The sequence below is a fragment of the Thermomonas sp. S9 genome (assembly GCF_024704365.1).
In the GTDB taxonomy this organism is placed as follows: Bacteria; Pseudomonadota; Gammaproteobacteria; order Xanthomonadales; family Xanthomonadaceae; genus Thermomonas.
The window spans coordinates 725,001-781,374 of sequence record NZ_JAJDFY010000001.1; the positions used below are offsets into that span (position 1 = coordinate 725,001).

At 68.9% G+C, this 56,374-nt stretch carries 44 protein-coding genes, 2 tRNA genes, 3 rRNA genes and 10 pseudogenes (2 of these 59 only partly in view); 40 read left to right on the plus strand and 19 right to left on the minus strand.

Annotation, left to right across the window (positions count from 1 at the left end; genetic code table 11):
- From LJB71_RS03565 to rrf, 5 genes are all read left to right on the plus strand, one after another.
- Positions 1-19: ribosomal RNA gene (locus LJB71_RS03565) — 16S ribosomal RNA — on the plus strand; it begins 1,527 nt to the left of the window's first position.
- Positions 20-118: 99 nt separating this feature from the next.
- Positions 119-195: transfer RNA gene (locus LJB71_RS03570), tRNA-Ala, on the plus strand.
- Between the two features lie 18 nt (positions 196-213).
- Positions 214-290, plus strand: a tRNA-Ile gene (locus LJB71_RS03575).
- A gap of 214 nt (positions 291-504) precedes the next feature.
- A 23S ribosomal RNA gene (locus LJB71_RS03580) occupies positions 505-3,365 on the plus strand.
- 204 nt (positions 3,366-3,569) lie between these two features.
- Positions 3,570-3,684, plus strand: a 5S ribosomal RNA gene (gene rrf / locus LJB71_RS03585).
- The 16S, 23S and 5S rRNA genes sit together here with 2 tRNA genes alongside, the layout of an rRNA operon.
- 93 nt (positions 3,685-3,777) lie before the next feature.
- On the opposite strand, the gene LJB71_RS03590 is transcribed toward rrf, so the two are convergent.
- Genes LJB71_RS03590 through LJB71_RS03600 form a run of 3 tightly spaced genes read right to left on the minus strand, consistent with a single transcriptional unit; the run spans position 3,778 to position 6,690 of the window.
- Positions 3,778-4,170 (minus strand): MAPEG family protein, encoded by a 393-nt coding sequence (locus tag LJB71_RS03590; protein WP_259303112.1) that lies wholly within the window; start codon positions 4,168-4,170, stop codon positions 3,778-3,780.
- Between the two features lie 52 nt (positions 4,171-4,222).
- Positions 4,223-5,950 carry a M28 family metallopeptidase gene (locus tag LJB71_RS03595; protein ID WP_259303113.1) on the minus strand — a complete coding sequence of 576 codons (1,728 nt, stop codon included), beginning with the start codon at positions 5,948-5,950 and terminating at the stop codon, positions 4,223-4,225.
- Between the two features lie 59 nt (positions 5,951-6,009).
- Positions 6,010-6,690, minus strand: coding sequence for a hypothetical protein (locus LJB71_RS03600; protein WP_259303114.1), 681 nt, complete (start codon positions 6,688-6,690; stop codon positions 6,010-6,012).
- Between the two features lie 111 nt (positions 6,691-6,801).
- Between LJB71_RS03600 and gpmI the strand changes: the two are divergent.
- The 3 genes and pseudogenes from gpmI (at position 6,802) to LJB71_RS03615 (ending at position 11,164) form a co-directional block, all read left to right on the plus strand.
- Positions 6,802-8,339: pseudogene (gene gpmI, locus LJB71_RS03605) on the plus strand (2,3-bisphosphoglycerate-independent phosphoglycerate mutase).
- Positions 8,339-9,553 (plus strand): peptidoglycan DD-metalloendopeptidase family protein, encoded by a 1,215-nt coding sequence (locus LJB71_RS03610; RefSeq protein ID WP_259303115.1) that lies wholly within the window; start codon positions 8,339-8,341, stop codon positions 9,551-9,553. The pseudogene gpmI and the gene LJB71_RS03610 overlap by 1 nt, the downstream one beginning before the upstream one ends.
- A 176-nt stretch (positions 9,554-9,729) precedes the next feature.
- Positions 9,730-11,164: pseudogene (locus tag LJB71_RS03615) on the plus strand (S41 family peptidase).
- Here the strand turns inward: LJB71_RS03615 and LJB71_RS03620 are convergent.
- A pseudogene (locus LJB71_RS03620) lies at positions 11,158-11,851 on the minus strand (rhomboid family intramembrane serine protease). The pseudogenes LJB71_RS03615 and LJB71_RS03620 overlap by 7 nt on opposite strands.
- A 187-nt stretch (positions 11,852-12,038) precedes the next feature.
- On the opposite strand from LJB71_RS03620, the gene LJB71_RS03625 reads away from it, so the two are divergent.
- Positions 12,039-13,400 carry an outer membrane protein transport protein gene (locus LJB71_RS03625; RefSeq protein WP_259303116.1) on the plus strand — a complete coding sequence of 454 codons (1,362 nt, stop codon included), beginning with the start codon at positions 12,039-12,041 and terminating at the stop codon, positions 13,398-13,400.
- A gap of 110 nt (positions 13,401-13,510) precedes the next feature.
- Here the strand turns inward: LJB71_RS03625 and putA are convergent, their stop codons facing one another.
- Positions 13,511-16,717 carry a bifunctional proline dehydrogenase/L-glutamate gamma-semialdehyde dehydrogenase PutA gene (gene putA / locus LJB71_RS03630; RefSeq protein ID WP_259303117.1) on the minus strand — a complete coding sequence of 1,069 codons (3,207 nt, stop codon included), beginning with the start codon at positions 16,715-16,717 and terminating at the stop codon, positions 13,511-13,513.
- Between the two features lie 259 nt (positions 16,718-16,976).
- Here putA and coxB point away from each other — a divergent pair, with 259 nt between their 5' ends.
- The 5 genes and pseudogenes from coxB (at position 16,977) to LJB71_RS03655 (ending at position 21,185) form a co-directional block, all read left to right on the plus strand.
- Positions 16,977-17,885 (plus strand): cytochrome c oxidase subunit II, encoded by a 909-nt coding sequence (gene coxB, locus LJB71_RS03635; protein ID WP_259304728.1) that lies wholly within the window; start codon positions 16,977-16,979, stop codon positions 17,883-17,885.
- A 32-nt stretch (positions 17,886-17,917) separates the two neighbouring features.
- Complete coding sequence (ctaD, locus tag LJB71_RS03640; protein WP_259303118.1) at positions 17,918-19,540, plus strand: cytochrome c oxidase subunit I; 1,623 nt, start codon at positions 17,918-17,920, stop codon at positions 19,538-19,540.
- Between the two features lie 17 nt (positions 19,541-19,557).
- Positions 19,558-19,692: a hypothetical protein gene (locus tag LJB71_RS03645; RefSeq protein ID WP_259303119.1), complete on the plus strand. Its 135-nt coding sequence runs from the start codon at positions 19,558-19,560 to the stop codon at positions 19,690-19,692.
- 2 nt (positions 19,693-19,694) lie between these two features.
- Positions 19,695-20,266: pseudogene (locus LJB71_RS03650) on the plus strand (cytochrome c oxidase assembly protein).
- 28 nt (positions 20,267-20,294) lie between these two features.
- A complete protein-coding gene (locus tag LJB71_RS03655) occupies positions 20,295-21,185 on the plus strand; it encodes a cytochrome c oxidase subunit 3 (protein ID WP_259303120.1) in 891 nt (296 codons plus the stop codon).
- 105 nt (positions 21,186-21,290) lie between these two features.
- On the opposite strand, the gene LJB71_RS03660 is transcribed toward LJB71_RS03655, so the two are convergent.
- On the minus strand, positions 21,291-21,518 hold the full coding sequence (locus LJB71_RS03660) for a twin transmembrane helix small protein (protein WP_259303121.1): 228 nt from the start codon (positions 21,516-21,518) through the stop codon (positions 21,291-21,293).
- A gap of 63 nt (positions 21,519-21,581) precedes the next feature.
- On the opposite strand from LJB71_RS03660, the gene LJB71_RS03665 reads away from it, so the two are divergent.
- The 6 genes from LJB71_RS03665 (at position 21,582) to LJB71_RS03690 (ending at position 26,606) form a co-directional block, all read left to right on the plus strand.
- Positions 21,582-22,340 (plus strand): SURF1 family protein, encoded by a 759-nt coding sequence (locus LJB71_RS03665; protein WP_259303122.1) that lies wholly within the window; start codon positions 21,582-21,584, stop codon positions 22,338-22,340.
- Positions 22,337-22,930: a hypothetical protein gene (locus tag LJB71_RS03670; protein ID WP_259303123.1), complete on the plus strand. Its 594-nt coding sequence runs from the start codon at positions 22,337-22,339 to the stop codon at positions 22,928-22,930. Before LJB71_RS03665 ends, LJB71_RS03670 begins: the two co-directional genes overlap by 4 nt.
- Before the next feature lie 5 nt (positions 22,931-22,935).
- Positions 22,936-24,093 carry a COX15/CtaA family protein gene (locus LJB71_RS03675; RefSeq protein ID WP_259303124.1) on the plus strand — a complete coding sequence of 386 codons (1,158 nt, stop codon included), beginning with the start codon at positions 22,936-22,938 and terminating at the stop codon, positions 24,091-24,093.
- 10 nt (positions 24,094-24,103) lie between these two features.
- A complete protein-coding gene (cyoE, locus tag LJB71_RS03680; RefSeq protein ID WP_259303125.1) occupies positions 24,104-25,027 on the plus strand; it encodes a heme o synthase in 924 nt (307 codons plus the stop codon).
- Positions 25,024-25,668: a DNA oxidative demethylase AlkB gene (gene alkB, locus LJB71_RS03685; RefSeq protein WP_259303126.1), complete on the plus strand. Its 645-nt coding sequence runs from the start codon at positions 25,024-25,026 to the stop codon at positions 25,666-25,668. The genes cyoE and alkB overlap by 4 nt, the downstream gene beginning before the upstream one ends.
- A gap of 71 nt (positions 25,669-25,739) precedes the next feature.
- Positions 25,740-26,606, plus strand: a complete 867-nt coding sequence (locus tag LJB71_RS03690; RefSeq protein WP_259303127.1) for a methylated-DNA--[protein]-cysteine S-methyltransferase — start codon at positions 25,740-25,742, stop codon at positions 26,604-26,606.
- 20 nt (positions 26,607-26,626) lie between these two features.
- On the opposite strand, the pseudogene LJB71_RS03695 reads toward LJB71_RS03690, so the two are convergent.
- Positions 26,627-29,088: pseudogene (locus LJB71_RS03695) on the minus strand (acyl-CoA dehydrogenase).
- A gap of 170 nt (positions 29,089-29,258) precedes the next feature.
- On the opposite strand from LJB71_RS03695, the gene LJB71_RS03700 reads away from it, so the two are divergent.
- From LJB71_RS03700 to LJB71_RS03740, 8 genes and pseudogenes are all read left to right on the plus strand, one after another.
- On the plus strand, positions 29,259-29,834 hold the full coding sequence (locus LJB71_RS03700; RefSeq protein WP_259303128.1) for a TetR/AcrR family transcriptional regulator: 576 nt from the start codon (positions 29,259-29,261) through the stop codon (positions 29,832-29,834).
- Positions 29,835-29,921: 87 nt separating this feature from the next.
- Positions 29,922-31,677 (plus strand): annotated as a pseudogene (locus LJB71_RS03710) (phosphoenolpyruvate carboxykinase (GTP)).
- Positions 31,678-31,950: 273 nt separating this feature from the next.
- Positions 31,951-33,030, plus strand: a complete 1,080-nt coding sequence (locus tag LJB71_RS03715; protein WP_259303130.1) for a Plug and carboxypeptidase regulatory-like domain-containing protein — start codon at positions 31,951-31,953, stop codon at positions 33,028-33,030.
- A complete protein-coding gene (locus LJB71_RS03720) occupies positions 32,930-35,014 on the plus strand; it encodes a TonB-dependent receptor (RefSeq protein ID WP_259303131.1) in 2,085 nt (694 codons plus the stop codon). The genes LJB71_RS03715 and LJB71_RS03720 overlap by 101 nt, the downstream gene beginning before the upstream one ends.
- A gap of 40 nt (positions 35,015-35,054) precedes the next feature.
- Positions 35,055-35,534 carry a hypothetical protein gene (locus LJB71_RS03725; protein ID WP_259303132.1) on the plus strand — a complete coding sequence of 160 codons (480 nt, stop codon included), beginning with the start codon at positions 35,055-35,057 and terminating at the stop codon, positions 35,532-35,534.
- Positions 35,535-35,541: 7 nt separating this feature from the next.
- A complete protein-coding gene (locus tag LJB71_RS03730; protein ID WP_259303133.1) occupies positions 35,542-36,234 on the plus strand; it encodes a sulfotransferase in 693 nt (230 codons plus the stop codon).
- Positions 36,168-36,683 (plus strand): sulfotransferase, encoded by a 516-nt coding sequence (locus LJB71_RS03735; protein WP_259303134.1) that lies wholly within the window; start codon positions 36,168-36,170, stop codon positions 36,681-36,683. The genes LJB71_RS03730 and LJB71_RS03735 overlap by 67 nt, the downstream gene beginning before the upstream one ends.
- Positions 36,684-36,749: 66 nt before the next feature.
- A complete protein-coding gene (locus LJB71_RS03740; protein WP_259303135.1) occupies positions 36,750-36,953 on the plus strand; it encodes a hypothetical protein in 204 nt (67 codons plus the stop codon).
- Here LJB71_RS03740 and LJB71_RS03745 read toward each other — a convergent pair.
- From LJB71_RS03745 to LJB71_RS14510, 6 genes are all read right to left on the minus strand, one after another.
- Positions 36,919-37,128 carry a hypothetical protein gene (locus tag LJB71_RS03745; protein ID WP_310649382.1) on the minus strand — a complete coding sequence of 70 codons (210 nt, stop codon included), beginning with the start codon at positions 37,126-37,128 and terminating at the stop codon, positions 36,919-36,921. The two genes, LJB71_RS03740 and LJB71_RS03745, sit on opposite strands and share 35 nt — an antisense overlap.
- A gap of 29 nt (positions 37,129-37,157) precedes the next feature.
- The gene (locus LJB71_RS03750; RefSeq protein WP_259303136.1) at positions 37,158-37,475 is read right to left on the minus strand and encodes an ACP phosphodiesterase; all 318 of its coding nucleotides are present in this window, start codon (positions 37,473-37,475) and stop codon (positions 37,158-37,160) included.
- A gap of 107 nt (positions 37,476-37,582) precedes the next feature.
- Positions 37,583-37,903: a hypothetical protein gene (locus LJB71_RS03755; RefSeq protein ID WP_259303137.1), complete on the minus strand. Its 321-nt coding sequence runs from the start codon at positions 37,901-37,903 to the stop codon at positions 37,583-37,585.
- Positions 37,904-37,988: 85 nt separating this feature from the next.
- Complete coding sequence (locus LJB71_RS03760; protein WP_259303138.1) at positions 37,989-38,777, minus strand: LytTR family DNA-binding domain-containing protein; 789 nt, start codon at positions 38,775-38,777, stop codon at positions 37,989-37,991.
- Complete coding sequence (locus LJB71_RS14505) at positions 38,770-39,255, minus strand: ATP-binding protein (RefSeq protein ID WP_310649383.1); 486 nt, start codon at positions 39,253-39,255, stop codon at positions 38,770-38,772. The genes LJB71_RS03760 and LJB71_RS14505 overlap by 8 nt, the downstream gene beginning before the upstream one ends.
- A gap of 29 nt (positions 39,256-39,284) precedes the next feature.
- A complete protein-coding gene (locus LJB71_RS14510; RefSeq protein WP_310649384.1) occupies positions 39,285-40,016 on the minus strand; it encodes a histidine kinase in 732 nt (243 codons plus the stop codon).
- 183 nt (positions 40,017-40,199) lie between these two features.
- Between LJB71_RS14510 and LJB71_RS03770 the strand changes: the two genes are divergently transcribed.
- Positions 40,200-40,985 carry a hypothetical protein gene (locus tag LJB71_RS03770; RefSeq protein ID WP_259303139.1) on the plus strand — a complete coding sequence of 262 codons (786 nt, stop codon included), beginning with the start codon at positions 40,200-40,202 and terminating at the stop codon, positions 40,983-40,985.
- On the opposite strand, the gene LJB71_RS03775 is transcribed toward LJB71_RS03770, so the two are convergent.
- Positions 40,970-41,866, minus strand: coding sequence for a DNA ligase (locus LJB71_RS03775; protein WP_259303140.1), 897 nt, complete (start codon positions 41,864-41,866; stop codon positions 40,970-40,972). The two genes, LJB71_RS03770 and LJB71_RS03775, sit on opposite strands and share 16 nt — an antisense overlap.
- Positions 41,867-41,959: 93 nt before the next feature.
- A pseudogene (locus LJB71_RS03780) lies at positions 41,960-42,336 on the minus strand (YciI family protein).
- 163 nt (positions 42,337-42,499) lie between these two features.
- Between LJB71_RS03780 and LJB71_RS03785 the strand changes: the two are divergent.
- From LJB71_RS03785 to LJB71_RS03800, 4 genes and pseudogenes are all read left to right on the plus strand, one after another.
- Complete coding sequence (locus LJB71_RS03785) at positions 42,500-42,919, plus strand: YciI family protein (protein ID WP_259303141.1); 420 nt, start codon at positions 42,500-42,502, stop codon at positions 42,917-42,919.
- A gap of 30 nt (positions 42,920-42,949) precedes the next feature.
- Complete coding sequence (locus LJB71_RS03790; protein ID WP_259303142.1) at positions 42,950-43,396, plus strand: VOC family protein; 447 nt, start codon at positions 42,950-42,952, stop codon at positions 43,394-43,396.
- 39 nt (positions 43,397-43,435) lie between these two features.
- Positions 43,436-43,843, plus strand: coding sequence for a VOC family protein (locus LJB71_RS03795; protein ID WP_259303143.1), 408 nt, complete (start codon positions 43,436-43,438; stop codon positions 43,841-43,843).
- A gap of 44 nt (positions 43,844-43,887) precedes the next feature.
- A pseudogene (locus LJB71_RS03800) lies at positions 43,888-45,154 on the plus strand (sigma-70 family RNA polymerase sigma factor).
- 58 nt (positions 45,155-45,212) lie between these two features.
- Here the strand turns inward: LJB71_RS03800 and LJB71_RS03805 are convergent.
- Together LJB71_RS03805 and LJB71_RS03810 are read right to left on the minus strand one after the other, a co-directional pair.
- A pseudogene (locus LJB71_RS03805) lies at positions 45,213-45,768 on the minus strand (DUF3016 domain-containing protein).
- 73 nt (positions 45,769-45,841) lie between these two features.
- On the minus strand, positions 45,842-46,114 hold the full coding sequence (locus LJB71_RS03810) for a DUF3297 family protein (protein ID WP_259303144.1): 273 nt from the start codon (positions 46,112-46,114) through the stop codon (positions 45,842-45,844).
- Between the two features lie 75 nt (positions 46,115-46,189).
- Between LJB71_RS03810 and LJB71_RS03815 the strand changes: the two genes are divergently transcribed.
- Both LJB71_RS03815 and LJB71_RS03820 read left to right on the plus strand, forming a co-directional pair.
- Positions 46,190-47,251: a methyltransferase gene (locus LJB71_RS03815; RefSeq protein WP_259303145.1), complete on the plus strand. Its 1,062-nt coding sequence runs from the start codon at positions 46,190-46,192 to the stop codon at positions 47,249-47,251.
- A complete protein-coding gene (locus LJB71_RS03820) occupies positions 47,248-47,949 on the plus strand; it encodes a 16S rRNA pseudouridine(516) synthase (protein ID WP_259303146.1) in 702 nt (233 codons plus the stop codon). Before LJB71_RS03815 ends, LJB71_RS03820 begins: the two co-directional genes overlap by 4 nt.
- A 177-nt stretch (positions 47,950-48,126) precedes the next feature.
- Here LJB71_RS03820 and LJB71_RS03825 read toward each other — a convergent pair.
- Positions 48,127-48,651 (minus strand): annotated as a pseudogene (locus LJB71_RS03825) (DUF1415 domain-containing protein); the annotation flags it as partial.
- Positions 48,652-48,699: 48 nt separating this feature from the next.
- On the opposite strand from LJB71_RS03825, the gene LJB71_RS03830 reads away from it, so the two are divergent.
- The gene (locus LJB71_RS03830; protein WP_259303147.1) at positions 48,700-49,596 is read left to right on the plus strand and encodes a DMT family transporter; all 897 of its coding nucleotides are present in this window, start codon (positions 48,700-48,702) and stop codon (positions 49,594-49,596) included.
- A 45-nt stretch (positions 49,597-49,641) separates the two neighbouring features.
- Here LJB71_RS03830 and LJB71_RS03835 read toward each other — a convergent pair whose 3' ends face one another.
- Complete coding sequence (locus tag LJB71_RS03835) at positions 49,642-50,532, minus strand: S1/P1 nuclease (protein ID WP_259303148.1); 891 nt, start codon at positions 50,530-50,532, stop codon at positions 49,642-49,644.
- Between the two features lie 450 nt (positions 50,533-50,982).
- On the opposite strand from LJB71_RS03835, the gene gap reads away from it, so the two are divergent.
- The 4 genes from gap to pyk form a co-directional block, all read left to right on the plus strand.
- Positions 50,983-51,987 (plus strand): type I glyceraldehyde-3-phosphate dehydrogenase, encoded by a 1,005-nt coding sequence (gene gap, locus LJB71_RS03840; protein ID WP_259303149.1) that lies wholly within the window; start codon positions 50,983-50,985, stop codon positions 51,985-51,987.
- A gap of 107 nt (positions 51,988-52,094) precedes the next feature.
- Positions 52,095-53,777, plus strand: coding sequence for a sensor domain-containing diguanylate cyclase (locus tag LJB71_RS03845; RefSeq protein WP_259303150.1), 1,683 nt, complete (start codon positions 52,095-52,097; stop codon positions 53,775-53,777).
- A gap of 85 nt (positions 53,778-53,862) precedes the next feature.
- Positions 53,863-55,041 (plus strand): phosphoglycerate kinase, encoded by a 1,179-nt coding sequence (locus LJB71_RS03850; RefSeq protein WP_259303151.1) that lies wholly within the window; start codon positions 53,863-53,865, stop codon positions 55,039-55,041.
- A gap of 89 nt (positions 55,042-55,130) precedes the next feature.
- A protein-coding gene (gene pyk, locus LJB71_RS03855; protein WP_259303152.1) for a pyruvate kinase crosses the window boundary here: on the plus strand, positions 55,131-56,374 show its 5' portion. Its footprint extends 235 nt past the window's final position; 1,244 of the gene's 1,479 nt are visible here — the first part of the coding sequence; it begins with the start codon at positions 55,131-55,133; its stop codon lies off the right edge, out of view.

Genomic DNA, 56,374 nt, shown 5'->3' on the forward strand with positions numbered 1-56,374 from the left:
CGGCTGGATCACCTCCTTTTGAGACATGGCAACGCATTGCCAGACGTCCGCACAAGTGACCTGCATTCAGAGAGCGTGATTCCACAGGGATCGCGTGTCCCGCTCGCTGTTGAGGCACGGGGCCTTAGCTCAGCTGGGAGAGCACCTGCTTTGCAAGCAGGGGGGTCGTCGGTTCGATCCCGACAGGCTCCACCACTGAAGGTAAAGACAGCTGGGTCTGTAGCTCAGGTGGTTAGAGCGCACCCCTGATAAGGGTGAGGCCGGTGGTTCGAGTCCTCCCAGACCCACCACTCTGAATGACGCGCACACACACTTTGAAATGGCTGGGCAGTGTGGCCCGGTCATGTTCTTTGACAATCGGGAAGAAGAGTCAAACGAGCGTTTGAGACGCAAGTCTTGCAACGTGTCGAGGCTGAGGCGAGATGGCGGACGCCATCTTTATCAAGTGTGATAGTCGTACCATTCGCTGGGTACGTGTCGCTCCGAGGCAACTTGGGGTGATATGGTCAAGCGAATAAGCGCACACGGTGGATGCCTTGGCGGTCAGAGGCGATGAAGGACGTGACAGCCTGCGAAAAGCGTCGGGGAGCTGGCAATGAGCTTTGATCCGGCGATGTCCGAATGGGGAAACCCACCCGCAAGGGTATTGCATGGTGAATACATAGCCATGCAAGGCGAACGCGGTGAACTGAAATATCTAAGTAACCGTAGGAAAAGAAATCAACCGAGATTCCGTCAGTAGCGACGAGCGAACGCGGACTAGCCCAAAAGTCGATCTTGTTCTAGCAAAACACTCTGGAAAGGGTGGCCATAGCGGGTGATAGCCCCGTATGCGAAAGGGCCTGGTCGATGAAATTGAGTAGGGCGGGGCACGTGAAACCCTGTCTGAACATGGGGGGACCATCCTCCAAGGCTAAATACTCCTGACCGACCGATAGTGAACCAGTACCGTGAGGGAAAGGCGAAAAGAACCCTGGTGAAGGGAGTGAAATAGACCCTGAAACCGTGTGCGTACAAGCAGTCGGAGCCCGCAAGGGTGACGGCGTACCTTTTGTATAATGGGTCAGCGACTTACTGTTTGTGGCGAGCTTAACCGGATAGGGGAGGCGAAGGGAAACCGAGTCTGATAAGGGCGCATAGTCGCAGGCAGTAGACCCGAAACCGGGTGATCTAGTCATGCCCAGGGTGAAGGTACCGTAACAGGTACTGGAGGCCCGAACCCACGCCCGTTGCAAAGGTCGGGGATGAGGTGTGATTAGGAGTGAAAAGCTAATCGAACCCGGAGATAGCTGGTTCTCCTCGAAAGCTATTTAGGTAGCGCCTCGTATGTATCCTCTCGGGGGTAGAGCACTGTTATGGCTAGGGGGTCATCGCGACTTACCAAACCATTGCAAACTCCGAATACCGGGACGGACTGTACGGGAGACACACGGCGGGTGCTAACGTCCGTCGTGAAAAGGGAAACAACCCAGACCCACAGCTAAGGTCCCAAATCGGCGCTAAGTGGAAAACGATGTGGAAAGGCACAGACAGCCAGGAGGTTGGCTTAGAAGCAGCCACCCTTTAAAGAAAGCGTAATAGCTCACTGGTCGAGTCGGTCTGCGCGGAAGATTTAACGGGGCTAAGCGTTGAACCGAAGCTTGGGGTGCATCCTTTGGGATGCGCGGTAGAGGAGCGTTCCGTAAGCCTGCGAAGGTGGATCGAGAGGTCTGCTGGAGGTATCGGAAGTGCGAATGCTGACATGAGTAACGATAATGCGGGTGAAAAGCCCGCACGCCGAAAGCCCAAGGTTTCCTTGCGCAACGTTAATCGACGCAGGGTGAGTCGGCCCCTAAGGCGAGGCTGAAAAGCGTAGTCGATGGGAAGCTGGTTAATATTCCAGCACCTCGCGTAAGTGCGATGGAGGGACGGAGAAGGTTAGGCAGGCCGGGCGTTGGTTGTCCCGGTGAGAGGGTTGAGGCGGTGCTCTTAGGCAAATCCGGGAGCGCAACGTTGAGGCCAAGGACGAGTCCGCATGGACAGAGCTGCTGATATCACGCTTCCAGGAAAAGCTCCTAAGCTTCAGCTTACGCAGACCGTACCGTAAACCGACACAGGTGGGCAGGATGAGAATTCTCAGGCGCTTGAGAGAACTCGGGTGAAGGAACTAGGCAAAATAGCACCGTAACTTCGGGAGAAGGTGCGCCAACCATGGTTCATAGCTGAGGTTGGCCGAAGAAACCAGGCCGCTGCGACTGTTTATCAAAAACACAGCACTCTGCAAACACGAAAGTGGACGTATAGGGTGTGACGCCTGCCCGGTGCCGGAAGGTTAATTGATGGGGTCAGCCGCAAGGCGAAGCTCTTGATCGAAGCCCCGGTAAACGGCGGCCGTAACTATAACGGTCCTAAGGTAGCGAAATTCCTTGTCGGGTAAGTTCCGACCTGCACGAATGGCGTAACGACAGCGGCGCTGTCTCCACCCGAGACTCAGTGAAATTGAAATCGCTGTGAAGATGCAGCGTTCCCGCGGCAAGACGGAAAGACCCCGTGAACCTTTACTATAGCTTTACACTGAACGTTGAGTTCGTCTGTGTAGGATAGGTGGGAGGCTGTGAAGCCGTGACGCCAGTTGCGGTGGAGCCAACCTTGAAATACCACCCTGATGTGCTTGACGTTCTAACCTGGGCCCGTGATCCGGGTCGGGGACCGTGTATGGTGGGTAGTTTGACTGGGGCGGTCTCCTCCCAAAGTGTAACGGAGGAGCTCGAAGGTACGCTCAGCGCGGTCGGACATCGCGCACTGTGTGCAAAGGCATAAGCGTGCTTGACTGCAAGATCGACGGATCAAGCAGGTACGAAAGTAGGACTTAGTGATCCGGTGGTTCTGTATGGAAGGGCCATCGCTCAACGGATAAAAGGTACTCCGGGGATAACAGGCTGATACCGCCCAAGAGTTCATATCGACGGCGGTGTTTGGCACCTCGATGTCGGCTCATCACATCCTGGGGCTGTAGTCGGTCCCAAGGGTATGGCTGTTCGCCATTTAAAGTGGTACGCGAGCTGGGTTCAGAACGTCGTGAGACAGTTCGGTCCCTATCTGTCGTGGGCGTTGGAGATTTGAGAGGGGCTGCTCCTAGTACGAGAGGACCGGAGTGGACGAACCTCTGGTGTTCCGGTTGTCACGCCAGTGGCACTGCCGGGTAGCTATGTTCGGAAGCGATAACCGCTGAAAGCATCTAAGCGGGAAGCGCGCCTCAAGATGAGATCTCCCGGGGCACAAGCCCCCTGAAGGACCCATCAAGACCAGGTGGTTGATAGGCAGGGTGTGTAAGCGCAGCAATGCGTTGAGCTTACCTGTACTAATGATCCGTGTGGCTTGACCATATCACCTCAAGTTGCTTCGGTTTTATGCGCATCCCTGCGCAAAAGCCTGCACGTCCGGTGCAGACTTTCCTGAAACCCGCAACCCTTGGCCTCGGCACGTTGCCGGCTTGCGACAAATGCTCGTCACTCTTCTTTCCCCCCTTGAGAGCGTGGCGCTGCTGCATGCGGATCCCTCCGCAACAGCCGGCGACCCTCCACCCTCTCCCTGGTGACAACAGCGCTGTGGTCCCACCCGATCCCATCCCGAACTCGGAAGTGAAACACAGCTGCGCCGATGGTAGTGTGGTCCAAACCATGCAAGAGTAGGTCATCGCCAGGGCCTTATCCCCCAAACCCCTCCCGCACCGGGAGGGGTTTTCCTTTGCGCGCTCAAAAACCGACCGGGGAAGCGGGGGCTGTGAACCGGAGAGTCTCAGCCCCCAACCTTGGCCGCGGCCAACACCATCAGCGCGACCACGCAGGCGAAACCGCCCAGCCAGCAGAGGCTGCGCAGGAGCGGCACCGCGGTGATGTAGAAGATTCCGTGCAACACGCGGAAGCCGATGAACGCCAGCGCCAGCCAGGCCACGTGCTGCGGTGTCACCTGCGCGAACTGCGCCATCAGCACCGCCGCGGCGAAGGCCGGGAAGGCCTCGAAGGCGTTGAGGTGGGCGTTGTAGGCATTGCGCACCCGGTAGCTGTCCTGGCGGGCGATCCAGCCGCGCGGGTCCTTGTTGTTGTAGCCGGGCACGCTGGTCTTGGCGATCACGGTCCAGAGGTAGGGCAGGCAGGCGGCGATCAGGACGCAGCAATAGGCGATGAACATGGGCGTGGCTCCCGGTGAATGGATGCCGGGAGTCTAGCCCGAAGCCGCTCGGTCATTGCCTGGGCATGGCAGCGGGGGCAGGCGGACGCATCGCGTCGCGCGCGGCCTCGAAGGGGCTGCCTGCGCGCCACGTCGGCCATTGGCCGCTGTTGGCCAGGCCCGCGCCCACGGCATACAGCGCCTCCAGATCCTGCACGATGCCGTCCAGCTTCCAGGTCGCCGGATCGAACTGGTCGGCCGGAGTGTGATAACGGTGCAGGGTGTAGTCGCGGTTGGCGGCTTCGCCCGCGGCGCGGCCGCCTTCCAGCAGATCCTCGCCGCTGTCGATGTACAGCGCCGGGACGCCGGCCTTGGCGAAGTTGAAGTGGTCGGAGCGGAAATAGAAACCGGCCGCGGGGTTCGACTCTTCGCTGAGGCGTCGCCCCTGCTGGCGCAAGGCCTTCGCCAGCAGATCCTCCAGCTGCGAATTGCCCTTGCCGACCACGGTGATGTCGCGGGCCTTGCCGATCGGCGCCAGGGCGTCGATGTTGAACACGGCCACGGTCTTGGCCAGCGGGATCACCGGGTGGGTGACGTAATACTGCGAGCCGAGCAGGCCGGATTCCTCGAGGGTCACCGCCAGGAACAGGATCGACCGCTTCGGTGGCGTCGGCGCATGCCGGAACGCTTCCGCCAGTTCCATTAGCGCGGCCACGCCGGTGGCGTTGTCCACCGCGCCGTTGTAGATGTTGTCGCCGGGTTCGCCTTCATGGGTGCCCAGGTGGTCCCAGTGCGCCATGTACACGATGGCCTCGTCCGCAGCCTCGCGGCCGGGCAGCAGGCCAAGCACGTTGCGCGACTGCGCGGTGCTGATCGTGCTGTCGAGGCGCAGAGAGGCGGCCGCGGGGAGGGGCACCGGCTTGAATCCGGGTTTGCCGGCCGCAGCGCGCAGCTTGGCCAGGTCCTGTCCTGCGGCCGCGAACAGCGCCTGGGCGGCCTCACCGGTGATCCAGCCCTGCACCGGCAGCCGCGGCGAAGGATCGGCCGCCACCGGCAGGTCGTACTGCGGGCCCGACCAGGAATTGCGCACCACGTCCCAGCCGTACGAGGCCCCGGGCGCGTCATGAATGATCAGCGCCGCCGCGGCGCCCTGGCGCGCGGCTTCCTCGAATTTATAGGTCCAGCGCCCGTAGTAGGTCATCCGCTTGCCGTCGAACAGGCGTGGATCGCCGCTGGCGAAGCCGGGATCGTTGACCAGCATCACCACGGTCTTGCCGCGTACGTCCAGCCCGGCGTAATCGTTCCAGCCGCGTTCCGGGGCATTGATGCCGTAGCCGACGAAGACCAGCGGGCTGTCCTTGAGCTCCACGCGCGATTTCCCGCTGCGGGTGACGACCACCATGTCGGTGCCGAATGCGAGGTCCTGGCGGGTGTCGCCGATGGCCAGATGCAGCACCGTGGAAGGGTCGGCCACGCTGCGCACCATCGGTACCGTCTGGAACCAGTGCTCGCCGTTGCCCGGCTGCAGGCCGATGCGCGCGAACTGCGACTTGATGTATTCCACCGTCTTCTGTTCGCCCGGGCTGCCGGGCGCGCGGCCACCAAATTCATCCGACGCCAGGCGCTCCACGTGGGCGGCGAAATCGGCAGCCGCGATGGTGGGTTGGTAGGCGTGATCGCCAGCACGGGGCGCACTCACGGCGGCAGGCGCACCGGTGGCCGCCGTTGCCGCCGCGGTGCTGTCGTTCGACGGCTGGCAAGCGCACAAGGCCAGGGGGAACAGCAGGAGTGGCAGACGCATCGTGGGACTCCGGGAGCGGATGTCCCGCGATTCTAGGAGGATCCGGCCGGGCGCGGCAGTCAGTCGGCCGGCGGGTGCTCGCCGCGGTAGCGCACCACGCTGGCGCCGGTGACGCTGCCGATGCGGGCGCTGGCGTGCACGTACAGCCTCACCTCGCGTTCGAACACCATCGGGCCTTCCACCACCGCCTCCGGGCCGATCACGATGCGCGGGATCTTGGGCTTGCCGAACAGCCCGTGCAGCGCGCCCTTCGGCTTTTCCACCAGGATGCCGCCGACTACCCGCGAGCCGCTGCCCACGGTGATGTCGCCGGTGACGGTCTCCACCCGGCCTTCGACCGTGCTGGCCTGCAGGGCGATCCCGCCGTTGACGGAGCTGACCTTGCCGCGCACCACGCCGCCGCGATCGAGGGCGATGCCGCCGTTGACGGTCTCCAGGTTGCCGTCGATGCGGGTGCGCTGGCCGAAGCGGATGCCCCCGTTGACGGTGGAGGCGCTGCGCAGGGTGACGTCATCGCCGGCAGTGATCCCGCCGTTCACGGTTTCCACGCCGCTGGCGCGGGCGCCGCGGCCGAGGGTGATGCCGCCGTTCACCGTCTCCAGCCGGCCGTAGGCCTGCCCGGCCTCCGCGACGATGCCGCCGTTGACCTTGTCGATGTCGCGCAGCGGGGGTTGCGCCTGCGGGGCGGCGAGCGCCACGCCGGAGGCGAGCAGGAACGTGCAGAGCAACAGGGGTTTCATCGGGCCTCCCGGCCATGGGGATGTGCCTGCTGGGATGCGGCGGGACGGCGCAGGGTTTACACGCCGCTACAATCACGCATCCGCCGAACCTCCCCGGAGTGCCCCGTGTCCATTGCCGCCGCCCCGCGCCCCAGGCCCGTCGTCCTGCTGATCCTGGATGGCTGGGGCCACCGCGAGGAGACTGCGGACAACGCGCTGGCGCTGGCCGAACTGCCGCACTGGCGCGGCCTGCTGGCGAACTGCCCGCACACGCTGATCCATACCGAAGGCAAGTACGTCGGGCTGCCGGACGGGCAGATGGGCAATTCCGAGGTTGGCCACATGAACCTCGGCGCCGGCCGCATCGTGTATCAGGACCTGACCCGGGTGGATGCCGCGATCGAGGACGGTAGCTTCTTCGCCAATCCCGAGCTGACCGCCGCCTGCGCGGCGGCCAAGGCCGACGGCGGCACCCTGCACGTCATGGGACTGCTTTCGCCCGGCGGCGTGCAAGCCACGAACGCCATATCTTCGCGATGCTGGAGCTGGCCCACCGTGCCGGCGTGCCGGATGTGGCCGTGCATGCCTTCCTGGACGGCCGCGATACCCCGCCGCAATCGGCGCGCGCCAGTCTGGAAGCCTTGCAGGCGCTGTGCGCGCGGCTGGGCAATGCGCGCATCGCGAGCCTCGGCGGCCGCTATTTCGCGATGGACCGCGACCAGCGCTGGGACCGCGTACGGCGCGCGTGGGACGCGATCGTCGAGGCGCGGGCCGAATACCGCGCCGGCGATGCGCTGGCGGCGCTGGAGGCGGCCTATGCCCGCGGCGAGACCGACGAATTCGTCGTGCCTACCGTGCTCGATGGCGCCCGGCCAATGCGCGACGGCGATGCGGTGGTGTTCATGAACTTCCGCGCCGATCGCGCGCGCCAGCTCACTGCGGCGTTCGTCGATCCCGCGTTCGACGGGTTCTCCGCGCGCCGGCCGGCGCTGGCGCGGTTCGTCTGCCTGACCGAATACGACGTCCGCCTGCCGGCGCCGGTGGCGTTCGCCCCGGACGATCTGCGCCAGACTTTCGGAGAAGTGGTGGCGGAGGCGGGCCTGGCCCAGCTGCGCATCGCCGAGACCGAGAAGTACGCGCACGTCACCTTCTTCTTCAGCGGCGGGCGCGAGGTGCCGTTCCCCGGCGAGGAGCGCATCCTCATCCCCAGCCCGAAAGTGGCCACCTACGACCTGCAGCCGGAGATGAGCTGCCCGGAGCTGACCGGGCGGCTGGTGGAGGCGATCGCCAGCGGGCGTTTCGACGCCATCGTCTGCAATATCGCCAACCCCGACATGGTCGGCCACAGCGGCATCCTGCAGGCGGCGATCCGCGCCGCCGAGGCGGTGGACGTGGCGATCGGGCGGATCACAGCGGCGGTGCGTGCGGCCGGCGGTGCGCTGGTCATCACCGCCGACCACGGCAACCTGGAAATGATGCGCGATCCCGTGACCGGCCAGCCGCACACCGCGCACACGGTCGGTCCGGTGCCGCTGGTGTACGTGGGCGAGCGCCCGGCCCGCCTGCGCGAAGGCGGCGCCCTGCGCGACGTGGCGCCGACCCTGCTCGACCTGATGCGGCTGCCGCAGCCGGCCGCGATGACCGGGCGCAGCCTGCTGCTGCCGGCCTGATGCGCCGGCTGGCCGCCAGCGTCGCCTGCTGCCTGCTATTCGCCGCGGGCGGCCTGCGTGCGCAGGAGGCGAAAGATGCGAAAGAGGCCGAGCAGCGCCTGCAGAGCGTGCGCGGCGAATTGCGCGAGGTGGCGGCGCAGCGGCGCAAGCTGGAAAACCAGCGCGGCCAGGCCAGCCAGCGCCTGCGCGAAGCCGATGAGCAGGTGGGCAGCACCCAGCGCGCCCTGCAGCAGACCCAGGCGCAGTTGCAGCAGGATGCGCAGGAATTGGCGCGCCTGCAGGCCGAGCGCGGGCGCCAGGCCGAGGCGCTGGCGGCGCGCCGGGCCGAGCTCGCGCGCCTGCTGCGCGCCGCGCAGGTGGCCGGCGATGCGCCTGCATTGAAGGCGTTGCTGGCGCAGGATCGGGTGGCCGACGGTGAGCGTGAGCTCGCCTACCAAGGCTATCTGCAGCGCGCGCAGGCTGCGCGCATCCGGGAGTTGGGCGAGGAGATCGCGCACCTGCAGGGGCTGGAAGACGAGATTACCCGCCGCCAGCGGGCGATGGAGGCGGCGCGCCGGCAGCAGGCCCGCCAGCTGGCGCAGCTGCAGCAGGCGCGGCAACAGCGCGCCGGCCTGCTGGCCAAGCTGGACCACCAGTACAAGGATCGCAGCGCGCGCGAACAGGCGCTGGGGCAGGACGCCAAGGCCCTGCAGCAGTTGCTGGCGCAGCTGCGCGCGGCGGCGGCCAGGGCGGCGCGCGAGGCCGCGCAGGCCAAGGCGGAGGCCGAGCGCCAGGCGCGTGCCAGCGGCAAGCCGGTGCCGCGGCCGACGGTGGCCAGTGCGCCGGCCCTGCGCGTCGGCGGCTTGAGCTGGCCGGTCGCCGGGGGCCTGCTGGCCGGCTATGCCGGGCGGTTGCCGGATGGCCGCCGCAGCGACGGCGTGCTGATCGCTGCCGGTGCCGGAACCCCGGTGAAGGCGGTGGCCGACGGCACCGTGGTGTTCGCCGACTGGATGACCGGCTACGGCAACATCCTCATCATCGATCACGGCAATGGCTACATGAGCCTGTACGCGCACAACGACAGCCTGCTGCGCAGCGCCGGCGATGCGGTGCGGCGCGGCGATGCGGTGGCCACCGTCGGCACCTCCGGCGGGCAGGCGGTGCCCGCCTTGTACTTCGAACTGCGCCACAACGGCGCGCCCGTCAACCCCGCGGCCTGGCTGAGCCGGCAATGACAGCGCCGGCGTGCCGCGCGCCGCGTTCGCAGGCAAGATGAGGGGAACCACGCCGGCGTGCACGGGTCGAACGGCGATCATCGGCGTTTTGCGGGTGCGGTCGCCGGTTTCACCGGCAATATCACCAGCAATTCCACCAGCAATTCCACCAGGGATTCCATCAGCGGGAGCACTGCATGCGGACCAGGCCACTTTCCCTTCTCATCGCGCTGGCGCTTGCCGCATCCCCGCTGCTGGCCGTGGCGCAGCAGGTTGCGCCCGCGCCGGCAGCGGACGCCGCGCCGCCGCCGGTGCAGGACGATGGCGAGGACCCGGACGTGGCCGCGCTGGCGGCCTCCAAGGTGCCGCTGGAGGAGATCCGCCGCTACGTCACCGTGTACAACGCGATCAAGCAGGCTTACGTGGACCCGGTGGACGACCACACCCTGATGCAGTCGGCGGTGCGCGGGTTGCTGTTCAACCTCGACCCGCACAGTGCCTATCTGGAGAGGGCCGATGCCGAGGACTTCGACGAGCAGACCCGCGGCGCCTACGACGGCGTCGGCGTGCAGCTGCAGCAGCTGCCGGACGGCAGCCTGCGCGTGATCGCGCCGCTGGACGACAGCCCGGCCGCGCGCGCCGGGCTGCGCAGCGGCGACCGCATCGTGGCGATCGATGGCAAGCTGCTGCTGCCCGGCCAGAGCGACGGTTCCGCGCCGCTGCGTGGCAGGGCCGGCACCAAGGTGGTGGTGAAGGTGGTGCGCGAGGGCGTGCGCGAGCCGTTCGACCTCAGCCTGGTGCGCGACACCATCCGTACCGCCAGCGTGCGCTCGCGGATGCTGGAGCCGGGCTTCGGCTACATCCGCATCGCCAGTTTCCAGGCCGATACCGCCGCCGATTTCGTCAAGCAGCTCGATGCCCTGCAAAAGCCCGCGCCGCTGCGCGGGCTGGTGATCGACCTGCGCAGCAACCCCGGCGGACTGCTGGTGGGCGCGGTGCAGATCGCCGATGAGCTGCTGGACAGCGGCAACATCGTCAGCACCCGCGGGCGCGAGGCGATCGGCACCACCCGCTTCGATGCCACCCCCGGGCGACCGCCTGCACGGCGCGCCGGTGGTGGTGCTGGTGGATGCCGGTTCGGCCAGCGCCGCCGAGGTGCTGGCCGGCGCGCTGCACGACAACAGGCGCGCGCGGGTGGTGGGCAGCCGCACCTTCGGCAAGGGCTCGGTGCAGACCCTGCTGCCGCTGGACAACGGCGATGCGGTAAAGCTCACCACCGCGCGCTACTACACCCCCAGCGGGCATTCGATCCAGGCACTGGGAATCACGCCGGACGCGGTCCTGCATCCCGAGGACGGCCTGCGCCGGCCGGCGCCGATCAGCGAGGCGGAGCTGCCCGGCCATCTCGCCGCCGAGGCGGGTGCGATGGAAGGCGACAACGCCGGCGAGGTGCTGCCCGGGCAGAAGCCGATCGATGCCGCCCTGCGCGAACTCAAGGCGATGGCCGGGATCGCGCCGGTGCCAGCCCCCGTGGCCAAGCCGCCGCGCGGCAAGCCCGTGCCCGCCCCGTCGGCAACGTCCCCGGCCCCGGCCAAGCCCGGGGCGAAGCCCGCCCCGGCAACGCCTCAATAGCCGCGCTGGCGGCGCAGGCGGCGCGCGATCGCCGCCTTGGTCAGCAGCGCGAACACGACCCCGAACAGGAAGCCGGCGATATGCGCCGGCCAGGCCACCGCGCCGAAGGCCGGGCCGGCATAGGCAAACCCGACCTGCAGCAGCGCCCACAGGCCGATCAGCAGGAACGCCGGCACCCGCACGAACTGCAGGAACAGGCCCAGCGGCAGCACCACGCCCAGGCGCGCGCCGGGGAGCAGGGCCAGATAGGCGCCGATCAGGGCCGAGACCGCGCCGCTGGCGCCGATGATGATGCGGTCCGGCGCTTCGATTGCCAGCACCGCGGCCAGATTGGCCACCGCGCCGCCGAGCAGGAACAGCAGCAGCAGCCGCGTGCCGCCCATCACCCGTTCCGCCGGCAGCCCGAAGATCAGCAGGAACACCAGGTTGCCCAGCAGGTGCAGTCAGTCGGCGTGCAGGAACAGGGCCGAGACCAGACGCAGCGCGCTGCCGTCGGCCAGCGCCCGCCGCCAGTCGTCCACGCTGTCCAGGCCGCCGCTGAGCACGCCCCAGTCCAGTGCGGTGGCCAGGCTGCCGGCCGGCGCATGCAGGGCGGCCAGCACGTAGGCCAGTCCACAGCAGGGCGAACAGGGTAGGAGTGGCCCACACGAAATGACGCTGCGGGCGGGGTGGGATGGCGACGAACATGCGGGGCCGTGGCGGGCCGGAGGAATTGTTAGAGCAGGGTTAAAGTTTGCGGTATAGTCGCATACGGCGACGTACGTGGAGGGGGAACTCCGGTGCGCGCACACGCGACGCGTGCGCCCGGCGATCTTCGCCGATCGCTGCTGGCAACACAAAACCATACCGCTCTAGCATTCGGAGACACATCACAATGGACAACACTCGCAAGATCCGCGCCTCGGCCCTCGCGCTGGCCGTACTCGGCACCCTGTTTGTCGGCCAGGCGGCCGCTTCGGGCTTCCAGCTGCGCGAACAGAGCGTGAAGAACCTGGGCAAGTCCAACGCCGGCAGCCTGGTCGGCAAGGACGCGGCGGTGGTTTCGCTCAACCCGGCGGCGATGGTCAACCTGGACAAGAACACCTTCCAGGCCGACCTGACCGTGATCGACCTCAATGCCAAGTTCAACGGCGGCGGCGCCATCCTCGGCAACCCGGCCAAGCCCCTGACCGGCGGCAATGGCGGCGACCCCGGCTCCCCGACCCCGGTGCCGAACATGGCCGCGGTGTTCCCGATGCACGGCGCGCTGGAAGGCCTGACCCTGGGCGCCAGCCTGGGCGCGCCGTTCGGCCTGGCCACCAAGTACGACGCGAACTGGGTGGGCCGCTACCGCGCCATCGAGTCCGACGTGAAGACCATGGATCTCACCCTGTCGGCCGCGCTCAAGCTCAGTGACGGCGTGTCGATCGGCGCCGGCTTCATCTGGGAGCGCGCGCAGGCCACCCTGACCAAGGCGATCGACTTCGGCACCGCGATCTGCGCGGGCTCCGGCAACCCGGCCAACTGCTTCAACCCGAGCTATCCGTTCCAGCCGCAGGCGCTGGATGGCGCGTTCAAGGTCAAGGGCGCCGACAACAGCATCGGCTTCGTGATCGGCGCGCAGCTGGCCCCGAACGACAAGCTGGCGATCGGCCTGAGCTACCGTTCGGAAATCAAGCACGAACTGAAGGGCGATCTGTACTTCTCCGGCGTGCCGGCCCTGCTGTCCAGCGATCCACGCTTCGTCAGCGGTCCCGGCGGCGCGCGCCTGGTGACCCCGAGCATCACCACCGTGAGTGTGAAGTACGCCTTCGCCGACAACGTCCGCCTGCTGGCCGACTACCAGTACACCGGCTGGGACTCGCTGCAGGATGTCACCATCAAGCGCAGCAACGGCACCGTGGTGGGTAGCGAGCCGTTCCACTGGAGCAACACCCACTTCTACTCGCTGGGCATGGAATACGACCTTTCGCCGGCGCTGACCCTGCGCGGCGGCATTGGCAAGGACAAGACCCCGACCCACGACACCTACCGCACGCCGCGTCTGCCCGACAACGATCGCACCCTGTACTCGATCGGCGCCAGCTGGCACGTCAGCGACAGCCTGTCCTTCGATGCCGCCTATCAGCGCATCGAGATCAAGTCGCCGACCATCAATCTGCCGGTGGATGCGGCGTCCGGCAACACCTCGACCCTGGCTGGTAAGTACACCGGCCATGCCGACCTGGTGGGCGTGTCGATGCAGTACCGCTTCTGATCTCGCGATCATGCAGCAAGAAAAAGCCCCGCTCCGGCGGGGCTTTTTCGTTGCAGGTCGCGGAGGCCGCGCAGTAGTGCCCCGCGCGCGGGGCGCGGGGCAAACGCGGATCAGTCGCCCAGGGTCAGCAGGCTGGCATTGCCGCCGGCGGCGGTGGTGTTGATGGTCACCGTCTTCTCGGTGGCGAAGCGCGGCAGGTAGTGCGGGCCGCCGGCCTTGGGGCCGGTGCCGGACAGACCCTGGCCGCCGAACGGCTGCACCCCGACCACCGCGCCGATCTGGTTGCGGTTGACGTAGATGTTGCCGACCCTGGCGCGCGCCACGATGCGCTCGATGGTGGCGTCGATCCGCGAATGGATGCCCAGGGTCAGGCCGTAGCCGGTGGCGTTGATCGCATCCACCACCGCATCCAGCTCGTCGGTCTTGAAGCGCACCACGTGCAGGGCCGGGCCGAACTTCTCCTCGCGCAGCAGCGCGATCGACGGCAGCTCCCAGGCGGTGGGCGGGAAGAAGGTGCCGTGTTCGGTTTCGGGCGGCAGCGGGGTGCGCGCGATCAGGCGCGCCTCGCCGTCCATGCGGGTGGCGTGCGTAGTCAGGACCTGGCAGGCCTCGGCGTCGATCACCGGGCCGACGTCGGTCGAAAGCAGGGCTGGATCGCCGACCTTCAGCTCGGCCATCGCGCCGGCGAGCATGGCGATCACCTTGTCGGCGATGTCGTCCTGCACCAGCAGGATGCGCGCGGCCGAGCAGCGCTGGCCGGCGGAGGTGAAGGCCGAGCCCATTGCGTCCTTGACCACCTGCTCTGGCAGCGACGAACTGTCGGCGATCATCGCGTTCTGGCCGCCGGTCTCGGCGATCAGCACCGGGATCGGGCCGGACTCGCGGCCGGCCAGCGCGCGGTTGATCAGGCGCGCGGTGTCGGTGCCGCCGGTGAAGGCCACCCCGGCCACGCGCGGATCGCGGGTCAGCGCCGCGCCCACGCTGGCGCCGTCGCCCGGCACGAACTGCAGCACGTCCTGCGGGATGCCGGCCTCGTGCAGCAGCTGCACCGCGGCAAACCCGATCAGGTTGGTCTGCTCGGCCGGCTTGGCAATCACGCTGTTGCCGGCGACCAGTGCGGCCGCGATCTGGCCGGTGAAAATCGCCAGCGGGAAGTTCCACGGGCTGATGCACACGAACACGCCGCGTCCGGACAGCTGCAGCTGGTTGGATTCGCCGGTCGGCCCAGGCAGCGGGATCGGTGCGAAATGCTCGCGCGCCTGCAGTGCGTAGTAGCGCAGGAAGTCCACCGCCTCGCGCACCTCGGCTACGCTATCGGCGATGGTCTTGCCGGCTTCCTTCACGCACATCGCCATGAACTGCGGCAGGCGTGCTTCCAGCAGATCGGCCGCGTGTTCGAGGATGGCCGCGCGTGAGGCGGCCGGCATCGCGTCCCAGGCCGGCTGCGCGGCGATGGCATTGGCCAGCGCACGCTCGATGGTCGCCGCATTGGCGGGCTGCCAGTGGCCGACCACCTCGCGGCGGTCGGCCGGATTGGACACCGCGATGCGCTCGCCGTCTGGCTGGATGCCCGGCACCAGCGGTGCAGCAGTCCAGCGGCCGGCGCCGGCGTCGTTCATGGCGCTGGCGAGCGTGCGCAGCGCGTCGTCGTTGGCGAGATTGATGCCCATGGAATTGTCTCGAGGCTGGCCCTGGCTGCGGTACAGATCGACCGGCAGCGGGATGCGGGGGTGCGGGATGTGTTCGAGCGTGGACACGAAGTCCACCGGGTCGCGGATGAGTTCCTCGACCGGGATGCCCTCGTCAGTGATGCGGTTGACGAAGCTGGAGTTGGCGCCGTTTTCCAGCAGGCGGCGCACCAGGTAGGGCAGCAGGTCTTCGTGGCTGCCGACCGGCGCGTACACGCGGCAGGGCACATCCAGGCGGTCGGCCGGGATCACCTCGGCGTACAGGTCGTCGCCCATGCCGTGCAGCTTCTGGAACTCGAAGTCGCGGCGGCCGCGCATGGCGCGCGCCATCCGGTGCACGGTGGCGATGGTGTGCGCGTTGTGGGTGGCGAACATCGGATACACCGCGCTGCCGGCGTCCAGCAGGCGGCGGGCATTGGCCAGATAGCTGACGTCGGTGTTCTGCTTGCGGGTGAACAGCGGGTAGCCGGCCTGGCCTTCCACCTGCGCGCGCTTGATCTCGGCGTCCCAGTAGGCGCCCTTGACCAGCCGCACCGGGATGCGGCGGCCCAGTTGGCCGGCCATGTGCACGATGTGGTCGATCACGAACGGCGCGCGCTTCTGGTAGGCCTGCACCACGATGCCGAAGCCGTGCCAGCCCTCCAGCGAGGCATCCGCCATCACCTGGAACACCAGGTCCAGCGACAGCTCCAGGCGGTCGGTCTCCTCGGCGTCGATGGTCAGGCCGATGCCGTAGTCGCGCGCCAGACGCGCCAGTTCCAGCAGGCGTTCGCCCAGCTCGGCCAGCACGCGGGCGCGCTTGGCGTGCTCGTAGCGCGGGTGCAGCGCCGAGAGCTTGACCGAGATGCTGGGCGCGGCGAACACCGCATCGGCGCCCTGCGCGCGTCGTGGGGCGTAGTCGCGGCCGATCGCGTGGATCGCGCCGCGGTAGGCGTCCTGGTAGCGCAGCGCGTCCCTGGTGGTCAGCGCGCCTTCGCCCAGCATGTCGAACGAGTAGCGGTAGGCGGCGTTGTCGCCCTTGCGGCTGCGCGCCAGCGCTTCCTCGATGGTCCGCCCCAGCACGAACTGGTGGCCCATGATCTTCATCGCCTGGCGCACCGCCAGCCGGACCACCGGCTCGCCGGCGCGGCCGATCAGGCGCTGGAACGCGCCGTGCACGTCGCGTTTGGTGTCGTCGGCCAGGTCCACCAGCTTGCCGGTCAGCAGCAGGCCCCAGGTGGAGGCATTCACCAGCAGCGAATCGGACTGGCCCAGGTGCTTCTTCCAGTTGGCATCGCCCAGTTTGTCGCGGATCAGCGCATCGGCGGTGTCCTGATCGGGGATGCGCAGCAGCGCCTCGGCCACGCACATCAGCAAAACGCCTTCCTCGCTGCCGAGGTCGTACTGGCGCATGAAGGCCTCGACCACGCCCTGGTTGCGCGCGCGGGCGCGCACCCGGCGCACCAGATCGGCGGCCACCGCCTGCGCGGCATCGTGGTCGACGGTAGGCAGGCGGGCCTGCTCCAGCAATTCGCGGACGTAGGTGGTTTCGTCGCGGATCCAGCCGGCGGTGATCGCGGCGCGGGTGGGGGCGGGGACGGGCGGGAGTTCCGGGGACAGGATCGGAGTCGGTGGGGGACGGGTGCTCATGGGCCCGCAGGCGTCGGATTGCAATGCACTAGTGTAGATCGCCGGTCCAGATGACGCATGCGATGGTTGCCGAGTACCCGCGGCCCCAGTAATCTTCGAGACTGGTCAAGGGGTTTGTGTTCCGTTCAGCTTCTTGATGTCGGCCGGCGGGCGGGGCGCAGACGTGCATGCCGCGACCGTGCCACTTCGGACTTACACAGGACAGGCGGGGCTTGGCGTGATGACATCCGGTCGTATGAAACAACTGGCGCTGGCGGCGATGGGCGCCGCGCTGCCCCTGCTGGCGCAGGCGCAGGACCCGGCGGCAGGCCCCGCCGATCCGCATCCCTGGCAGCTGAACATGGGCCAGGGCGTCACCCCGACCTCGCAGGCGGCCTACGATGCACATATGTGGGTGCTGTGGGTGTGCGTGGTGATCGGCGTCCTGGTGTTCGGCGCCATGGCCATCGCCATCGTCCGCTTCCGCAAGTCCAGGGGCGCGGTGGCGGATACCTCGTTCACCCACAGCACCCGGCTGGAGCTGGTCTGGACCGCGATCCCGGTGCTGATCCTGATCGGCCTGGCGTTCCCCGCCACCAGCGGCTTGATGCGCATGTACGACGTGCGCGACGCGCAGATGACGGTGAAGGTCACCGGCTACCAGTGGATGTGGAAGTACGAATACCTGGGCGAGGGCGTCGGTTTCACCAGTCGCCTGGCGCGCAAGCACGATGAGCTGCGCCAGAGCGGCAAGGTCGTGACCATGGCCGACGCCCCGCACTACCTGCTGGACGTGGACAACGCGCTGGTGCTGCCGGTGGGCACCAAGGTCCGCTTCGTGCTGACCGCGGACGACGTGATCCATTCCTGGTGGGTGCCGGCGCTGGGCTGGAAGCAGGACGCGGTGCCCGGCATCGTCAACGAAGCCTGGGCCACGATCGACAAGCCCGGCATCTACCGCGGCCAGTGCGCCGAGCTGTGCGGCAAGGATCATGGGTTCATGCCGATCGTGGTGAAGGCGGTCAGCCAGCAGGAGTTCGCGCAGTGGCTGGCGGCCGAGAAGGCCAGGCAGGCCCCGGCCAAGCCTGAGGCTCCGGTGGAAACGCCCGCGGCGCCCACGCCCGCTCCCGCCTCTACGGCTGCCACCACGCCGTCCGTCCCGCCTGCCGCCGTCGCGCAGGCCGGTTGATCCACGCACCGCATTCGCCAGAAGGTCACGCCATGTCCGCTACCCATCCCGATGCCGTCGCCCACCACGGCGCCCACGGCCACCACAAGCAGGGCTTCGTCGAGCGCTGGCTCTTCTCCACCAATCACAAGGACATCGGCACCCTGTACCTGGTGTTCAGCTTCATCATGGTGATCATCGGCGCCGCGCTCTCGGTGGGCATCCGCGCCGAGCTGGCCGAGCCGGGCCTGCAGTTCGTCAAGCCCGAGGTCTTCAACCAGCTGACCACCATGCATGCGCTGGTGATGATCTTCGGTGCGATCATGCCGGCCTTCGTGGGGCTGGCGAACTGGATGATCCCGCTGCAGATCGGCGCGCCGGACATGGCGCTGCCGCGCATGAACAACCTCTCGTTCTGGATCATGCCGTTCGCCTTCACCCTGCTGCTGCTGACCTTCTTCCTGCCGGGCGGCGCGCTGGCCGGCGGCTGGACGTTGTACCCGCCGCTGTCGCTGCAGGGCGGCGCGAATCTCGCGTTCGGCATCTTCGCCATCCACATGATGGGCATCAGCTCGATCATGGGCGCGATCAACATCATCGCCACCGTGCTCAACATGCGCGCGCCGGGGATGGACCTGCTGAAGATGCCGATCTTCTGCTGGACCTGGCTGATCACCGCGTTCCTGCTGATCGCGGTGATGCCGGTACTGGCGGGCGCGGTCACCATGCTGCTGACCGACCGCTTCTTCTCCACCAGCTTCTTCAACGCGGCCGGCGGCGGCGACCCGGTGATGTTCCAGCACATCTTCTGGTTCTTCGGCCACCCCGAGGTGTACATCATGATCCTGCCGGCGTTCGGGATCGTGTCCGAGATCATCCCCACCTTCAGCCGCAAGCCGCTGTTCGGCTATCAGGCGATGGTGTACGCCACCGCGGCGATCGCGTTCCTGTCGTTCATCGTGTGGGCGCACCACATGTTCGTGGTCGGCATGCCGCTGGGCGGCGAGCTGTACTTCATGTTCGCCACCATGCTGATCTCGATTCCGACCGGGGTGAAGGTGTTCAACTGGGTCACCACCATGTGGCGCGGTTCGCTCACGTTCGAGCCGCCCATGCTGTGGGCGATCGCCTTCGTGGTGCTGTTCACCATCGGCGGCTTCTCCGGCCTGATGCTGGCGATCGTGCCGGCCGACTTCCAGTACCACGACACCTACTTCGTGGTCGCCCACTTCCACTACGTGCTGGTGACCGGCGCGCTGTTCGCGATCATTGCCGCGATCTACTACTGGTGGCCGAAGTGGAGCGGCCGCATGTACAACGAGACCTGGGCGAAGTTCCATTTCTGGTGGAGCGTCGTGTTCGTGAACGTGCTGTTCTTCCCGCAGCACTTCCTGGGCCTGGCCGGCATGCCGCGCCGCATCCCGGACTACAGCGTGGTGTTCGCGGACTGGAACCTGGTCAGCTCGATCGGCGCGTTCGGCATGTTCCTGACCCCGTTCATGATGGCCTTCATCCTGTGGCATTCGCTCAGGCACGGCGCCAAGGCCGAGGCGCGGGCCTGGGAAGGCGCGCGCGGCCTGGAGTGGACGGTGCCCTCGCCGGCGCCGCACCACACCTTCGAGAAGCCGCCGGTGATCAAGGACGCCGACCTCGCGCACGGCGACGTGGCGCACTGAGCCGCCGGAGCATGCCGATGCGTCCCGATCCCGCCACCGACCCCGCGCTGGAGGCTCGCCGCAGGCGTGCGCGCCGCACGGCGTGGCTGCTGGCGGCGGTCGCGCTGGCGGTGTATCTCGGGTTCCTGCTGTCGGGCATGCCGGGGCGCTGAGCATGGCCGGTACGCGCGACCATGGCGTATGGAAGCTGGCCGGAGTGGCGCTGCTTGCGTTCGGCTTCGCGTTCTCGATGGTGCCGCTGTACCGGCTGGCCTGCCAGAAGGTGTTCGGCGTGCGTCTGGAGCAGGGGCCGGTGGTCGATGCCGGACGGCAGGCGCCGGGCGAGCGCTGGGTGACCGTGCAGTTCGACGGCGCGGTCAATTCCAAGCTGCCGTGGAAGTTCGCGCCCGAGCAGCAAAGCATGCGGGTGCAGGTGGGGCGGCAATACCAGGCGCTGTATTTCGCCCGCAACGGCGCCGGACGCGCCATCGTCGGCAATGCGGTGCCGTCGGTGGCCCCGCGCGCGCCTCCGGCTATTTCAACAAGACCGAGTGCTTCTGCTTCACCGCGCAGACGCTGGAGCCCGGCGAGTCGCGCGACATGCCGGTGCGTTTCATCGTCGATCCGGCGCTGCCGGCCGATATCAAGACCATCACGCTGTCCTACACCTTCTTCAAGAACGACACCTTGACCGCCGCGCTCGCGGCGGGGAAGGGCCAAGCAGGAGCGGTACGCGCCGCGCCCTGACCCACCGAACACGTACCGGAAGACCGCCATGTCCCAAGCCCATGCCACGCACGGCCACCACGACCAGGACGCCTATTTCGTTCCGCACGGCAGCAAGTGGCCGGTATTCGCCTCGGCCGCGCTGTTCGTGCTGATGGTCGGCTTCGCCAGCTGGCTGAATGAGGTCAGCTGGGGCCGCACGGTGTTCTTCGTCGGCCTGGCCGGTCTGCTGGCGGTGCTGTTCAAGTGGTTCGGCGACGTGATCCGCGAGTCCATTACCGGCCATTACAACACGCAGGTGGACGTGTCGTTCCGGATGGGGATGGTGTGGTTCATCTTCTCCGAGGTGATGTTCTTCGCCGCGTTCTTCAGCGCCCTGTTCTACGCCCGCCAGTTCGCGCTGCCGTGGCTGGCGGGCGAGGGCCACGGCGTGGAGACCCACGCACTGCTGTGGCCGGATTTCACCGGCGGCTGGCCGACCAATGGCCCGGCCGACATCGGTGGCAGCTTCCAGATCGTGCCGGCCTGGGGCCTGCCGCTGCTGAACACCCTGATCCTGCTGAGTTCGGGCGTCACCGTCACCATCGCCCACCATGCGCTCAAAGCGGGCAAGCGCGGCATCCTGCTGCTGTTCCTGGGCCTGACCGTGGTGCTGGGCTGCCTGTTCCTGTACTTCCAGGCCACCGAATACGCGCACGCCTACCACAGCCTCAACCTGACCCTGGGCTCGGGCATCTACGGTTCGACCTTCTTCATGTTGACCGGTTTCCACGGTGCCCACGTCACCCTCGGCACGATCATGCTGCTGGTGATCTGGTTGCGCTGTGCCAAGGGCCATTTCACCAAGGACCACCACTTCGGGTTCGAGGCGGTGGCCTGGTACTGGCACTTCGTGGACGTGGTCTGGCTGGCCCTGTTCCTGTTCGTGTACGTGCTCTGAAATCAAGGCCTGCGCCTGCAGGCAGGCGGGAGGCCGGCGCTGCCGGCCTTTTCGCTCAGAGGACGAAGACGGGTTCCTGCGGGCAGGCGGGTGACAGGCGGATGATCAGCCGGGAGCGCGGCCGATGCCGTGCGGCACGATCCAGCCGAGCTTGATGGCCAGGATCACCAGCAGGATCAGCGCCACGCTCAGGGCCACGCGCCGGGTCAGGGCGTTCACCGTGCGCTTGCTGGTGCCCTTGTCCACCAGCAGGTAATACAGGCCCGCGCCGAGATTCCACAGGATGAGCAGCAGAAAGCCCACCACCAGCAGGATTTTCAGGGGTTCGCTCATGGCGGTCTCTTGGCCGGCTCGGGCCGTCAGCATAGCCGCATTGTCACCGCAGGCGGAGTGGCGATGAGCGCGCGCGGCTGGCGGCTGCTGGGCGGTTGGGGGCTGGCGCTGCTGCTGGCGCTGGCGTTCGCTGCGCTGGGGCGCTGGCAACTGGCGCGGATGCACGAGAAGGAGCGCCTGCTGGCGGCCGCCGCGCAGGCGCTTGCGACCGCGCGTGATCAGCCGCAGCCGCTGCTGCTGGCCTCCGATCCGGCGCGCGCGCAGACCTACGACTGGGCGGCCGGGCGCGGCGTGCTGGCCGGCGTCACCCTGTGGCTCGACAACCAGCAGCGCGACGGCCGGGTCGGCGTGCGCATGTATTGCCTGCTGTATCCGCAAGATGGCGCGCAGGCGCTGCTGGTGGATGCCGGTTGGTGGCCGCTGGGCGGCGATCGCGCGCTGCCCGCGCCGGGCTGCCCGCGGGTGGCCGACCAGGCGGTACGCGGGCTGCTGGCGCCGCCGCCGGCGGAAGGGCTGGTCCACGGCGCGCCGCTGGCGCGCCAGGCGGACGGGCGCTGGCTGGCGGTGCGTCTGGACCTGCCGGCGATCGCCGCCGCGCTGGGCCTGCACACCCGGATCGCGCCGCGGGTGCTGCGGCTGGATCCGGTGCATCGGCCGGGTGATGCGGGGGTGATGCTGGCGCCGGGGCAGCGCGACCTCGACATCCTGGCGAACACGCTGACCCCCGAACGCCACCTCGGCTATGCGGTGCAGTGGTTCGGGCTGGCGTTGGCGGCGCTGGTGACCGCCGCCGTCCTCACGTTCAGGAGCAGACCCCGATGAACACGCCACCCCGTCCCCCGGCGCCGGCCGTCGCCGCGCGCCGCAACCGCAGCGCCCTGCTGGTGATCCTCGGGCTCTCGTTCGGCACCCTGCTGGCAGCCGGCGCGCTGCGCTTTTCCGGCTGGCAGCCGCAGGCGCTGAAGAACAGGGGCGAGCTGTTGCAGCCCTACGGCGACCTGCGCGACCACGACCTGACCCTGGCCGACGGCGGCCGCTACCGCTGGAAGGACAGCCCGCGCACCTGGCGCATCGTGGCGGTGCCGGACGGATGCGACGGCGCCCGCCGCGCCACCTGCGCGCAGCTGCTGGAGAATCTCGACAAAGTCTGGCGGCTGATGGGGCGCGAGGCCGACCGCGTCCACGTGCTGTGGGGCGGGGCGCTGCCGATGCCGGCCACCGGCATGCGCGAGGTGCACCCGATCCGGATGGACGCGCGCCTGCGTACAGCCCTGGTGCCGGGGGCCGCCGCCGCGCCGGGCGATCCGGTGTGGCTGGTGGATCCGTATGGCTTCGTGGTGATGCGCTACCCTTCCGGGTTCGATCCGGGCGACCTGCGTAGCGACCTCGCCCGCCTGCTGAAGGTCAACTGACGACGATGAGTGCTTCCGCCGTTTCCCCGCGCCCGCCGCTGTATCGCCACTTCCACCGCATCGCCTGGCTGGCGGTGCTGCTGGCGGCCGGGGTGATCGTGTTCGGCGCCTTCGTGCGCCTGTCCAACGCCGGCCTCAGCTGCCCGGACTGGCCGACCTGCTACGGCCGCGCGGCGTGGCCGACGCATGCCGACCAGGTGCTGGATCACGCGGCCACCGCGATCCGTCCGGTGGTCCCGGAGAAGGCCTGGCGCGAGCAGGTGCACCGCATGATCGCCGGGCTGCTGGGCCTGCTGGTGTTCAGCCTGGCGCTGCTGGCCACGCGCCGGCGGCCGCAGGGCTGGCTGCACGTGCTGGGCGCGGCCGCCGCGGTGGCGGCCGCCATCCCGCTGTACATGCGCGGCGCACACGGGCTGGCCTCGGTGCTGGCGGTGGCGGCCGAATTGCTGCTGCTGTCCGGCGCGCTGCGCTGGTCGAACGTCGATCTGGCGCGGGTGTCCACCCTGACCCTGGCGGTGATCATCTTCCAGGCCCTGCTGGGGATGTGGACGGTCACCTGGCTGCTGAAGCCGGCGGTGGTGATGGGGCATCTGCTGGGCGGGCTGACCACCTTCGCCCTGCTCACCTGGACCGCCTGGCGCGCCACCGATCGCCCGCTGCTGAGCGCGGACGCGCGCCGGCTGCGGGTGCTGGTGGGCATCGGGTTGGCGCTGCTGGCGGTGCAGATCGCCCTCGGCGGCTGGACCAGCGCCAATTACGCCGCGCTGGCCTGCGGCAACGAGTTCCCGACCTGCGCCGGATCCTGGTGGCCGGCGCACGATTTCCGCGAAGGCTTCGTGCTGTGGCGCGGGATCGGGGTGGACTACGAAGGCGGCGTCCTCGACAACCCGGCGCGGATCGCGATCCAGCTGGCGCACCGGATGATGGCGGTGGTGGTGGCAGGCTACGTGCTGCTGCTGGCGCTGCGCCTGCTGCGCGCGCCCGGGCTGCGCGGCTGGGGCGCGCTGCTGGGGCTGCTGGTGTGCGTCCAGTTCGCGCTCGGCGTGGCCAACGTGCTGCTGTCGTTGCCGCTGCACGTGGCGGTGCTGCACAACGCCGGCGCGGTGCTGCTGCTGTTCCTGCTGGTGAGCCTGCTGGCGCGGCTGCGCCCGCCGGAGGCCTGAAGTGGGCCTGATGTCTCTGGCGCCACAGTACTGGGCGGTGACCAAGCCGCGGATCGTGGCGCTGATCGTGTTCACCGCCGTCATCGGCATGCTGCTGGCGATCCGCCCCGGCGAGGACTGGCCGTGGCTGCGGATGCTGGCGGCGAGCGTCGGCATCTGGCTGGCGGCGGCCAGCGCGGCGGCCATCAACCACCTGCTGGACGCGCGCATCGACCGGGTGATGGCGCGCACCGCCGAACGCCCGCTGGCCACCGGCGCGCTGCGCCCGGCGCAGGTGCTGGGCTTCGCGCTGCTGCTGGCGGCGCTGTCGATGGCGATCCTGCTGCTGTGGGTGAACTGGCTGTGCGCGCTGCTGACCTTCGGCGGCCTGATCGGCTATGCGATTGTCTACACCGGCCTGCTCAAGCGCGCCACGCCGCAGAACATCGTGATCGGCGGCCTGGCCGGCGCGGTGCCGCCGCTGCTGGGCTGGGCCGCGGTCAGCGGCATGCAGCGGCCGTGGGACTGGGCGCATGCGCTGCTGCTGGTGCTGATCATCTTCGTGTGGACGCCGCCGCATTTCTGGGCGCTGGCCATCTTCCGCCGCGAGGATTACTCGCGCGCGCTGGTGCCGATGCTGCCGGTGACCCACGGCGTCACCTACACGCGCTGGCAGATCCTGCTGTACACGATCCTGCTGGTGGTGGTGACGGTGCTGCCGTGGGCCGCGCACATGAGCGGCATCTTCTACCTGGCCGGCGCGCTGGTGCTGGGTGCGGTGTTCCTGTGGTACGCATGGCGGCTGCTGGATCCGCCAGACGACTTCTTTGCCATGCGCATGTTCAGGTACTCCATCGTGTACCTGATGGCGCTGTTCGGCTTTTTGCTGCTCGACCACTGGCTGATGCCGCTGCTGGGCGGCGTGCCGGTGCTGGAGCTCGTTCCGGCGGCGTGAGCGACTTGTTCGCCAGCGCGACGGCCGGCAGTCGCAGTGCGCTGGGGGTGCAGGCGCATGTGCTGCACGGATTTGCGCAGCGGCAGGCGCCCGCGCTGTTGCGCGAGATTTCGGCAATCGCGGCGCAGGCCCCGTTCCGGCAGATGCGCACGCCGGGCGGGCGCCTGATCCGGGTCGCGATGACCAACTGCGGGGAATGCGGCTGGGTCAGCGACCGCCGCGGCTACCGTTATGCGGCGATCGACCCCGACAGCGGCCGGCCGTGGCCGGCCATGCCCGCCGATTTCCTGCGGCTGGCGGCCGCGGCGGCGGCGCAGGCCGGATTCCCCGATTACCGGCCGCAGGCCTGCCTGATCAACCGCTATCGCGCCGGGGTCGGGATGGGGCTGCACCAGGACCGCGACGAGGACGATGCGGTGGCGCCGATCGTGTCGGTGTCGCTGGGGCTGCCCGCGGTGTTCCTGTGGGGCGGGCACACCCGGCAGGAGCGGCCGCGGGCGGTGCCGCTGGCGCATGGCGATGTGGTGGTCTGGGGCGGGGTGGACCGCATGCGCTTCCACGGCGTGCGCCCGCTGGCGCCGGGGTGCGATCCGGCCACCGGCGACTGCCGGCTCAACCTCACCTTCCGCAAGGTGCGTTGAGGCTGCACGGGCGCGCCGCGGCGTGCAAGAAGCGGGAGGCCGCGCCCGTGCGGCGGCGCTAGAGTGACGGCATGAGCCACGCATCCCTGTCTGTTCCTTCGTCTGCTTCTTCCCGCGGCGATGCCGCCCTGGTCGCGGCCGCCTGCCGGCGGATCGAGCAGGCCGAAACGCCGCCCACGCTGGCCGCGCTGGCGCAGGCCGCCGGGCTGCCGCCGCATCGCTTCCATCGCCTGTTCCGCGCGCTCACCGGGCTCACGCCCCGCGCCTACGCGCAGGCGCGGCGCCGGCAGCGCGCGCAGACTGCCCTGGGCAAGCCCGGCAACGACGTGCTGCAAGCCGCGCTGGAGGCAGGGTTCAATGCGCCCAGCCGGTTTTACGCGAATGCGCCGGCGCTGCTGGGCATGCCGCCGGGGCGCTTCCGCGCGGGAGGCGCCGGGCTGCGCATCCAGTTCGCGCTGGGGCAATGTGCGCTCGGCGCGCTGCTGGTGGCGCGCAGCCCGCGCGGCCTGTGCGCGATCGCGCTCGGGGACGATCCGGAGGAGCTGCTGCGCGCACTGCAGCAGCGGTTTGTGAATGCCGAGCTGATCGGCGGGGACGCGGAGTTCGAGCGTTGGGTCGCGCAGGTCGCGGGTTTCGTGGAGGCGCCGCGCATCGGCCTCGATCTGCCGCTGGACATCCAGGGCACCGCGTTCCAGCAGCGCGTGTGGCAGGCGCTGCGCAAGATTCCGCCGGGCCGTACCGCCAGCTATGCCGAGATCGCCGCGGCGATCGGCCGGCCGAAGGCGGTGCGCGCGGTGGCCGCCGCCTGCGCCGCCAATCCGCTGGCGGTGGCGATTCCCTGCCACCGCGTGGTGCGCAGCGACGGCGGCCTGTCCGGCTACCGCTGGGGCGTGGCGCGCAAGCAGGCGCTGCTGGCGCGCGAGGCGGCCCCGGGGTGAGGTGGGTGCCGCTCGGCGCCTCAGGCGGCGGCCCGCGCCGCGCGGGGGGCGTGGGCCGCGCGCAGTTCCTCGCTGTCGAAGTCGTCCACCATGATGGTGTCGAGGGTGAGCGCGCGCAGGGCCTCGAGCTGGGCGCGCTCGTCCACGCCGATCACTCCCAGGCGCACCGCCTCGTCCAACTGGGCGGGGAACTCGGTGCGTCGATCTGGCCGGACTTGAGCGCCTTGAGGAACTTGCGTTCCACCGGCTCGGCCGCGATCGCCTGCGTCAGGTAGCTGTTGATGCGGCCACCCGGGTTGTGGTCGCCGGGGGTCAGGAACACGCCGGCGGCCAGGCGCTCGCGCGCCTCGTTCGGGTTCATCAGCAGGTTGGCCACCCGCCGCGACAGGCGGTCGCCCGGGGCCACGGCGCGGCGGCCGAGCGGGAACACCAGCGGCCACAGCAGCCAGCCCAGCGGCCGGATCGGGAAGTTGCGCAGCGCCTGCGACAGCGCCAGCTCGATTTCATGCACGCCGTTGTGGAAGGCCCAGGCCAGCAGCGGCTTGTCCGCCTCCGGGCAGCCCTCGTCGTGGTGGCGCTTGAGCACCGCCGCCAGCATGTACAGATGGCTGAGCACGTCGCCGAGGCGGCCCGACAGCGATTCCTTGAACTTCAGGCGGCCGCCCAGCGCGCCCAGCGAAACATCGGTCAGCAGCGCCAGGTTCGCGGCATAGCGGTTGAGCTTGCGGAAGAACCTGCGGGTGTAGGCGTCGCCGGGTACGCCGGCCTGCAGCCGCGCGCTGGTGAGGCCGAACCAGAACGAGCGCGCGGCGTTCGAGATCGCGCCGCCGATGTGCGGGTACAGCGCGGCGTCGAGCGCCTCCAGCCCGACCTTCGCATCCGGGTCCTGCGCCGCGCGCATCTCCTTGAGGATATAGGGATGGCAGAGGATCGAGCCCTGGCCGAAGATCAGCAGGCTGCGGGTCATGATGTTGGCGCCTTCCACCGTGATCGCGATCGGCGCCGCCTGCCAGCCGCGCCCGGCGAAGTTGCGCGGGCCGAGGATGATGCCCTTGCCGCCGATCACGTCCATCACGTCCTTGGAGACTTCGCGCGCCATCGTGGTGCAGTGGTACTTGGCGATCGCCGAGGGCACCGACGGCACATCGCCGCGATCCACCGCCGCGGCGGTGGCCTGCGACAGCGCGCTGATCACATAGGCGCGCCCGCCGATCCGCGCCAGCGCTTCCTCCACGCCCTCGAAGCGGCCGACCGACAGCCCGAACTGCTTGCGGATGCGCGCATAGGCGCCGGTCACCACCGCGCCGGTCTTGGCGCCGCCGCTGGCGGTGGAGGGCAGGGTGATCGAGCGCCCGACCGCCAGGCATTCGTTGAGCATGTTCCAGCCCTTGCCGGCCATGTCCACGCCGCCGATCAGCTGGCTGAGCGGGATGAACACCTCGCGCCCGTGGATCGGGCCGTTCTGGAACGGCGAGTTCAGTGGGAAATGGCGGCGGCCCACTTCCACCCCGGGGGTGTCGCGCGGCAGCAGCGCCAGGGTGATGCCGATGTCGCGGGTCTCGCCCAGCAGCCCGTCGGGGTCGTACATGCGGAAGGCCAGGCCGATCAGGGTCGCCACCGGCGCCAGGGTGATGTAGCGCTTGTCGAAGGTGAGCTTGATGCCCAGCACGTTGGCACCGTTCCACTCACCCTTGCAGACGATGCCGTAATCCGGGATCGAAGTCGCGTCGGAGCCGGCGAACGGCCCGGTCAGGCCGAAGCAGGGCACTTCCTGGCCCGTCGCCAGGCGCGGCAGGTAGTAGTCCTTCTGCTCGCGGGTGCCGTAGCGGTGGATCAGCTCGCCCGGGCCCAGCGAATTGGGCACGCCGACGGTGGCGCTGACCACGCTCGAGATCGAGGCGATCTTCTGGATCACCTTGTGGTGCGCCAGCGCGGAGAAGCCCAGGCCGCCGTACTCCTTCGGGATGATCATGCCGAAGAACCTGTTGCGCTTGAGGAAGTCCCACAGCTCCGGCGGCAGGTCGGCGTGCACGTGGGTGATTTCCCAGTCGTTGATCCGCCTGCACAGCTCTTCCACCGGGCCGTCGAGGAAGGCCTGCTCTTCGGGCGTGAGCTGCGGCTTGGGATAGGCCAGCAGCGTGTTCCAGTCGGGCATGCCGCTGAACAGGTCGCCCTCGAACCCGACCGAGCCGGTTTCCAGCGCGATCCGCTCGGTCTGCGACAGCGGCGGCAGCGCCTTGCGCAGCACGCGCAGGGCCGGCGCGGTCAGCAGCGGCTTGCGGATCGCCGGCACCAGCAGCGGCAGCGCGATCAGCGCCAGCAGCGCGGCGGCGACGAGGGTGGCGGTGGGGTTGGCCTGCAGCAGCCAGCAGGCCACCAGCAGGCTGGCCGCCAGTGCGGCCCAGGTCGCCAGGCGCAGGCGGTGGTAGGCGGCGAAGGCACCGCTGAGGATCAGGGCGAGGAAGGGCAGGACGATGCTCATGACGGGGCTCCCGTGGCGCGGCGGATCGTAGGTGGACAAGCGTTGCGGGCGCAGGCCGGCAGGCTTACCATACGCACTAGTATGGCGCGTGGATATACGCTGTCAACGCGCAAACAAGAGCAAAAACTCAGCATACTTCACCCTGCCATGACGTATGGAACCCGCCTGCCATGATTGAAGCCACCGCTCGCAGCGGACGCCTGAGCGCCGATGACTGGGCCAAGGAAGCGCTGGATCAGATCGCCGAGCAGGGCGTGGCCTCGGTCGCGGTGGAACCGCTGGCGCGCCGCCTGGGCGTCACCAAGGGCAGCTTCTACTGGCACTTTCCCTCGCGCGATGCCCTGCTGCAGGCGGCGCTGGAGCGCTGGGAGCGCGACGAGCAGAACGCCTACGGCGCGCTGGAGGCGATCGCCGATCCCACCGAGCGCCTGCGCACCCTGTTCCGCCTGATCGCCCAGCACAGCAAGACCCACGTCATCTACTCCGAGCTGCTGAAGGCCGCTGGCCACCCGGCGGTGGACGCGGTGCTGGCGCACGTGCTGGAGCGCCGCATCGGCTTTCTGTTCACCTCGTTCCGCCAGGCCGGCCTGAGCCAGAAGGATGCCCTCAACCGGGCGCGCATGACCTACGCAATGTACGTGGGCGTGCTGCAGCTGGAGCTGCCGCGTTTCCAGGCCCGCCAGCCGATCGAAGGCTTCGATGGCTATATCGAGCACATGATGGCGACGCTGGTGCCGCAAGGCTGACCGCCGCCACGCGGCGTGTCGGTATCGGCGTGCCGCAGGCTGCAAACGATTTCAAGAACCGCTCCATCGGCCAAGGACTCATGCCCCATGACCAGCACACTCGAATCCCTCACCCAGTGGGTCGCCGAGGTGGCGCGGCTCACCCGCCCGGCCGCCATCCACTGGTGCGACGGCAGTGATGCCGAGAACGCGGCGCTGATCGCGCGGATGGAAGCCGACGGCACCCTGATCCGCCTCAACGAGGCCACCCATCCCGGCAGCTACCTGCACCGCTCGCACCCGGACGACGTCGCCCGCGTCGAGCACCTCACCTTCGTCTGCACCCGTGAGCGCGAGGACGCCGGCCCCAACAACCACTGGATGGCGCCAGCGGAGGCGCACGCCAGGATGGACGCGCTGTTCGACGGCTGCATGCAGGGCCGCACGCTGTACGTCATCCCCTACTGCATGGGCCCGATCGACTCGCCGCTCGTCGCGCTGCGGGGTGGAGATCACCGACTCGCCGTACGTGGTCGCCAACATGCGCATCATGACCCGCATGGGCGCGCCGGCGCTGGCGCGGATCGAGCGCGAGGGCCGCTTCGTGAAGGGGCTGCACTCCACCGGCGAACTCGACCCCGAGCGCCGCTTCATCATGCACTTCCCCGAGGAGCTGACGATCAAGTCCTACGGCTCCGGCTACGGCGGCAACGCGCTGCTGGGCAAGAAGTGCCACGCGCTGCGCATCGCCAGCCACCAGGCGCGCCAGGAAGGCTGGCTGGCCGAGCACATGCTGATCCTCGGGATCGAGACCCCGCAGGGCCGGACCCACTACATCGCCGCCGCGTTTCCCTCGGCCTGCGGCAAGACCAACCTGGCCATGCTGATTCCGCCGGAAGGCTACCGCCGCGCCGGCTGGAAGGTCTGGACCATTGGCGACGACATCTGCTGGATGCGTCCCGGCGCCGACGGTCGCCTGTATGCGATCAACCCGGAGGCCGGCTTTTTCGGGGTGGCCCCAGGCACATCGGCCAAGTCCAATCCGAACGCGCTGGCCTCGGTGCAGGCCAACACCATCTTCACCAACGTCGGCGTCACCGCGGACCACCAGCCGTGGTGGGAAGGCATCGACAACGGCCTCACCCCGGCGCTGGACTGGCGCGGCGAGCCGTTCGACCCGGCCAAGCGCCCGGCCGCGCATCCGAACGCGCGCTTCACCGTCAGTGCCCGCCAGTGCCCGTCGTACTCGCCGATGGCCGAGGACCCGCAGGGCGTGCCGATCAGCGCCATCGTGTGCGGTGGTCGCCGCGCCTCGCTGGCGCCGCTGGTGTTCCAGGCGCGCGACTGGACCCACGGCGTGCTGGTGGGGGCGGCGATGGGCTCGGAGACCACCGCCGCGGCGACCGGCGCGGTCGGCGTGATGCGCCGCGACCCGATGGCGATGAAGCCGTTCTGCGGCTACAACTTCGCCGACTACTTCGCGCACTGGCTGTCGTTCGACCGCCCGGGCGCGCAGCTGCCCGCGATCTTCCACGTCAACTGGTTCCGCAAGGGCGACGACGGCGCGTTCCTGTGGCCCGGCTTCGGCGACAACCTGCGCGTGCTGGAGTGGATGATCGGGCGGGTGGAAGGCCGCGCCGGCGCGGTCGAGACCCCGATCGGCCACCTGCCGGCCGAGGCCGACCTCAACCTCGAGGGTGTGGCGCTGTCCGACGAGGCGCGCGCCAAGCTGTTCGGCCTCGACCATGCGGGCTGGCAGGCCGAGTTCGCCAGCATCGGCCGCTACCTCGAGGACTACGGCCCGCGCCTGCCGCAGGCCCTGCGCGCGGAGCAACAGCGCATCGCACGCGCCCTGGCGGCCTGACCGATCAGCGCCAACGCGGCGTTCCTCCCCGCAAGCCCCGGCACCCGCCGGGGCTTGCCGTTTGTGCCGCCAGCCGCAACCGGCGCCGTGCCGTCAAGTTCCGCCCGGCACCCGTTGCGCCTGAAACTGAATGCGCAGATAGCATCATGAATGCGGCCTGAGGGCCTTGTTAAAGAATTGTTGACTGGTCTATAGTCGGACAGTCGGGCCATCGCAGGCCGGGCGTATCTGTACAACTTCTAGTCACTTCGTCCCACATGGGGGTTACACACAATGGCTTCTAATTACCTGGCCAAGGGCCTGAAGCGAAGCGCACTGACCGTTGCTCTGGGTCTGTGCTTCGCGGGTGGCGTGCAGGCGCAAAGCACCACGGGCGGCATCAACGGTTCCGCGCCGGCAGGCTCGACCGTGACCGTGACCAACAACAGCGGCTTCACCCGCACCGTCAATGTCGATGAGAACGGCCGCTACAACTTCAACAACCTGCCGGTCGGCAGCTACACCGTGACCTCCGGCAGCGAGAAGCGGGAAGTGGTGGTGACCGTCGGCTCCAGCGTGGCCGCCTCCTTCGGTGGCGCCACCACCCTCGGGACCGTCACCGTCACCGGCACGAGCATCGCGCCGATCGACACCACGACGCTGGATACCCGTTCCGTGGTCACGGCGCAGCAGCTGGAACGCCTGCCGCTGGCGCGTTCCGCTGAGGCCATTGCGCTTCTTGCCCCGGGCGCGGTCACTGGCGCCGCTGGCTTCTTCGGTGGCCTGGTGTCCTTCGGCGGCTCCGGTGTGTCCGAGAACGCTTACTACGTGAACGGCTACTTCACCGGCGAGCCGGTGTCCAACCTCGGTGGGTTCACCCTGCCGTACCAGGCCATCGAGCAGCAGGAAACCTTCCTGGGTGGCTACAGCGCGAAGTACGGCCGCTCCGACGGTGGCGTGATCAGCCAGATCGGCAAGCGCGGCACCAATGACTGGCATTTCGGTGGCCAGGTGACCTACATCCCGAAGAGCCTGCGCGGCACGCAGAAGGATATTTACTTCCCGAATCTGAGCCTGCCGAGCGGCTACAGCTACGAAGACTCGTCCCTGCCGGGCACGCTCTTCCAGCGTGGCAAGGAGACCACCTCCTGGAGCCACAGCCTACACCGCCTACGCCAGCGGTCCCATCATCAAGGACCGCCTGTTCTTCTTCGCGTTGGGCGAGTGGAACCGCACCGAGGCCACCACGCCTCCGTCGAAGCTAGCCTCGGCGATGCGCCTGACCGACAACACCACCAAGAATCCGAAGCTGTACGGCAAGCTGGACTGGTCGATCACCGACAACCACCTTCTCGAATACACCTACCTGAGTGACAAGTCTGACCGTACGGGGCAGTTCTATGCCTACGACTTCGCCACGGGTAACGTGGGTGCCGTGCTGACGGCGGTGCCGGATCCGTTCTATCAGAAGAACGAGATCAATATCGCCAAATACACGGGCTATCTCACCGACACGCTCACCCTGAGCGCTATGTACGGCGAGAGCACCCTGCACAAGCGCCAGATCAACCCGTCCATCCTGCCGGGCGTGCCGCTGCTGGGCGGCGTCACCAACCAGAATCCGGCGATCACGGGCGGCACCCCGATCACCAACAACCAGAGCGGTGCCGTTGGTATCAATGCCAAGGACAAGAGCAAGGGGATGCGCGTCGACCTCGAGTGGGTGCTGGGGCGCCACACGCTGACCGCCGGCATCGACAACATCAAGTTCGAGGCCTTCAACGAAGGCCAGGATCAGCTGGTCGATCGTTGGATTTATGGCCGTACCACCGGCAACATCGTTCCGGGACACGTCGGTAGCCCGGCGAGTCCGTCCAATCCGAACGGTTACTACGCTTACAAACTGATCTTCAAGACCGCGACCAGCATGTCGCTGGATCAGAAGGCGTACTATCTGGAAGACCGCTGGCAGATCACGGACAATTTCCTGCTGTCGCTGGGTATCCGCAACGACAAGTTCACCAACAAGAACAATGTGGGCGAAGCCTATCTCGACGCGAAGAACCAGTGGGCGCCGCGCATTGGCTTCTCGTGGGACGTGAACGGCGATGCCTCGATGAAGGTGTTTGGTAACGCGGGCCGCTACTTCCTGGCGCTGCCGAACAACGTCGCCATCCGCGGCGCTTCGGCCTCGACCTTCACCCGTGAATACTTCACCTACACCGGCATCGCGCCAGATGGCACCCCGACCGGCCTGACCCCGGTGCCGCGTACCGACGGCGGCAGCGGTCCGTATTCGTCGAATGGCGAGTATGGCACCCCGGTCGACGTGAAGGCCTTCGCGCCTTCGGATCTGAAGAACATGTATCAGGATGAGTTCATCCTGGGCATGGAGAAGATGCTGACCCCGAACCTGATGCTGGGCGCCAAGCTGACTCACCGCAGCCTCAAGGCCGCGGTGGACGACTTCTGCGATCCTTACGCCCTGATGGATGCGGCGGGTCTGACTCCGGTCGACTTCCAGAACGGTAAGTTCATCGCAACCAACTCGGGCGGTAATCGGATGGAGGTTGCCTTCTGCTACATGTTCAATCCGGGCGGCAGCAATACCTACAGCTTTGCCAACGTGGACGCTAGCAACAATCCCACCGGCACCCGCACCGACATCAAGATCAGCTCCGCGCAGCTGGGCTTCGATCAGGGCGTGAAGCGCACCTATGTCGCGCTTGACCTCTATCTGGATCGTCCGTGGGATGGCAAGTGGGAGGCCCGCATCGACTACACCTTCAGCAAGAGCCGCGGCAATACCGAGGGCCAGGTGAAGTCCGAGTTCGGCCAGACCAATATCTCCAAGACCCAGGATTGGGATGCGGCCGCGCTCATGCGCTACTCCTATGGCTATCTGGCCAACGACCGCCGGCATCAGTTGAAGATGCGCGGCAGCTACGCCATCACCGACGAGTGGCTGGTGTCGGGCAACGTCCGCATCGTGTCGGGTGCGCCGATCAGCTGCCTGGGCTATTTCAACCCCGGTAACATCGACGAAAACGATCCGGCGGCCGACCCGGTTGGCTATGGTTCCAGCTATCACACCTGCTTCGGCCAGATTGCGACCCCGGGCAGCCAGCGCACGCCCTGGACCAAGACCATCGATTTGGGTCTGGTCTACCGCCCCGCTTACTTCGACAAGAAGCTCGCGGTGGGGTTGAACGTGCGCAACCTGACCAACGATCGCAAGGTTACCCAGGTGGATGTCACTTCGGAGACCGCGCCGTACACGGTGGACAACAACTATCTGCGGCCGATTGCGCTGCAGCCGCCGCGCACCGTGCAGTTCTCGGTCACGTACGACTGGTAATCCGCTTCGCAAAGGCAGGTGCTGATAGCGCCTGTCCCCAGTGAGCCACTTCACCGGCCCCGCAAGGGGCCGGTTTTTTTGCCAAGATGGTGCGCAGTATGGAAGCGAAATTGTCAGCGGCAAGGCAACTGGCGCACGGACTCGCCACCAGGGGGCATGGGCCGAGGCGCGCGCATTGTGGCTGCGCGAATTGGCTGGCGCGCCGGGCTCCGGTGACGTCATGGTGGAGTTGTCGTATGTCGAATCCCATGCTGGGCGCTATCGGCAGGCGGTGGAATGGGCGCAGCGCGCCTCGAAGCATTTGCCGGTCACTGGTGAGGGGAGGCTTGGCCTGATCCGGCGGTTGCATACCTTCGGCCTTTCCGAGGACTTGCATGGGACGGCACTATCCTTGCTGGCACAGGCGGATGTATTCCCGGCGGTTTTGGCGGAATGTGGCCGCTGCCTGAGCCTGGCCGGTGATTTCGCCATGGCGCGTCGATGCATCGATGCTGCGATGCGGCAGGAGCCAGTCCAGTGAGGGAGTCTTGCTCCTGCATGCCCAGCTGCTGGTTCAGGAAGGAGCCTCGGAGGAGGCCGAGGGGATTTTCGAAGGGCTGCTTGCGCGTAATCCCGCGAATGCGCAGGCCTGGTGGCTGCTGGCCAGACTCCGGGTCCATACGCGAGAATGCAACCATATTCCGGAAATTCTTTCCGCATTGCGGGCCGTCGATGGGGATCCGCAGCGGGTAGCGCTGCTGGCACGGGCGCTGCACAAGGAGGCGGATGATGCCGGTGATGTCGCGCTGGCATGGAACGCACTCGAGTTGATGTGCCGCGCCAAGAGCAGCGTGGAGGGCTACTCCGCGCCGGAGGAACGGCGCTTGCTGCGACGCCTGCTGGATTTCCCGGAGGAAGTAGTAAAGCCCTTTGCCGATCAGGATGTGGTGCCGGTGTTCATCGTCGGCATGCACCGGTCTGGCACCACATTGCTGGAGCAGATGCTCGCCGCCAGCCCCCAGCTGAGAGCCCTGGGCGAGCTCAATGATTTTCCCGCGGCCTTGCGGTTTGCGGCTGACTGCCATGCGCGGGATGTCGTCGATGTGAATGTGCTGGATGGGTTGACTGGTCCGGCAGCAGGAGAAATCGGGGCTATTTATTTGAACCGGGTCGCATGGCGCCTGGGGGGGCTCCGTTCTTCACGGACAAGCAGCCGGGCAATTACAGGGTCATCGGCCTGATCTGTCGGGCATTGCCGCAGGCCAGGATACTCCACATGGTGAGGCATCCCATGGAGGTCTGTTTTTCCAATCTGCGGGAGATTTTCAACGGGGTCAATACGTTTTCGTACGATCAAATAGCGCTGGCCGAGCATTACCTCGGGTATCGCGACCTGATGGCGCATTGGCACCGGATGTTTCCCGGCAGGGTGCTCGATGTCAATTATGCGGATTTGGTCTCCGATCCCGAGAGCAGTCTGCGCAAAGTGGCAGCCTTCTGTGGCATTGAGTACGTGCCGGGGATGGCGGACCCACGCAACAGTCGCCGCAAGGCGGTGGCGACTGCCAGTACGCTGCAGGTGCGACAGCCCGTCATCGGACGCAGCGTTCCGAGATGGATGGCCTACAAATCCTATCTGCAGCCACTCATGGAGGCGTTGCGCAGCGGTGGATGTGCGGTAGAGCCATGACTTCCAGCACGTGTCGCCTGATGCCTGGTGTTGTACATTACTAATACACCAATTCAGGAGGCAGCCATGAACATTTCCAGCATCTCCACCACCTCTCGCAGCAGCCTGGCCGGCGAGCGCCGCAAGGCACCGCGGCATCCGAACGAGGTCGAGACCCACCTGCAGCGGATGGGCGAGCGCGAGTTCGGCATCGGCTACGGCCGCAGCAGCGGGTATGCCCGCGTGCGCAGCTACGTCAGCAGCCAGCCGGCGCTGTTCCGCTGCCGCTGAACGTGGCATCCGGATCGGCACGCCATGCGGCGGCGGCCTGCAGCAGGCCCGGGAAGAACGCCTCGAACGTCGCCTGCATGTGCGCTTCGTCTGCGCGCAGCATCGCGAGGCAGGCCACCAGCTTCTCGCCGTTGCGCGAGAGCCGGGTGGCGATGCCGCGCACCGCGGCGTCCACGCTCTCGCGCCGGGCATACGCGCCCAGCTTCAGTCCTGCGCCGCCATCCGCGGTGCCAGCGCCGCCAGCCGTGGCGGCAGCACGCCGCGCCGCTCGCCCAGGACCCGGTAGACCCGGGCGGTGAAGGCGTCCAGCGGGGTGGCGTCCCAGCGCGCCCAGCCGTGCGCCAGGCAGTGGTCGAAGTACACGTCCAGCACGATGCCGGCATAGCGGCGCAGCGGGCCGAAGCGCGCGCGGGCGGCCGCCACCGCCGGGTGCGCGTCGGTATAGCGGTCGATCCGCCGGTGGCGCACGATCTCCGCCCGTACCGGGACAGGCCAGTCGGCCAGCGCACGTTGCCCAGGCACGAAATCCCCCAGCAGCGCGCCGAGGATGGCGTCATCGGACTGCCGCGCCAGCTCAGGCGTGGGCGAGGTAGTTCATGCGCCGATGGTACGGCGCGGGGCGGGGGCGGTCAGTGCGGGGCCGCCGCAGCGGCGCCTTGCGCCGGGTCGGGCTTGCAGTCCGGGCCGAGCGGGCGGGCGTCGGCGGCCACGCACGGGGTGAAATCGCGCAGCCCCGCGAACTGGCGGGTATCGCCGCGGGCCACCGCAAAGCGGCGCAGTGGCGCCAGCGCGCAGTCGCGGCGCTGGCCGCAGGCCTCCGGGTACAGGGTGTAGTGGCACCAGCCGCTGTCGCTGGCGCGGCATTCGAAGCGGGCCACGCCGGCTTCCACGCGCGCCCGGCTGGACAGGCTGACATGGCCGTCCTGCGCGATCCGGCTGGTGTAGTCCACGCCCCCATCGAACAGCCGGCCAGGGCCAGCAGGAACTGCAGCAGGGCGACGAGCTTGCTGATGCCGAAATCGAACATGCCGGGCCTCACATGTGCTTGAACAGGGCCATGAACGGCTGGCTGACGGTGAGCGTCTCCGCGCGCTGCTTCAGGCGTACGGTGCCGCGCCCGCTGTCGTCGCGGACGATGCCGGCAATGGCCTTGAGGTTGACGATGGTGGAGCGGTGGATCTGCTTGAACGTGCGCGCGTCCAGGCGCGGCAGCAGCTCGCGCAGCGAGCTGCGCAGCAGCGCCTCGCCCTCGGCGGTGACCACGGTGGTGTACTTCTGGTCGGCGCGGAAATACAGCACGTCGTCCACCAGCACCAGGCGGGTCTCGCGGCCGGCGCTGGCGGTCAGCCAGGTCAGCGGCTCGGGGGCATCGGCCTGCCGCGGCAGTGCGCCCAGCTGGCCCAGCAAGGCGGCCAGGGTGGCGGCATCGGGCTGCCCGTCGCGCACCTGCAGGCGGGCCACGGTGGCATCCAGGCGCTCCGGCTTGACCGGCTTGAGCAGGTAGTCGATGGCGCCGCGCTCGAACGCGTCGATGGCGTACTGGTCGTAGGCGGTGACGAACACGATGCGCGTGCGCGGGCTGGCTTCGGCCGCGATCGCGGCGACTTCCAGCCCGGTCAGGCCGGGCATGCGGATGTCGAGGAAGGCGACGTCCGGCTGGTGCTCGGCCAGCGCTTCCACCGCGCCGGCACCATCCTCGCATTCGGCCAGCACCCGCAGGCCGGGCCAGGCGCGCTTCAGTTCCGCCACCAGCGCCTGCCGCAGCAGCGGCTCGTCCTCGGCGACGACGCAGGTCCAGCTTCTGGCGGGTGCGGTCTCAGTCATGGCGGACTCCGCTGGACGGTACCGTGATCGTGGCGGCGACCCCGCTGGGGAAATTGGCGATCACCGCGAGGCTGGCCTCGCCGGCGTAGCGCAGGCGCAACCGCTCGCGCACGTTCTTCAGACCGATGCCGCTGCCGCTGGTCTGGGTGTTGAAGCCTGCGCCGTCGTCAGCCACCGTCACCGCGATCCTGCCATCGTCGTCGCGGCGCGCGCGGACCCACACGGTGCCGCCGCCGGTGCGGGGTTCCAGGCCGTGCTTGATCGCGTTCTCCACCAGCGTCTGCAGCATCATCGCCGGCAGCGGGGTGGCGCGCAGCGCCTGCGGCACGTCCACCTGCACCGACAGGCGGTCGCCCATGCGGATCTTCAGGATCTCCAGGTAGGCCAGCGCGCGCTCCAGTTCCATGCCCAGCGTGGACATGTCGTCCGCGGCGTCGGGCAGCGAGCGGCGCAGATACTGGATGAGATGGCCCAGCATGGCTTCGGCGCGCGCGGGATCGCTGCGGGTCAAAGCTGCGCGCTGGCCAGCGTGTTGTAGAGGAAGTGCGGTTCCACCTGCGCGTGCAGCAGGTGCAGCCTGGCCTCGGTGAGCTCCTTCTCGGTCGCGGTCTGCGCGGCGCTGGCCTGCTCGCGGCGGCGGCGGTCGCCGATGCGGCGGGTGATGGCGCGCGCGATCGCCTCGGCGTTCTCGAAATTGGTGCCGTCGTCGACCAGGAACCAGTCGCTCCAGGCCGGGCTTTCCGGTTCGCAGATCAGGGTGACGCGGCCGCTGTCGCCGGCTGGCGTCACCGTGGCCTGCAGCAGGTTGTGGTCGGGCGCGAACCACAGCAGCGGGTTCCAGCGCCGCAGCGGCGGCTCGCCGTACAGGTGCGGGCGGGCGATCTTCGCGCGCACCTGCAGGCTGTCGCGTGCCGCACGCACGTCGCCGACGCCCGGCAGTTCGCGGACTGCAGCTTCGACTACGTCGAACGCCTCGCCGGCTTCCAGCGGGATCTCGATGATCCGCTTCTGGCGGTTGTCCAGGGTCTCGTTATCCACCCGCCCGGCCACCAGGCGCACGCGGTGCAGATGCGAGACCGCGCCGGCGATCACCAGGCCCATGGTGAAGAACGTGAACAGCACCGCCGGAAACTCCAGCTGGCCGATCAGCGGCAGGCTGGAATACAGGCCGACCACCAGCATCACCGCCAGACCCCAGGCGATGGTGATGCGCAGCAGGAAGAACAGGCGCTTGAACATGGGCGATGGGCCGTCGGGAGATGGCCGCGAGCATAGCCGCGCCGATCCGGATGGGAAGGTGGCGCGCGACGAACCCCGGGTTTGCCGCGACGAAGCGGGCATCGCCCGGCATGACCTCCGGCCCGTGTTCGCCGCGTTCGGCCGTGGATGATGGGGGCACCCAACGCCACCCCGGAGTCCGCCATGCGCCGCGTCCTGCCTGCATCGTCTCTCGCCCCGGCCCTGGCGGCGGCGCTGGCCATCACCCTGCTGCCCGGCTGCGCCAGCACCGGCGGTGCCGGTTCCTCCGATGTCCGCGCGGTGCTGGCCGACCCGGCGCGCAGCGCCGCCGATCGCGAGCGCGACGCGCGCGACAAGCCCGCCGAGGTGCTGGCGCTGGCGAAGTTCAAGCGCGGCGACACCGTGGCCGACATCCTCTCCGGTGGCGGCTACTACGCGGAGATCCTGTCCGGGATCGTCGGGCCGCGCGGCAAGGTGCTGCTGGTCAACAACACCGGTTACGAGGCGTTCGGCGGCAAGGCGCTGGCCGCGCGCCTGGCCAACGGTCGCCTGCCCAACGTCACCCACGTGGTGGGCCCCAGCGACGCGCTGGGCATGGGCGAGAACGTGCTCGACGGCGCGGTGATCGTGATGTCCTACCACGACCTGTACTGGGTGGACGAGAAGGAAGGCTGGCCGCAGGTCGATGCCGGCCGGTTCCTCGACCAGGTGGTGCGCGCGCTCAAGCCCGGCGGCGTACTGCTGGTGGTGGATCACAGCGCCAGGCCCGGCACCGGCAGCGCCGACGCGCAGACCCTGCATCGGATCGACGAGCAGTTCGCAATCGCCGATTTCCGCCAGCACGGCCTGCAGTGGGAGGCGGCGATCCCGGTGCTGCGCAATCCGGAGGACGACCGCAGCAAGAGCGTGTTCGACCCCGCCATCCGCGGCAGGACCGACCGCTTCGTGCATCTTTACCGCAAGCCCTGAGCGGAAGCCCCGGCCGGCCCGCCGCGCGCCGGCCTCTCGTCGCGGATGCGTAGGTAGCGGGCGAAGCGCGGGGTGCCCTTGGCGGTCAGGCCGTCGTAGCGGTAGGTCACCACGGTGCCGGGCGGCGGCGGCTGCCGGCGGTCGGCGTCGGACAACCCGCTGCCGAGTGCGAAACGGCGGCCGCGGGCATCCTCCACCAGCAGGGCGCCGACCATCCCGGCGTACTTGCCCTGTCCGGGGCGGTAGCCGACCACGCGCGCCTCGGCATCGGCGGCGGGCTTGTATTTGAGCAGGTCCTCGCTGCGGCCGCCGCGGTAGCGGGCATCGCACCGGTGCAGCACCAGGCCCTCGCCGCCGGCGGCGATGACCGCGCGCAGGCGCGCATCCAGCTGGGCGCGATTGGCCACGGGCGCCTGCGCGATGGCGCGCAGATGCGGCGCGCCGGCCTTCGCCACCAGTGCGCGCAGGCGCGTCGCGCGCTGGCCGAACACCCCGGGATCGGCGGGCAGGTCGAACGCCATGAAGCGCACCTGGTGCCAGCCGCCGGCGTCCCTCCGCAGCGCGCGTACCAGGTCGCTGATCTGCTGGAAGCGGCCGCGCGCGATCCACAGCTCGCCGTCCATCGGCTGCGGCGGCCAGCCGGCGGTGAACCAGCCGGGCGCGTCGATCGCATCGCCGTTGCGGGTCAGCAGGCGGCGGCCATCCCAGCGTGCGCGCACGCCGTCCAGCTTTTCGCTGACCAGCCAGGCCGGGAGGTCGATCCCGTCGTGCATCCGCATCGCCAGCATCGGCGCCGGCGACAGGCTGGCCGACCACGCCGGGCACGGCGCTAGGCAGGCGGTGGCGATCAGCAGGGCGAGCAGGGCAGGGCGCGGATGCATGGCGGGCTCCGGTGAGGCGGGCGGCCAGCGTCGCGCGGCGTGCGGGTCCTGGCCATCGGCCGCTACCGCATGCAGGCGTGGGGATTTTCCGTCTCAGCCGGCGCCGACGCGTCCGCGCACGGCCTGCATGTCGCGCACCGGGCGCACTTCAATGCTGCCGAAGCGCGCCCACGGGAACTGGCGGGCGATCTCCATCGCCGCGTCCATCGAGTCGGCCTCGATCAGGTTGAAGCCGGCCAGGAACTCGCGCGTTTCGGCGAACGGCCCGTCGGTCACCCGCGCCAGCCCGTCGCGCACGCGCAGGGTGCGCGCACTGGCGGGTCTTCCAGCTGCTGCGAGCCCAGCAGGCAGCCGCTGTCGCGCAGGGCGTCGGCCTTCTCGAAGCAGCCGCGCATCAGGCGGTCGAACTCGCCTGCCGGCAACGCGTCGAGCAAGGCGGGATCGATATGGATCAGGGTCAGGTACTGCATTGCCGCCTCCGTTCCAGGGTCCGGCGATCATGCCCGCCGGCGGGATTCCGGACAAACTGAATGGGCGGAAATATTTTTTCGTGCGGATGTCGATCCCGGGTCTCCCCATTCGTCGTTGATGACAATGACGGGGCACTTCTTTCCCCGCATGGAGGGCATTGGCATGAAAGTGATGGTGATGGTGAAGGCCACGGCGGACTCGGAGGCCGGCCTCATGCCCGGCACCGAGCTGCTGGAGGCGATGGGCAAATTCAACGAGGCGCTGGTCGATGCCGGCGTGATGCTGGCCGGCGAGGGCCTGGCGCCCAGTTCGCGCGGCGTGCGGGTGGCGTTCGATGGCCCGCAGCGGCGCGTGGTCGATGGCCCGTTCGCGGAAACGCGCGAACTGGTGGCCGGCTTCTGGCTGTGGCAGGTGCGTTCGATGGACGAGGCGATCGAATGGGCCAAGCGCTGCCCGAACCCGATGCCCGGCCCGTCCGAGCTGGAAATCCGCCCATTGTTCGAGGCCGCCGACTTTGGTGATGCCTTCACGCCCGAGTTGCAGGCGCAGGAGCAACGCCTGCGCGAGCGGCTGGGGAATTGAACGCAACATCCACGACAGGAGCACCACGCCATGAAGATCGTTACCAGCCTGAGTTTCCAGGGCCAATGCCGCGAAGCGTTCGAGTTCTATGCCGAGGTCCTGGGCGGCAAGGTCACCGCCGCCTTTCCGTACGGCGCTGCGCCGCCGGACATGCCGGTCACCGACGAGAAATACAAGGACTGGCTCATGCACTGCTGGCTGGAAGTCGGTGACCAGGCGCTGATGGGCGCCGACATGGACACCGCCTGGGCGCCCAACGTGGACAAACCCAAGAACGGCTTCGATGTCACCCTGCACACCGAAGACGCGGCGCAGGCCAAACGCTGGTTCGATCGGCTGGCCCAGGGCGGCCGCACGGTGATGGCGTTCGGCGAGACCTTCTGGTCGCCCGGCTTCGGCTCGCTCATCGACAGGTTTGGCGTGCCGTGGATGATCAACGTCGTTCCCGCCGCCGACTGGAAGCCGTCGCAGGCCTGATCCGCACGTTCCTCCATGACTGATACCAAAGGACATTCCATGCCCCGCAACCTTTACGTCACCCTGCCGGTGAAGGACTTGGACCGCAGCGTCGACTTCTTCGAAGCCCTCGGCTTCTCGTTCAATCCGGACTTCACCGGCGAGCACGGCGCCGCCCTGGTCATCAACGAGCGCACCAACGTCATGCTGGTGTCCGAGGCGTTCTTTTCCACCCTGTCCAGGGTCCCGATCACCGATCCGCGCAAGGCCACCGAGGCGCTGTTCTCGCTCTCGATGGACAGCCGGGAGGACGTGGATGCGCTGGTGCGCAAGGCGATTGCAGCCGGCGCCACGGAAGGCCACGAACCGGAGGACCTGGGCTTCATGTATTCGTGGGCGTTCGTGGATCTGGACGGCCACCAGTGGGGCGTGTTCCACATGGACGCATCGCAGATGCCGGCGCAGTAAGCCGACGCTTGCGTGGTCCAGCAGGCGATGGTGTCATCGGTGCGATGACCGCCGACGACCTCCATCGCCGCCTCGACGCCCTGTGGCGGATGGAATCGCCGAAGCTGCTGGCGCGGCTGGCGCGTATCACCGGCAACATCGACACCGCCGAGGAACTCGCGCAGGACGTGCTGGTGGCGGCGCTGGAGCGCTGGCCGCGCGACGGCGTGCCCGAGAACCCGGCGGCGTGGCTGATGCAGGCCGCCAGGTACCGCGCCATCGACCACCTGCGCCAGTGTCGGCTGCGCGTGCGCAAGCAGGATGAGTACGGCATCGAACTGGATCTGCACGGAGCCGACATGCAGGGCGACGAGGCGGAGCGGCGGGCGGAGGACGACATCGGCGACGACCTGCTGCGGCTGGTGTTCGCCAGTTGCCACCCGGTGTTGCCGATGGAGTCGCGGGTGGCGCTGACGCTGCGCCTGCTGGGCGGCCTCACCACCGCCGAGATCGCGCGTGCCTTCCTGCAGCAGGAGGCCACGGTGGCGCAGCGCATCGTGCGCGCCAAGCGCACGTTGGCCGACAGGCAGGTGGCCTTCGAGGTGCCGCGCAAGGCCGAACTGCCGCAGCGGCTGGACGCCGTGCTGGAGGTGGTCTATCTGGTCTTCAACGAAGGCTATGCGGCGACCAGCGGCGACGACTGGATGCGTCCCGCGCTGTGCGAGGAGGCATTGCGACTGGGGCGGGTGCTGGCCGGGCTGCTGCCGCGCGAGCCCGAGGTGCTTGGTCTGCTGGCGCTGATGGAGCTGCAGGCCTCACGCATCCCTGCGCGCATCCGTGCGGACGGATCTCCGGTGCTGCTGGCCGACCAGGACCGCGCGCGCTGGGACTGGTTGCAGCTCCGGCGTGGCCTGCAGATGCTGGCGGTGGCGCAACGGCTGGGCGGAGCGGACGGTCCGTATGCCCTGCAGGCTGCACTGGCGGCCTGCCATGCGCGCGCGCCGCTTCGAGGACACCGATTGGGCCGGCATCGCCGCGCTGTATGCGCGCCTGCTGCGGGTGCAGCCGTCGCCGGTGGTGGCGCTCAACCATGCCGTGGCGGTGTCGCGCGCGCAGGGCGCGGCGGCGGCGCTGCCGCTGGTCGAGGCGCTGGCGGCAGGTGGGGAACTTCGCGGCTATCCGCCGCTGCATGCGGTGCGCGGTGACCTGCTGGCGGCGCTGGGGCGTGGCGATCAGGCCCGCGCAGAGTTCACGCGGGCGGCGGAATTGACCGGCAATGCGCGTGAGCGGCAGGTGCTGCTCGCGCGCGCTGCTGGCTGCGCGGCTGGCTGAAACACCGAAGCCGCCTGCAGGCGGCTTCAGGGATTTGGCCAGGCGGGAGGGCGACGGGTCAGCGCGCGGGCGCGGGGAATTCGCGGCGCAGCCAGCTGTCGATCATGCGCTTCTCGTAGCGCAGCGGGTCGGTGTCGTTCACCATCCCGGAATTGACCAGGAACGCCGGATCGGTCAGCTGGCGCTGGCCTTCCGCCACCACCTTGCCGCTGGCGTCGAGCTCGCGGAAGCGCACCGTCATCCGCGGCGGGTAGATGTCGCGGATGATGCGCACGTCCTGCGCGCCGATGCCGCGCCACGGCTCGTACTGGCCGGCGCGCTTGATGTCCTCGATGGTCAGCTCCAGCCGGTAGCCAGGCGGCAGCTGGCGCGCCGCCTGCTGGCGCATGTACTGCGCCAGCTGCAGCAAGCCAGTCGCCCTGGGCGGCGGCCTGGCGGTTGCCGCTGGAGGTGATCTCGCTGAAGTCGGCCGGATTGGACCAGGCCACGCTGACCGGGCCGGAGGAGGGCAGTGCGCGCGGGGCGTCCGCGGCCAGCATGTTGCTGGCGCCGCCGCCAGTGGCGCAGCCGGCCAGGGCCAGGCTGAGGGCGAGGGTGGCGAGGGCGATGCGCATGGCTGGACTCCGCGTGGGGCGAGGCCTGCAGTGTGCCGTCATCGGCGCGGACGGGGTAGGCGGCGTGGCCGGGTCAGTCAGCCGCCGTTTCGCCGGTGCCGTCCAGGAACCAGGCCTCCACCGTGCCCTTGAGCTTCATGGTCATCGGCATGCCGCGGCGATCCAGCGCGCGGCCCACCTGCACCCGCACCCAGCCCTCGCTGATGCAGTATTCCTCGACGTTGGTGCGCTCGATTCCGTTGAAGCGGATGCCGATGCCGCGCTCCAGCAGCGCGGGCCGGTGGAACGGGCTGCGCGGGTCGTTGGAGAGGCGGTCGGGCGGGGTGTCCAGCGGCGTATCGGTCATGGCCTAGCACTTCCAGCAAAAGAGCGACCATTATCGCGGCAGCGGCGCCGCCTGGCATCTGGCTACACTGCGCGGATGCCCTCCGCGCACCGCGATCCCGCCCTCGACGCCCTCCTGCACCCCTTCGCCTCCGGCCTGCTGCACGGGCCCGAGGGCTGCCTGTTCCTGCGCGCCCGCGAGGGCGCGGCGCTGTGCGCGCAGGGGCTGCGCGGGCTGGCGGCGACCCAGCCGTTCCGGCCCGAGGCGGCGCGTTTGCAGCGGCTCGGCATCGAGCTGTTGGACGAGGATGCCTTGCCCGCGCGGCAGTTCCCGCTGGTGCTGGTGCTGCCGCCGCGCCAGCGTGAGGAGGCGCGCGCGCTGTTGGCCCGTGCCTGCGCCGCGGTCGCGTCCGGTGGCCGGGTGGTGATCGCCGCCGCGAATGACGAGGGTGGGAAATCCCGCGAGGCCGAGCTGAAGCAGCTGGCCGGCGCGGTGAGCACCCTCAGCAAGCACCACTGCCGGGTGTGCTGGACGACCGGCGACGTGCCGGCCGATCCCGCGCTGCAGGCGCAGTGGGCACAGGCCGACGCGCCGCGCTGGCAGCCGTGTGGCGACGTTCCCGGTGGCGGCTTCCATACGCGTCCTGGCGTGTTCGCCTGGGATCGGGTGGATGCCGCCTCCGCGCTGCTGGCGGCGGCGTTGCCGGCGGGCCTGCGCGGCCGGGTGGCGGATCTCGGCGCGGGCTGGGGCTATCTGTCGCTGCAGGTGCTGGCGCGCTGCCCGCAGGTGACGGCGCTGGAGATGTTCGAGGCGGATGCGCGCGCGCTCGCGCTGGCCGAGGCCAATCTCGCCGCGCCGGCACGGGCGCACGGCGTGGCGCTGCGCCTGCACTGGCACGACGTGGCGGCCGGAGTGGCGGGGCCGTTCGATGCCATCGTCTGCAATCCGCCGTTCCACGCGCTGGGGCGCGGCGAGCGCCCGGACATCGGGCGCGCCTTCATCGCCGCGGCCGCGCAGGCGCTGCGCCCGGGGGGCGCGCTGTGGCTGGTCGCCAATCGCCACCTGCCCTATGAGGAGGCCCTGGGATCCGCCTTCGGCCAGGTCGATGCCGTCGCCCAGCAGGGTGGCTTCAAGATCGTGCGCGCGGTGAAGGCATGAAGCTGGTCAAGCATATTGCGAATCTCGGCTACGGCAGCCGCAAGCAGGTGCAGCGGATGTTCCGCGAGGGCCGCATCACCAACGCCGCCGGCGAGGTGCTGTATGCAGACGATCTGCTGGACCACGACGACGTGCGCGTGGACGGGCAGCCGCTGGACCCGCCGCCGGGCCTGCTGCTGATGCTGCACAAGCCCACCGGCTATACCTGTTCGACCAGGGATGCCGGCCGCCTCGTCTACGACCTGCTGCCACCGCGCTTCCGCCTGCGCGCCCCGGTGCTGTCCACGGTCGGGCGGCTGGACCGCGAGACTTCCGGCCTGCTGCTGCTGACCGACGACGGCCAGTTGCTGCACCGGATCATCGCGCCGAAAGCGAAGCTGCCGAAGGTATACCTGGCCACGCTGGCGCAGGACCTGCGCGGGGACGAGGCGGCGCTGTTCGCGGCCGGCACATTGATGCTGGAGGGCGAGACGACGCCGCTGCTGCCGGCGCGGCTCGATGTGCTGGAGCCGCGCCGCGCGCGGCTGACCCTGCACGAGGGGCGCTACCACCAGGTGCGGCGGATGTTCGCCGCGGCCGGCAACCACGTGCTGGCGCTGCACCGCGAGCGCATTGGCGGGCTGGATCTCGACGGGCTGCCGCCCGGCGCGTGGCGACGGCTGGACGAGGACGCGCGCGCGCGGTTGTTCGTGGCCTGAGTGTGGATCGCCTGCGAAGGCGCCTGCGGGGCAGGCTGGCTGCGCGGCTTCTGCGAACGTCCTGTTCGAGGCGCCGCCGCAGGCCATCCTTGGCCTGCTCTTCGCAACCCTGCCCCGCAGGCGGCTTCGCGTGTCAGCGCGTCGATTCGCCGGAGAGCAGTGCGCGAAAGCCCTCAAGCCAAGTTCGCGCATGGTCGCGATGTTGCGCGCGATGATCGCGTCCGGCTGCGGGTAGGCCGCCACCGCACGTTCCACGCTGTCCTCGCGCAGCAGGTGCAGGATGGGCCAGGGCGCGCGGTTGGTCAGGTTGCCGGGGTCGTCCGGCGCGGTGTCGGCGAAGCGGTAATCGGGATGGAAGCTGGCCACCTGCAGCACGCCGTCCAGCGCCATCGCCTCCACCAGCGCGTCGGCATCCTCGAGGAAATCGTTGTAGTCGAGGAAGTCGCCCAGCACCAGCGGATGCACCAGCAGGGTGGTATCGACCGTCTCCGTCGGAGTATCGCGCAGCAGCGCCAGTTCCTCGCCCAGCTGCTCCAGCAGCGCGCGCTCGGTGCTGGCGTCGCTGATGACGATCCGCACCTGCTGCTTCACGTACACCGCCTTGGCGAACGGGCACAGGTTCAGCCCGATCACCGCGCGCTCCAGCCAGCGGCGGACGTCGGCCTCGATGGCCTCAAGATCCAGCGGAGCGGTGGCAGGCATGGCATTCGGCACGGTGACGGGGCGCGCAGGTTAACGCATGCTGGGCGGATGCCGACACCTGCCGCCGCTGCCGCGTCACGGTCACGTCCTGCCATCCTGCTGATGCTGGCGGCGGTGGCCGCGTTCTCGCTGATGGATGCGGGGCTGAAGGCGCTCTCGGCGCACTATCCGCCGCTCGAGGTGGCGGCGCTGCGCAGCCTGTCTTCGCTGCCGTGGCTGCTGGGATGGGCGCTGGCGAGTGGCGGGCTGCGCGCGCTGCGGCCGGTGCGCTGGTCGCTGCATCTGCTGCGCGGGGCGCTGGGGGTGCTGATGATGGCCAGCTTCGTCTATGCTCTGCGGCGCCTGCCGCTGTCCACGGCCTATGCGATTTTCTTCGTCGCCCCACTGCTGATCACCGCGCTGTCGGTGCCGCTGCTGGGCGAGCGGGTCGGGCCGCGGCGCTGGACGGCGATCGCGATCGGCCTGCTCGGCGTGCTGGTGGTGCTGCGCCCCAGCGGGGCGGGCATGCTCAGCCTGGCCGGGCTGGCGGTGCTGCTGGCAGCGGGCGGCTATGCGCTGTCGGCGATCAGCGTGCGGGTGCTGGCGCGCACCGACAGCACCCAGGCGATCACCTTCTGGGTGATGCTGCTGATGGCGGCCGGCGCAGGAGCGCTGGCGCTGCCGGGCTGGGTGGCGCTGCGTGGCGAGCATGTCGCGCTGGTGCTGGGCATCGGCATCGCCGGCGCGCTGGGGCAATATGCGATCACCGAGGCGTTCCGGCGCGGCGAGGCTTCGCTGATCGCGCCGCTGGAATACACCGCGCTGGCCTGGGGCGTGGGGCTGGATCTGGCGGTCTGGGGCGTGCTGCCGGACGCGGTCACCTGGGTCGGGGCCGCGATCATCATCGCCAGCGGGCTGTACCTGCTGCGGCGCGAGCGCGTGCACGCCGAGGCCGAGCACCCCTGAGCCGCGGCCGATGCGCGGCGGTTGCGGGCTGCGAGGATGCGGCGATCAGGGCGCGGCGGCGGCCGGCGCCCCTTCGCCGATGGTCTGGTTGAGCAGCTCGGCCAGGCGCTCGCCGGCCAGGCGCACGCGGTCTTCCGCCAGCGGGCGCATGTGATCCAGATAGTCCTGGGTCAGCACGTGCTTGTTGCCCGGCGGATACAGGCCCTTGGCGTCGATCAGCTGGCAGGACTCCTCGGCCCAGGCCAGCGGGGCCTCGGTTGCGACGTGCGCCGTGATCGGGCCCGGCGCCAGCGCCTTGTCCAGCAGGTTGACGTATTCCAGCGGCGGCAGCGGGCGGCTGGCGAGGATGTAGTAGTCCCAGATCGCGTGCAGATTGGTGCCCATCACGCCGTTGGCGTAGTTCTTCGCCGCGTAGGGTTCCGGCGGCACCGCGGTGCGCAGGCTGATCTGGTACTGGTTGCCGCCGGCGTCCGGGCGGTTGCCGGCATGCATCGGCTGGTGCACGTCACCCACGAAGTGCACCACGAACTTGAGCGCGTCGCGGCGCGCCTCCAGCGGCTGGCTGCGGTCGCCCAGGATCGCCAGCTGGCGCTGGATCGCGCCAACCACGCAGTTGCCGTCCGGGCAGTCGCGGGCGAGGTCGAAGCCGCAGCCGCCGCCGCGCGCGTTGATGTAGTGCCAGCGCGAGGTGGCCTTGAAGCGGCCGGGATCGGCCGTGCGCAGGTCGTCGGCCCAGGAGGCCACGCCGGCCAGGGTCGGGATCGGCTCGCCGGCCAGCAGCGCGGCGACTTCGGCGCGCGCCTTGGGGTCGAGATGGCGCTGGGCGATCTCGCCGACCATGGCGTGGCCCAGGCGCGACCAGGCCAGCGCGGTGGAGGTAATGCCCAGGCATAGCAGGGCGAGCAGCAGCAAGCGGGTGCGGAGGTTCGTCGTCATGCCGGCAAGCATAGCCCGGCATGACGACGCGCGGATGACCGCCTTCAGAACCCGACGACGTAGGCGATGCCGTACCCCGACGGGTCGATGTGCATGGCGTTGGACGCGCCAAGGTTGGCGCCGTTCAGCTTGACTTGGGTGTTGAGGGCGATGGCGCGGATCATCGATCCGGATCGCGTCCGTTCCGCCGGCCCGGACATCCACGCCGACGTGGCCGGCCAGGCCCCAGGAATCCGACAGGCGCAGGTGGGCACCGCCCATCGGCCCGGCGGTGCGGGCGCCGAAGAAGCGGGTGTAGTTCACGCCGGCGCCGATGAAACCGGTTTTCCACGCCCGTTGCGCTATGGATTGATCGGCGTCAACCCGGGCCGGCGCGGTCTCGAAGCGCCGGGCCGGGGTTATCCGGTAAAATTTCGAACACTCCCCTTTCCTCCGTCAGGAGTCTCATCCATGGCCATCAGGGTCGGTATCAACGGTTTTGGTCGCATCGGGCGTTGCGTGTTCCGCGCGGCGGTGCAGAACTTTAGCGACGACATCGAGATCGTCGGCATCAACGACCTGCTGGAGCCGGACTACCTGGCCTACATGCTGCGCCACGACTCCGTGCATGGCCGCTTCGAGGGCGACGTGCAGGTGGTGGACGGCCAGCTGGTGGTGAACGGCAAGAGCATCCGCCTGACCGCCGAGCGCGATCCGGCCAACCTGAAGTGGGACGCCGTCGGCGCCGAGGTGGTGCTGGAGTCCACCGGGCTGTTCCTCACCGACGAGGCCGCGCGCAAGCACATCGCCGCAGGCGCCAGGAAGGTGCTGATGTCGGCGCCATCGAAGGACACCACCCCGATGTTCGTGTACGGCGTCAATCACGCCAGTTATGCCGGCCAGGACGTCATTTCCAATGCGTCGTGCACCACCAACTGCCTGGCGCCGATCGCCAAGGTGCTCAACGACAAGTGGGGCATCAAGCGCGGCCTGATGACCACCGTGCACGCCGCCACCGCCACCCAGAAGACCGTGGACGGCCCGTCCAACAAGGACTGGCGCGGCGGCCGCGGCATCCTCGAGAACATCATTCCCTCCAGCACGGGTGCGGCCAAGGCCGTGGGCGTGGTGATCCCGGAGCTCAACAAGAAGCTCACCGGCATGAGCTTCCGGGTGCCGACCAGCGACGTGTCGGTGGTCGATCTGACTGCCGAGCTGGAGCGTCCGGCCACTTACGCGGAGATCTGCGCGGAAATGAAGGCGCAGTCGGAAGGCGCGCTGAAGGGCATCCTGGGCTATACCGAGGACAAGGTGGTGGCCACCGACTTCCGCGGCGATGCGCGCACCAGCATCTTCGACGCCGAGGCCGGCATCCAGCTCGATCCCACCTTCGTCAAGCTGGTGGCCTGGTACGACAACGAGTGGGGCTATTCCAACAAGTGCCTGGAGATGGTCCGGGTGATGGCGGGCAAGTGACCGCCGGCCCACGGCCTCCGGCCTCCTCGAAGCCCCGCCACGCGCGGGGCTTCGTGCATGCCGGCGCGCAGGCGGGCTTGCCCGCGGTCGTGGTATAGAGGCATCCCATGCAGAGTGGCGAGGACGCCAGCGGCACCTGGAGCATGCGCCACCGGCTGGCGTTCGGTCTGGCCCTGGCCACCCTGTTGCCGGTGCTGCTGTTCGGCGCGGTCCTGCTGTGGGGCCAGTGGCGCGACAGCCGCGATACCTTGCTGCTGCGTCTGGACGCCAATGCGCGGCTGAATGCCGGGGTGATCGATGACTACATCGACGCGCAGCAGGCCGGGCTGGACCTGCTCGCCGATCAGATGGCGATGGACCTGTCGCGCGCCAAGCCTGACCTGGCCAAGCTGCTGTACATCTATCCCGGCATGCTGCGCGCCCTGCACGTGGATGCCGACGGCAACGTCACGCTGGCACGCGATGCCCGTGGCCGTGAGCTGGTGTCGCCGGCCGGCGGGGTCGGCGGCGAGGACTGGTTCCGCTGGGTGCGCGCGCAGTCGCGGATCCATGTCTCCGGGGTGCGCCGGCAGGATGCTTATGGCAACGAGGCGGTGGTGATGATCACGGCGCCGGTGCTGCGCGGCAATACGTTCGACGGTGCCTTGCAGGCGGCGATTCCGGTTGAAAGTTTCACCCGCCTTCCTTCGGAAAGTCTGGCCCGGCGCGACCTGCAGCTGCTCCTGCTGGATGCCGACAACCGCGTGATCCATGCCGCGCCGGGGTTGAGCTTCTCGGTGCTGGACGATGCCGGCCCGCTGGGGCGCCAGCTGCGCGCGCTGGCGCGGCCTACCGACCGCGAGGTGCGGGTGCGGCGGATGTCCGGGCTGCTGCACGACGGCGACGATGCCTACGTGGCCGCGGTGCAGCTGAAGCACGGCTGGACCCTGGTGCTGGCGGCACCGGGCGCGGTGCTGCGCGCGCCGCTCCTGCCCAGGCTGCTGCTGCTCGCAGCAATGCTGGGCGTCACCCTGCTGGGCGTGGGCGCAGCGATCTGGTGGCAGCGCAAGATGCTGAGCGACAGCCTCGGCTATCTGCTGGCCAGCCTGCGCGGCTACGCGCTGGGCGGGCGCATCGACACCAGCGTGAACGCGCGTCTGCCCGACGAGCTGCTGCCGTTGGCGGAGGGGATCGGCGAGCTGGGCGCGCGCATGAACGCGGCGTTCGACGAGCTCAACAAGGTGCTGGAGGAGCGCGAGCACGTGATCGCCACCCGTACCGACTCGCTGCGCCAGGCAGTGGCGGAGCTGGACCGCCTCAGTCGCACCGATGCGCTCACCGGCAGCCTGAACTACCGCGGCTTCCTCGAGGCCGGCGATCGCCTGTGGGGCGAGGCGCAGGCCAGCGGCAAGCCGCTGTCGGTGCTGGCGCTGGATATCGACCATTTCAAGCGCTACAACGACCTCTACGGGCATTCCGAGGGCGACAGCGCCCTGCGCCGGTTCGCGGGCGCGGTGCGCAGCGCCCTGCTGCATTCCGACGACGTGCTGGCGCGCCCGGGCGGCGAGGAGTTCACCGTGCTGCTGCCGGCCACCACCCATGCCCAGGCGATGCACGTCGCCAAGCGGGTGTGCCAGCGTGTGCGCGATGCCGACATCGCCCATGCCGGGTCGCCCAAGGGGCGGATCACGGTCAGCGTGGGCGTGGCGACCCTGCAGCCCGGCGACACCGAGGTGGAGGACATCCTCAAGCGCGCGGACGCGGCGCTGTACCGCGCCAAGGCCGCCGGGCGCGACACCATCAGCGACTGACCGCGCGCCGCCGGGCGCCGTCGGGTTTGAACCGCTGCCGGCGCGACGCGACAATGGCGGCCTTTCCACTTCCGGCGGCCCGCCCATGTCCATCCTCCGCATGACCGACCTCGACCTCGCCGGCAAGCGCGTGCTGATCCGGCAGGATCTCAACGTGCCGATCGACGCGGCCGGCCACATTGCCTCGGAACAGCGCATCCTGGCCTCGCTGCCCACCCTGCGCCTGGCGCTGGAGCGGGGCGCGGCGGTGATGGTGATGTCGCATCTGGGGCGGCCGAAAGAGGGCACGTGGAGCGCGGCTGACTCGCTGGCGCCGGTGGCCGCGCGCCTGGCCGAACTGCTGGAACGGCCGGTGCCGCTGGTGCGCGAGTATCTGGACGGCGTGCAGGTCGCTCCGGGCGCGCTGGTGCTGCTGGAGAACTGCCGCATGAACATGGGCGAAGGCAAGGACGATGAGGCGTTGGCGCGCAAGTACGCCGCGCTGTGCGACGTGTTCGTGATGGATGCCTTCGGCACCGCGCACCGCGCGCAGGCCTCCACCCACGGCGTCATCCGCTTCGCCCCGGTCGCTTGCGGCGGCCCGCTGCTGATGGCCGAGCTCGACGCGCTGGACAGGGCGCTGACCGACCCGGCGCGGCCGCTGCTGGCGATCGTCGCCGGCAGCAAGGTCAGCACCAAGCTCGAACTGCTGGGCAGTCTGGTCGAGAACGTGGACCAGCTGATCGTCGGCGGCGGGATCGCCAATACCTTCCTCGCCGCACGGGGCGATGCAGTCGGCAGGTCGCTGATGGAGCCGGAACTGCTCGACACCGCCAGGCAGATCATGGCGGATGCCAAGGCGCGCGGCGCCGAGATTCCGCTGCCGGTGGACGTGGTGGTGGCCCCAGCCTTCGCCGCCGATGCGCCGGCCACGGTCAAGCCGGTGGATGCGGTGGGCGAAGGCGACATGATCCTCGACATTGGCCCGGCCACCGCCGCGTATTACGCCGGGCTCATCGCCGAGGCCGGCACCGTGGTCTGGAACGGCCCGGTGGGCGTGTTCGAGTTCGATGCCTTCGCCGCCGGTACCGCGGTGGTGGCGCGCGCGATCGCGGCCTCCCGCGCCTTCTCCATCGCTGGCGGCGGCGACACCCTGGCCGCGGTGGACAAGTTCGGCATCGCCTCCCAGGTGTCCTACATCTCCACCGGTGGCGGCGCGTTCCTGGAATTCCTGGAAGGCAAGACCCTGCCGGCGGTGGCCGCGCTGCAGGCGCGCGCTGGCTGAAGTCGATTGCAGGCGCCGGATCCATCGTTCACGCGACGGATCGCCGTGATAGCGTGGGATCAACCCCAAGCACACGATTCCGCGCTTCCATGACCGTCCTCGCCGCCGACCACCCCCGCCACACCCGCATCGTCGCCACCCTCGGCCCGGCCACCGATCCGCCGGAGGTGCTGGAGGCGGTGCTGCGCGCGGGCGTGGACGTGGTGCGGCTGAACTTCTCGCATGGCGACCCGTCCGCGCAGGTGGCGCGCGGCGAGGCGGTGCGCGCGATGGCGGCCAAGATCGGGCGCGAGGTCGGCATCCTGGCCGACCTGCCCGGGCCTAAGATCCGCATCGAGACCTTCGCCGAGGGCAAGGTGCAGCTCGAGGCCGGCCAGCGCTTCGATCTGGTGGCCAGCCTGGAGGCGCCGCCCGGCGACGCCCGCCAGGTGGGCGTGAGCTACCTCGAACTGCCGGCCGACGTCGCCCCCGGCGACGTGCTGCTGCTGGACGACGGCCTGGTGCAGCTGCAGGTCGAGGCGGTGCAGGGCGAGCGCATCGTCACCCGCGTGCTCAACGACGGCGTGCTGTCCAACCGCAAGGGCCTGAACAAGCAGGGTGGCGGGCTGTCGCTGGGCGCGATCACCGAGCGCGACCGCGAACTGATCGCCATTGCGGCGCGGATGGAAGTCGATTTCATCGCGGTCTCGTTCTGCCGCAGCGCCGAGGACATGCACGAGGCGCGGCGGGTGGCCAGGGCGCACGGCAGCAATGCCGCGCTGGTGGCCAAGATCGAGCGCGCCGAGGCAATCGAGCACCTGGCCGAGATCGTGGACGCCAGCGATGTGGTGATGGTCGCGCGCGGCGATCTCGGCGTCGAGATCGGCGATGCCGAGCTGCCCGGCCTGCAGAAGAAGATCATCCGCGAAGCGGTGGCGCGCGAGAAAGTGGTGATCACCGCCACCCAGATGCTGCAGTCGATGGTGGACAGCCCGATCCCCACCCGCGCCGAGGTGCTGGACGTGGCGAATGCGGTCATCGACGGCACCGACGCGGTGATGCTCTCGCAGGAGACCGCCGCCGGCCACTGGCCGGTGAAAGCAGTGGAGGCGATGGCGCGCATCTGCCGCGGCGCCGAGCGCCAGTTCGCGTTCGATACCGATTTCGAGAAGGCGCGGCGCGGCCTGGAGCGCGCCGACCAGGCCATCGCGATGGCCACCATGTTCCTGTGCGAGCACATCGGCGTGCGCGCGGTGGTGGCGATGACCGAATCCGGCGGCACCGCGCGCTACCTGTCGCGGTTCCGCTCGGCGGTACCGATCTTCGCGTTCTCCCACCATGCCAGCGCGCGCCG

Excerpts from the sequence above, each read along its gene's own strand:
- LJB71_RS03590 (WP_259303112.1), bottom strand. The coding sequence starts at position 4,170 with ATGTTCATCGCCTATTGCTGCGTCCTGATCGCCGCCTGCCTGCCCTAC.
- LJB71_RS03595 (WP_259303113.1), bottom strand. The coding sequence starts at position 5,950 with ATGCGTCTGCCACTCCTGCTGTTCCCCCTGGCCTTGTGCGCTTGCCAG.
- LJB71_RS03600 (WP_259303114.1), bottom strand. The coding sequence starts at position 6,690 with ATGAAACCCCTGTTGCTCTGCACGTTCCTGCTCGCCTCCGGCGTGGCG.
- LJB71_RS03610 (WP_259303115.1), top strand. The coding sequence starts at position 8,339 with ATGCGCCGGCTGGCCGCCAGCGTCGCCTGCTGCCTGCTATTCGCCGCG.
- LJB71_RS03625 (WP_259303116.1), top strand. The coding sequence starts at position 12,039 with ATGGACAACACTCGCAAGATCCGCGCCTCGGCCCTCGCGCTGGCCGTA.
- putA (WP_259303117.1), bottom strand. The coding sequence starts at position 16,717 with ATGAGCACCCGTCCCCCACCGACTCCGATCCTGTCCCCGGAACTCCCG.
- coxB (WP_259304728.1), top strand. The coding sequence starts at position 16,977 with ATGGGCGCCGCGCTGCCCCTGCTGGCGCAGGCGCAGGACCCGGCGGCA.
- ctaD (WP_259303118.1), top strand. The coding sequence starts at position 17,918 with ATGTCCGCTACCCATCCCGATGCCGTCGCCCACCACGGCGCCCACGGC.
- LJB71_RS03645 (WP_259303119.1), top strand. The coding sequence starts at position 19,558 with ATGCGTCCCGATCCCGCCACCGACCCCGCGCTGGAGGCTCGCCGCAGG.
- LJB71_RS03655 (WP_259303120.1), top strand. The coding sequence starts at position 20,295 with ATGTCCCAAGCCCATGCCACGCACGGCCACCACGACCAGGACGCCTAT.
- LJB71_RS03660 (WP_259303121.1), bottom strand. The coding sequence starts at position 21,518 with ATGAGCGAACCCCTGAAAATCCTGCTGGTGGTGGGCTTTCTGCTGCTC.
- LJB71_RS03665 (WP_259303122.1), top strand. The coding sequence starts at position 21,582 with ATGAGCGCGCGCGGCTGGCGGCTGCTGGGCGGTTGGGGGCTGGCGCTG.
- LJB71_RS03670 (WP_259303123.1), top strand. The coding sequence starts at position 22,337 with ATGAACACGCCACCCCGTCCCCCGGCGCCGGCCGTCGCCGCGCGCCGC.
- LJB71_RS03675 (WP_259303124.1), top strand. The coding sequence starts at position 22,936 with ATGAGTGCTTCCGCCGTTTCCCCGCGCCCGCCGCTGTATCGCCACTTC.
- cyoE (WP_259303125.1), top strand. The coding sequence starts at position 24,104 with ATGTCTCTGGCGCCACAGTACTGGGCGGTGACCAAGCCGCGGATCGTG.
- LJB71_RS03690 (WP_259303127.1), top strand. The coding sequence starts at position 25,740 with ATGAGCCACGCATCCCTGTCTGTTCCTTCGTCTGCTTCTTCCCGCGGC.
- LJB71_RS03700 (WP_259303128.1), top strand. The coding sequence starts at position 29,259 with ATGATTGAAGCCACCGCTCGCAGCGGACGCCTGAGCGCCGATGACTGG.
- LJB71_RS03715 (WP_259303130.1), top strand. The coding sequence starts at position 31,951 with ATGGCTTCTAATTACCTGGCCAAGGGCCTGAAGCGAAGCGCACTGACC.
- LJB71_RS03720 (WP_259303131.1), top strand. The coding sequence starts at position 32,930 with ATGCGCCTGACCGACAACACCACCAAGAATCCGAAGCTGTACGGCAAG.
- LJB71_RS03735 (WP_259303134.1), top strand. The coding sequence starts at position 36,168 with ATGGCGCCTGGGGGGGCTCCGTTCTTCACGGACAAGCAGCCGGGCAAT.
- LJB71_RS03740 (WP_259303135.1), top strand. The coding sequence starts at position 36,750 with ATGAACATTTCCAGCATCTCCACCACCTCTCGCAGCAGCCTGGCCGGC.
- LJB71_RS03760 (WP_259303138.1), bottom strand. The coding sequence starts at position 38,777 with ATGACTGAGACCGCACCCGCCAGAAGCTGGACCTGCGTCGTCGCCGAG.
- LJB71_RS14505 (WP_310649383.1), bottom strand. The coding sequence starts at position 39,255 with ATGCTGGGCCATCTCATCCAGTATCTGCGCCGCTCGCTGCCCGACGCC.
- LJB71_RS14510 (WP_310649384.1), bottom strand. The coding sequence starts at position 40,016 with ATGTTCAAGCGCCTGTTCTTCCTGCTGCGCATCACCATCGCCTGGGGT.
- LJB71_RS03770 (WP_259303139.1), top strand. The coding sequence starts at position 40,200 with ATGCGCCGCGTCCTGCCTGCATCGTCTCTCGCCCCGGCCCTGGCGGCG.
- LJB71_RS03775 (WP_259303140.1), bottom strand. The coding sequence starts at position 41,866 with ATGCATCCGCGCCCTGCCCTGCTCGCCCTGCTGATCGCCACCGCCTGC.
- LJB71_RS03785 (WP_259303141.1), top strand. The coding sequence starts at position 42,500 with ATGAAAGTGATGGTGATGGTGAAGGCCACGGCGGACTCGGAGGCCGGC.
- LJB71_RS03790 (WP_259303142.1), top strand. The coding sequence starts at position 42,950 with ATGAAGATCGTTACCAGCCTGAGTTTCCAGGGCCAATGCCGCGAAGCG.
- LJB71_RS03795 (WP_259303143.1), top strand. The coding sequence starts at position 43,436 with ATGCCCCGCAACCTTTACGTCACCCTGCCGGTGAAGGACTTGGACCGC.
- LJB71_RS03810 (WP_259303144.1), bottom strand. The coding sequence starts at position 46,114 with ATGACCGATACGCCGCTGGACACCCCGCCCGACCGCCTCTCCAACGAC.
- LJB71_RS03815 (WP_259303145.1), top strand. The coding sequence starts at position 46,190 with ATGCCCTCCGCGCACCGCGATCCCGCCCTCGACGCCCTCCTGCACCCC.
- LJB71_RS03820 (WP_259303146.1), top strand. The coding sequence starts at position 47,248 with ATGAAGCTGGTCAAGCATATTGCGAATCTCGGCTACGGCAGCCGCAAG.
- LJB71_RS03830 (WP_259303147.1), top strand. The coding sequence starts at position 48,700 with ATGCCGACACCTGCCGCCGCTGCCGCGTCACGGTCACGTCCTGCCATC.
- LJB71_RS03835 (WP_259303148.1), bottom strand. The coding sequence starts at position 50,532 with ATGACGACGAACCTCCGCACCCGCTTGCTGCTGCTCGCCCTGCTATGC.
- gap (WP_259303149.1), top strand. The coding sequence starts at position 50,983 with ATGGCCATCAGGGTCGGTATCAACGGTTTTGGTCGCATCGGGCGTTGC.
- LJB71_RS03845 (WP_259303150.1), top strand. The coding sequence starts at position 52,095 with ATGCAGAGTGGCGAGGACGCCAGCGGCACCTGGAGCATGCGCCACCGG.
- LJB71_RS03850 (WP_259303151.1), top strand. The coding sequence starts at position 53,863 with ATGTCCATCCTCCGCATGACCGACCTCGACCTCGCCGGCAAGCGCGTG.